General features: G+C 74.0%; 61 protein-coding genes and 2 pseudogenes (1 of these 63 only partly in view). 48 read left to right on the top strand and 15 right to left on the bottom strand.

The annotated features are described in order from the left end of the window. The 6 genes from VK501_RS25070 to VK501_RS25045 form a co-directional block, all read left to right on the top strand. Nucleotides 1–25, top strand: the end of a protein-coding gene (locus VK501_RS25070) for an ATP-dependent DNA helicase RecG (RefSeq protein ID WP_324342410.1). The gene continues 2114 nt to the left of window position 1, outside the view; 25 of the gene's 2139 nt are visible here — the last part of the coding sequence; its start codon lies off the left edge, out of view; the stop codon is at nt 23–25. After that, nucleotides 22–564: a 16S rRNA (guanine(966)-N(2))-methyltransferase RsmD gene (gene rsmD / locus VK501_RS25065; protein WP_324342409.1), complete on the top strand. Its 543-nt coding sequence runs from the start codon at nt 22–24 to the stop codon at nt 562–564. The genes VK501_RS25070 and rsmD overlap by 4 nt, the downstream gene beginning before the upstream one ends. Next, nucleotides 561–1058, top strand: a complete 498-nt coding sequence (coaD, locus tag VK501_RS25060; RefSeq protein ID WP_324342407.1) for a pantetheine-phosphate adenylyltransferase — start codon at nt 561–563, stop codon at nt 1056–1058. The genes rsmD and coaD overlap by 4 nt, the downstream gene beginning before the upstream one ends. A gap of 16 nt (nt 1059–1074) precedes the next feature. Continuing rightward, on the top strand, nt 1075–1545 hold the full coding sequence (locus VK501_RS25055) for a hypothetical protein (protein ID WP_027007135.1): 471 nt from the start codon (nt 1075–1077) through the stop codon (nt 1543–1545). Between the two features lie 78 nt (nt 1546–1623). After that, nucleotides 1624–2133 (top strand): macro domain-containing protein, encoded by a 510-nt coding sequence (locus tag VK501_RS25050; protein WP_324342402.1) that lies wholly within the window; start codon nt 1624–1626, stop codon nt 2131–2133. After that, on the top strand, nt 2130–2408 hold the full coding sequence (locus tag VK501_RS25045; RefSeq protein ID WP_324342400.1) for an acylphosphatase: 279 nt from the start codon (nt 2130–2132) through the stop codon (nt 2406–2408). Before VK501_RS25050 ends, VK501_RS25045 begins: the two co-directional genes overlap by 4 nt. Before the next feature lie 81 nt (nt 2409–2489). Here VK501_RS25045 and VK501_RS25040 read toward each other — a convergent pair whose 3' ends face one another. Together VK501_RS25040 and VK501_RS25035 are read right to left on the bottom strand one after the other, a co-directional pair. Further along, nucleotides 2490–3275: a hypothetical protein gene (locus VK501_RS25040; protein WP_324342399.1), complete on the bottom strand. Its 786-nt coding sequence runs from the start codon at nt 3273–3275 to the stop codon at nt 2490–2492. Beyond that, a complete protein-coding gene (locus VK501_RS25035) occupies nt 3272–4195 on the bottom strand; it encodes an ATP-binding cassette domain-containing protein (protein ID WP_324342397.1) in 924 nt (307 codons plus the stop codon). Before VK501_RS25035 ends, VK501_RS25040 begins: the two co-directional genes overlap by 4 nt. A 131-nt stretch (nt 4196–4326) precedes the next feature. Between VK501_RS25035 and VK501_RS25030 the strand changes: the two genes are divergently transcribed. Both VK501_RS25030 and VK501_RS25025 read left to right on the top strand, forming a co-directional pair. Then, on the top strand, nt 4327–5583 hold the full coding sequence (locus tag VK501_RS25030; RefSeq protein WP_324342395.1) for a sensor histidine kinase: 1257 nt from the start codon (nt 4327–4329) through the stop codon (nt 5581–5583). After that, the gene (locus VK501_RS25025) at nt 5580–6260 is read left to right on the top strand and encodes a response regulator transcription factor (protein WP_324342393.1); all 681 of its coding nucleotides are present in this window, start codon (nt 5580–5582) and stop codon (nt 6258–6260) included. Before VK501_RS25030 ends, VK501_RS25025 begins: the two co-directional genes overlap by 4 nt. 42 nt (nt 6261–6302) lie before the next feature. On the opposite strand, the gene VK501_RS25020 is transcribed toward VK501_RS25025, so the two are convergent. After that, nucleotides 6303–6761: a hypothetical protein gene (locus VK501_RS25020; RefSeq protein WP_324342390.1), complete on the bottom strand. Its 459-nt coding sequence runs from the start codon at nt 6759–6761 to the stop codon at nt 6303–6305. Between the two features lie 51 nt (nt 6762–6812). On the opposite strand from VK501_RS25020, the gene VK501_RS25015 reads away from it, so the two are divergent. The 4 genes from VK501_RS25015 to VK501_RS25000 are packed head-to-tail and all read left to right on the top strand — an operon-like array spanning nt 6813 to nt 9971. Beyond that, nucleotides 6813–7412 (top strand): ferritin-like domain-containing protein, encoded by a 600-nt coding sequence (locus VK501_RS25015; protein WP_324342388.1) that lies wholly within the window; start codon nt 6813–6815, stop codon nt 7410–7412. Continuing rightward, nucleotides 7412–8140 carry a molybdate ABC transporter substrate-binding protein gene (modA, locus tag VK501_RS25010; protein WP_324342386.1) on the top strand — a complete coding sequence of 243 codons (729 nt, stop codon included), beginning with the start codon at nt 7412–7414 and terminating at the stop codon, nt 8138–8140. Before VK501_RS25015 ends, modA begins: the two co-directional genes overlap by 1 nt. Beyond that, a complete protein-coding gene (locus VK501_RS25005; RefSeq protein WP_324342384.1) occupies nt 8137–8973 on the top strand; it encodes an ABC transporter permease in 837 nt (278 codons plus the stop codon). Before modA ends, VK501_RS25005 begins: the two co-directional genes overlap by 4 nt. Further along, nucleotides 8910–9971 carry an ABC transporter ATP-binding protein gene (locus tag VK501_RS25000; RefSeq protein ID WP_324342382.1) on the top strand — a complete coding sequence of 354 codons (1062 nt, stop codon included), beginning with the start codon at nt 8910–8912 and terminating at the stop codon, nt 9969–9971. The genes VK501_RS25005 and VK501_RS25000 overlap by 64 nt, the downstream gene beginning before the upstream one ends. Nucleotides 9972–9995: 24 nt before the next feature. On the opposite strand, the gene VK501_RS24995 is transcribed toward VK501_RS25000, so the two are convergent. Then, nucleotides 9996–10592: a TetR/AcrR family transcriptional regulator gene (locus tag VK501_RS24995; RefSeq protein WP_324342380.1), complete on the bottom strand. Its 597-nt coding sequence runs from the start codon at nt 10590–10592 to the stop codon at nt 9996–9998. Nucleotides 10593–10675: 83 nt separating this feature from the next. Between VK501_RS24995 and VK501_RS24990 the strand changes: the two genes are divergently transcribed. After that, nucleotides 10676–11578: an oxidoreductase gene (locus tag VK501_RS24990; RefSeq protein WP_324342378.1), complete on the top strand. Its 903-nt coding sequence runs from the start codon at nt 10676–10678 to the stop codon at nt 11576–11578. 133 nt (nt 11579–11711) lie between these two features. Here the strand turns inward: VK501_RS24990 and VK501_RS24985 are convergent, their stop codons facing one another. Beyond that, nucleotides 11712–13229, bottom strand: coding sequence for a DUF2130 domain-containing protein (locus tag VK501_RS24985; RefSeq protein ID WP_324342376.1), 1518 nt, complete (start codon nt 13227–13229; stop codon nt 11712–11714). 118 nt (nt 13230–13347) lie between these two features. Here VK501_RS24985 and VK501_RS24980 point away from each other — a divergent pair, with 118 nt between their 5' ends. Together VK501_RS24980 and VK501_RS24975 are read left to right on the top strand one after the other, a co-directional pair. Next, a complete protein-coding gene (locus VK501_RS24980) occupies nt 13348–14271 on the top strand; it encodes a hypothetical protein (RefSeq protein WP_324342375.1) in 924 nt (307 codons plus the stop codon). Nucleotides 14272–14506: 235 nt separating this feature from the next. Further along, nucleotides 14507–16159, top strand: coding sequence for an acyl-CoA synthetase (locus VK501_RS24975; RefSeq protein ID WP_324342373.1), 1653 nt, complete (start codon nt 14507–14509; stop codon nt 16157–16159). A gap of 1082 nt (nt 16160–17241) precedes the next feature. Here the strand turns inward: VK501_RS24975 and VK501_RS24970 are convergent. Then, complete coding sequence (locus VK501_RS24970; RefSeq protein ID WP_349261061.1) at nt 17242–18216, bottom strand: zinc-dependent alcohol dehydrogenase family protein; 975 nt, start codon at nt 18214–18216, stop codon at nt 17242–17244. 28 nt (nt 18217–18244) lie between these two features. On the opposite strand from VK501_RS24970, the gene VK501_RS24965 reads away from it, so the two are divergent. Next, entirely contained in the window at nt 18245–18766 is a 522-nt protein-coding gene (locus VK501_RS24965; protein WP_324342371.1) for a DUF177 domain-containing protein, read from the top strand. A gap of 36 nt (nt 18767–18802) precedes the next feature. Here the strand turns inward: VK501_RS24965 and VK501_RS24960 are convergent, their stop codons facing one another. Both VK501_RS24960 and VK501_RS24955 read right to left on the bottom strand, forming a co-directional pair. Then, nucleotides 18803–19306 carry a GNAT family N-acetyltransferase gene (locus VK501_RS24960; protein ID WP_324342369.1) on the bottom strand — a complete coding sequence of 168 codons (504 nt, stop codon included), beginning with the start codon at nt 19304–19306 and terminating at the stop codon, nt 18803–18805. Then, on the bottom strand, nt 19303–20181 hold the full coding sequence (locus VK501_RS24955; RefSeq protein WP_324342367.1) for a GNAT family N-acetyltransferase: 879 nt from the start codon (nt 20179–20181) through the stop codon (nt 19303–19305). Before VK501_RS24955 ends, VK501_RS24960 begins: the two co-directional genes overlap by 4 nt. 69 nt (nt 20182–20250) lie before the next feature. On the opposite strand from VK501_RS24955, the gene rpmF reads away from it, so the two are divergent. The 5 genes from rpmF (at nt 20251) to VK501_RS24930 (ending at nt 25925) form a co-directional block, all read left to right on the top strand. Continuing rightward, nucleotides 20251–20451, top strand: a complete 201-nt coding sequence (rpmF, locus tag VK501_RS24950) for a 50S ribosomal protein L32 (RefSeq protein ID WP_324342365.1) — start codon at nt 20251–20253, stop codon at nt 20449–20451. A gap of 81 nt (nt 20452–20532) precedes the next feature. Further along, nucleotides 20533–21615 carry a phosphate acyltransferase PlsX gene (gene plsX, locus VK501_RS24945; protein WP_324342474.1) on the top strand — a complete coding sequence of 361 codons (1083 nt, stop codon included), beginning with the start codon at nt 20533–20535 and terminating at the stop codon, nt 21613–21615. Further along, nucleotides 21612–21863, top strand: coding sequence for an acyl carrier protein (locus tag VK501_RS24940; RefSeq protein ID WP_324342363.1), 252 nt, complete (start codon nt 21612–21614; stop codon nt 21861–21863). The genes plsX and VK501_RS24940 overlap by 4 nt, the downstream gene beginning before the upstream one ends. Nucleotides 21864–21898: 35 nt before the next feature. Further along, nucleotides 21899–22549 carry a ribonuclease III family protein gene (locus tag VK501_RS24935; RefSeq protein ID WP_324342361.1) on the top strand — a complete coding sequence of 217 codons (651 nt, stop codon included), beginning with the start codon at nt 21899–21901 and terminating at the stop codon, nt 22547–22549. A 91-nt stretch (nt 22550–22640) separates the two neighbouring features. Beyond that, on the top strand, nt 22641–25925 hold the full coding sequence (locus VK501_RS24930; protein WP_324342359.1) for a chromosome segregation SMC family protein: 3285 nt from the start codon (nt 22641–22643) through the stop codon (nt 25923–25925). A gap of 107 nt (nt 25926–26032) precedes the next feature. Here the strand turns inward: VK501_RS24930 and VK501_RS24925 are convergent, their stop codons facing one another. Then, nucleotides 26033–26512 (bottom strand): GNAT family N-acetyltransferase, encoded by a 480-nt coding sequence (locus VK501_RS24925; protein WP_324342356.1) that lies wholly within the window; start codon nt 26510–26512, stop codon nt 26033–26035. A gap of 20 nt (nt 26513–26532) precedes the next feature. Here VK501_RS24925 and ftsY point away from each other — a divergent pair, with 20 nt between their 5' ends. After that, entirely contained in the window at nt 26533–27540 is a 1008-nt protein-coding gene (ftsY, locus tag VK501_RS24920; RefSeq protein ID WP_324342354.1) for a signal recognition particle-docking protein FtsY, read from the top strand. On the opposite strand, the gene VK501_RS24915 is transcribed toward ftsY, so the two are convergent. From VK501_RS24915 to VK501_RS24905, 3 genes are all read right to left on the bottom strand, one after another. Further along, nucleotides 27537–32252 carry an HAD-IC family P-type ATPase gene (locus VK501_RS24915; RefSeq protein ID WP_324342352.1) on the bottom strand — a complete coding sequence of 1572 codons (4716 nt, stop codon included), beginning with the start codon at nt 32250–32252 and terminating at the stop codon, nt 27537–27539. The genes ftsY and VK501_RS24915 overlap by 4 nt on opposite strands. Before the next feature lie 93 nt (nt 32253–32345). Then, nucleotides 32346–32546, bottom strand: coding sequence for a hypothetical protein (locus VK501_RS24910; protein WP_324342351.1), 201 nt, complete (start codon nt 32544–32546; stop codon nt 32346–32348). After that, nucleotides 32543–32908: a hypothetical protein gene (locus VK501_RS24905; RefSeq protein WP_324342349.1), complete on the bottom strand. Its 366-nt coding sequence runs from the start codon at nt 32906–32908 to the stop codon at nt 32543–32545. The genes VK501_RS24910 and VK501_RS24905 overlap by 4 nt, the downstream gene beginning before the upstream one ends. A 332-nt stretch (nt 32909–33240) precedes the next feature. Between VK501_RS24905 and VK501_RS24900 the strand changes: the two genes are divergently transcribed. The 15 genes from VK501_RS24900 (at nt 33241) to VK501_RS24830 (ending at nt 44394) form a co-directional block, all read left to right on the top strand. Continuing rightward, nucleotides 33241–33522 carry a hypothetical protein gene (locus VK501_RS24900; protein WP_324342347.1) on the top strand — a complete coding sequence of 94 codons (282 nt, stop codon included), beginning with the start codon at nt 33241–33243 and terminating at the stop codon, nt 33520–33522. A 145-nt stretch (nt 33523–33667) separates the two neighbouring features. Then, entirely contained in the window at nt 33668–34099 is a 432-nt protein-coding gene (locus tag VK501_RS24895; RefSeq protein ID WP_324342345.1) for an NfeD family protein, read from the top strand. A gap of 43 nt (nt 34100–34142) precedes the next feature. Then, on the top strand, nt 34143–35057 hold the full coding sequence (locus VK501_RS24890) for an SPFH domain-containing protein (protein WP_414641204.1): 915 nt from the start codon (nt 34143–34145) through the stop codon (nt 35055–35057). Further along, a complete protein-coding gene (locus VK501_RS24885; RefSeq protein ID WP_324342340.1) occupies nt 35038–35673 on the top strand; it encodes an O-methyltransferase in 636 nt (211 codons plus the stop codon). Before VK501_RS24890 ends, VK501_RS24885 begins: the two co-directional genes overlap by 20 nt. A 90-nt stretch (nt 35674–35763) precedes the next feature. Continuing rightward, nucleotides 35764–37098: a hypothetical protein gene (locus VK501_RS24880; protein WP_324342338.1), complete on the top strand. Its 1335-nt coding sequence runs from the start codon at nt 35764–35766 to the stop codon at nt 37096–37098. Between the two features lie 133 nt (nt 37099–37231). Beyond that, nucleotides 37232–38590, top strand: coding sequence for a hypothetical protein (locus VK501_RS24875; protein WP_324342336.1), 1359 nt, complete (start codon nt 37232–37234; stop codon nt 38588–38590). Nucleotides 38591–38624: 34 nt separating this feature from the next. After that, on the top strand, nt 38625–39959 hold the full coding sequence (gene ffh / locus VK501_RS24870) for a signal recognition particle protein (protein WP_324342334.1): 1335 nt from the start codon (nt 38625–38627) through the stop codon (nt 39957–39959). A gap of 49 nt (nt 39960–40008) precedes the next feature. After that, the gene (rpsP, locus tag VK501_RS24865; RefSeq protein ID WP_324342333.1) at nt 40009–40266 is read left to right on the top strand and encodes a 30S ribosomal protein S16; all 258 of its coding nucleotides are present in this window, start codon (nt 40009–40011) and stop codon (nt 40264–40266) included. A 15-nt stretch (nt 40267–40281) separates the two neighbouring features. Beyond that, the gene (locus VK501_RS24860; RefSeq protein ID WP_324342331.1) at nt 40282–40515 is read left to right on the top strand and encodes a KH domain-containing protein; all 234 of its coding nucleotides are present in this window, start codon (nt 40282–40284) and stop codon (nt 40513–40515) included. 1 nt (nt 40516) lies between these two features. Continuing rightward, nucleotides 40517–41041 (top strand): ribosome maturation factor RimM, encoded by a 525-nt coding sequence (rimM, locus tag VK501_RS24855; protein WP_324342329.1) that lies wholly within the window; start codon nt 40517–40519, stop codon nt 41039–41041. Nucleotides 41042–41044: 3 nt separating this feature from the next. Beyond that, nucleotides 41045–41851: a tRNA (guanosine(37)-N1)-methyltransferase TrmD gene (trmD, locus tag VK501_RS24850; RefSeq protein WP_324342327.1), complete on the top strand. Its 807-nt coding sequence runs from the start codon at nt 41045–41047 to the stop codon at nt 41849–41851. Nucleotides 41852–41925: 74 nt separating this feature from the next. Further along, nucleotides 41926–42498 (top strand): 50S ribosomal protein L19, encoded by a 573-nt coding sequence (rplS, locus tag VK501_RS28845; RefSeq protein ID WP_349261060.1) that lies wholly within the window; start codon nt 41926–41928, stop codon nt 42496–42498. Between the two features lies 1 nt (nt 42499). Beyond that, a complete protein-coding gene (lepB, locus tag VK501_RS24840; RefSeq protein WP_324342325.1) occupies nt 42500–43126 on the top strand; it encodes a signal peptidase I in 627 nt (208 codons plus the stop codon). Between the two features lie 16 nt (nt 43127–43142). Next, nucleotides 43143–43847: a ribonuclease HII gene (locus tag VK501_RS24835; protein ID WP_324342323.1), complete on the top strand. Its 705-nt coding sequence runs from the start codon at nt 43143–43145 to the stop codon at nt 43845–43847. A 115-nt stretch (nt 43848–43962) separates the two neighbouring features. Next, nucleotides 43963–44394, top strand: coding sequence for a DUF6941 family protein (locus VK501_RS24830; protein ID WP_324342321.1), 432 nt, complete (start codon nt 43963–43965; stop codon nt 44392–44394). 19 nt (nt 44395–44413) lie between these two features. Here the strand turns inward: VK501_RS24830 and VK501_RS24825 are convergent. Further along, a pseudogene (locus VK501_RS24825) lies at nt 44414–44614 on the bottom strand (YraN family protein); the annotation flags it as partial. Nucleotides 44615–45205: 591 nt separating this feature from the next. Beyond that, nucleotides 45206–45463 carry a hypothetical protein gene (locus tag VK501_RS24820; protein WP_324342319.1) on the bottom strand — a complete coding sequence of 86 codons (258 nt, stop codon included), beginning with the start codon at nt 45461–45463 and terminating at the stop codon, nt 45206–45208. On the opposite strand from VK501_RS24820, the gene VK501_RS24815 reads away from it, so the two are divergent. From VK501_RS24815 to VK501_RS24800, 4 genes are all read left to right on the top strand, one after another. Continuing rightward, nucleotides 45462–45788, top strand: a complete 327-nt coding sequence (locus VK501_RS24815) for a hypothetical protein (RefSeq protein WP_324342317.1) — start codon at nt 45462–45464, stop codon at nt 45786–45788. The two genes, VK501_RS24820 and VK501_RS24815, sit on opposite strands and share 2 nt — an antisense overlap. A gap of 142 nt (nt 45789–45930) precedes the next feature. Then, the gene (locus tag VK501_RS24810) at nt 45931–46263 is read left to right on the top strand and encodes a hypothetical protein (RefSeq protein ID WP_324342315.1); all 333 of its coding nucleotides are present in this window, start codon (nt 45931–45933) and stop codon (nt 46261–46263) included. Continuing rightward, complete coding sequence (locus tag VK501_RS24805) at nt 46264–46776, top strand: hypothetical protein (protein WP_324342313.1); 513 nt, start codon at nt 46264–46266, stop codon at nt 46774–46776. 52 nt (nt 46777–46828) lie between these two features. Next, nucleotides 46829–47053 (top strand): hypothetical protein, encoded by a 225-nt coding sequence (locus VK501_RS24800; RefSeq protein WP_324342312.1) that lies wholly within the window; start codon nt 46829–46831, stop codon nt 47051–47053. 72 nt (nt 47054–47125) lie between these two features. On the opposite strand, the gene VK501_RS24795 is transcribed toward VK501_RS24800, so the two are convergent. Further along, nucleotides 47126–48562, bottom strand: a complete 1437-nt coding sequence (locus VK501_RS24795; protein WP_324342311.1) for a hypothetical protein — start codon at nt 48560–48562, stop codon at nt 47126–47128. Between VK501_RS24795 and VK501_RS24790 the strand changes: the two genes are divergently transcribed. The 7 genes and pseudogenes from VK501_RS24790 to VK501_RS28840 form a co-directional block, all read left to right on the top strand. Beyond that, a complete protein-coding gene (locus VK501_RS24790) occupies nt 48540–49700 on the top strand; it encodes a phage portal protein (protein WP_324342309.1) in 1161 nt (386 codons plus the stop codon). The genes VK501_RS24795 and VK501_RS24790 overlap by 23 nt on opposite strands. Continuing rightward, on the top strand, nt 49697–51199 hold the full coding sequence (locus VK501_RS24785) for a phage major capsid protein (RefSeq protein WP_324342307.1): 1503 nt from the start codon (nt 49697–49699) through the stop codon (nt 51197–51199). The genes VK501_RS24790 and VK501_RS24785 overlap by 4 nt, the downstream gene beginning before the upstream one ends. A 430-nt stretch (nt 51200–51629) precedes the next feature. Continuing rightward, complete coding sequence (locus tag VK501_RS24780) at nt 51630–51941, top strand: hypothetical protein (RefSeq protein WP_324342305.1); 312 nt, start codon at nt 51630–51632, stop codon at nt 51939–51941. After that, on the top strand, nt 51938–52618 hold the full coding sequence (locus tag VK501_RS24775) for a hypothetical protein (RefSeq protein ID WP_324342303.1): 681 nt from the start codon (nt 51938–51940) through the stop codon (nt 52616–52618). The genes VK501_RS24780 and VK501_RS24775 overlap by 4 nt, the downstream gene beginning before the upstream one ends. Then, nucleotides 52615–52920 (top strand): hypothetical protein, encoded by a 306-nt coding sequence (locus VK501_RS24770; RefSeq protein WP_324342301.1) that lies wholly within the window; start codon nt 52615–52617, stop codon nt 52918–52920. Before VK501_RS24775 ends, VK501_RS24770 begins: the two co-directional genes overlap by 4 nt. A gap of 67 nt (nt 52921–52987) precedes the next feature. Beyond that, the gene (locus tag VK501_RS24765; RefSeq protein WP_324342299.1) at nt 52988–53338 is read left to right on the top strand and encodes a hypothetical protein; all 351 of its coding nucleotides are present in this window, start codon (nt 52988–52990) and stop codon (nt 53336–53338) included. A 68-nt stretch (nt 53339–53406) separates the two neighbouring features. Next, nucleotides 53407–54519, top strand: a pseudogene (locus VK501_RS28840) (recombinase family protein); the annotation flags it as partial. Nucleotides 54520–55193 lie beyond the last annotated feature (674 nt).

Here is a 55193-nt window from a genome sequence, read left to right as displayed (position 1 = left end):
GGAGCTGGCGCCCGTGTCGGCATGAGGATCGTCGCGGGGCGGCTGGGCGGACGCCGCTTCCAGGCGCCGCCGGGCATTGACACGCGTCCGACGTCGGACCGTGTGCGCGAGGCGCTGTTCTCCGCGCTCGGCCCACTGGACGGCGAGGCGGTGCTCGACCTCTTCGCCGGCTCGGGCGGGCTCTCGCTGGAGGCGCTGTCGCGGGGTGCCGCGCACGCGGTGCTCGTTGAGCGCGACGCCCGTGCCGTCGCGGTGATCCGGCGCAACCTGGAGGACCTCGGGCTCGACGCCGACGAGGCGCGCGTGCGGCGTCGCGACGCCCTCAAGGCCCTGCGCGACGCACGAGAAGCGGGCGAGACATACGATCTGGTCTTCCTAGATCCCCCGTACCGGCTCGCGGCCGGCCTGGGACCGGGGCTCGCCGAGGCGCTGCCTCCGGTCCTGGCGCCCGGCGCGCGCGTGGTCGGCGAGAGCGATCGGCGCACGCCGCTCGACCTCCCCGGCCTCAGCACGACGTTCGAACGCCGCTACGGCGACACCCTCCTCCGCATCCACTCCGCATGACCGACGAGAAGCGCATCGCTGTCTGTCCAGGCAGTTACGACCCGATCACCAACGGGCACCTCGACATCATCGGCCGCACCGCGGCGCAGTTCGACGAGGTCGTGGTGGCCGTCGTCAACGTCTCCGTGCGCAAGAACCAGCCCATCTTCGGGATCGAGGAGCGCCTCTCGTTCATCGAGGAGGCGACGGTCGACCTGCCCAACGTGCGCGCCGAGCCGTTCAGCGTCCTCGTGGTGGACTTCGCACGGCAGATCGGGGCGCGTACGATCGTCAAGGGTCTGCGCGCCATCTCCGACTTCGAATACGAGCTGGAGATGGGTCAGCTCAACCGGATGCAGGCCCCGGAGGTCGACACCCTCTACCTGATGGCCAGCCCGCAGTACAGTTTCCTCAGCTCCAGCGGCGTGAAGGAGCTCGCCACCTTCGGAGGCGATATCGACAGTCTCGTGCCCGAGCGCGTCGCCCGTCGCCTGAAGGAAGAGCTCACCCGATAACGAAAGACGCTTAGCCATGGACGTCCTGGTCCTCATTGACAAGCTCGACGACCTTGTCCACAACGCGAAGAAGGTCCCTCTCACCGACGAGGTGCGGGTGGATCGCGAGCAGATCTACGACATCTTGGATCAGATGCGCGCGACCATCCCTGAGGAGATCAAGCAGGCGCGGTGGATCGTCAAGGAGCGTCAGGAGATGCTCGCCGAGGCCAAGCGCGAGGCCGAGCGCATCGTGAAGGACGCCGTGCGCAAGCAGGAGGAGCTGGTCTCCGACCAGGAGGTCACCCGCGAGGCCGAGCGCGCGGCCGAGGAGATCGTCGAGGACGCACGCGCCCGCGAGCGGGAGATCCGCCTGGGCGCCGAGGACTACGCCGACGAGATCCTCAACACGCTCGAGGTCAACCTCTCGAAGTTCATCGCCGCCGTCCGCCGTGGACGCGAGCGCCTGCAGGGCAAGGAAGAAGAGGACTCGGTCGAGGCGGCATAGCTCGCCCAGGGGCTCGCATGCCGTGCGGGTGTCGGCCCCAGGGGGCCGAACCCGCGGCTTCGGGTAGGACTGGCGGCGATGGCTGCCACAGTCGAGGTTCTCGACACCGACATCACCACGCTGGCGGTCGACGCGATCGCCAACGCGGCCAACACGCAGCTGCTGCACGGCGGCGGCGTCGCGGGAGCGATCTCGCGCGCCGGTGGTCCGGCCGTGGACGCGGAGTCGCGCCGCAAGGCGCCGATCGAGCTCGGGGAGGCGGTCGAGACGACCGCCGGCGAGATGCCGTCGCGCTGGGTCATCCACGCGGCGACCATGGTCCTCGGCGGGACGACGTCGGCCGACATCGTCCGCCGCGCGACCGCCGCGACGCTGTGGAAGGCCGAGGAGCTCGACGCCCGGTCGCTGGCGCTCGTCGCGTTCGGGACGGGCGTCGGCGGCTTCCCCGTCGAGCAGGCCGCCGCCATCGAGGCCGACGAGGTGCGGCGGCATCTCGCCTCGGGCTCGCGGCTGGAGCGGATCGTCTTCGCCGTGCGCGGCGAGGCGGCGCGTGACGCGTTCGCCCGGGCGGTGGAGGGCGCGTCGTGAGCGAGCCGATCGGCCGCCGGCTGGTGGCCCACGGTCGCGTGCAGGGCGTGAACTTCCGCGCGTGGGTGCGGGAGCGGGCCGTCGCGCGCGGCGTGGCGGGCTGGGCCGGCAACCTCGACGACGGCACGGTCGAGGTCTGGCTGCAGGGCGACGCCGACGCGGTCGCGGCGGTCGAGCGCGCCGTGGGCGAGGGGCCTCCGTACGGCCACGTCGACCGCGTGGAGGCGGCCGACGTGGCGGTGCGCGACGACGTCGCCGGGTTCGGCCGTCGCTAGGAGCGTGGGTCCCTGACCCGCCGCGGGTTTCGCCCCCTGGGCGAAGACCCGCAAGGGTCTGGGCCAGTGTTCCCCAGTCTCCTACCGCACCTCGCCGCGCGTGAACCGCCACGCGCCGATCGCCAGCGGCACCGCGAGCCACACGACGAGCGTCACGCCGGCCTTGGCCCACTCGTCGGCGCTGTAGCTGTGGTCGAGGAGGTCCGGGAGGGTCCGGGCCTGGTCGATCCATTGCCCGACGCCGCGCAGCGCGTGGACGACGTGCGTCGCGGCCGACACCGCGATTGGGATCGCGAAGAAGCCGACGATCGCCGGGGCCGAGAGCAGCAGGGCCGCGCCGAAGCCGACGCCGACGAGCATCGAGATCGCCGTCGAGAACGCCATCTGCCCGAACAGGCCGGCGCCGAGCGTCCACTGGCCGTCGACCCCCGAGGCCGACGCCGCGGTGGCCACCGCGGCCATCGCGAGGGTGGCCACGAACGCGACGGTCGCGAGGACGACGCTGGCCAGGAGCTTGGCGGCCAGCACGCGCTCGCGGTGGGGGACCAGCGCGAACGTGATCATCGCGGTGCGCTGCGACCACTCGGAGGTGACCAGCAGGATGCCGATGATCGGCAGCAGGACGGTGCCCGGCTGCAGCGCGTTGTAGAGCATCGGCTGGAAGCGGTGGTCGAGCGCCGGGCCGGTGAGCGCGCTGATGACCACGACCAGCGCGGTGAGGCCGACCAGGCTGAGCAGCAGCCAGAACCCGGCGCGCGTGTCGGTCATCTTGCGCAGCTCGACCTTCGTGAGCCGCGCCAGGCTGGGGCGCGTGCCGGCGCCGCGGGCGTGGAAGCCGTGCGGCCGGGTGGCGGTGGCGGTGCTCATCGGACGGCCTCCTGGAGGTCGGCGGCGGCTGGCCCGGCGTCGGGCGCGCCGCTGGTGAGGTCGAAGAAGAGCTGCTCGAGGCCGGCGCTCTCGGACGGGCCGAGACGCGTGAGCGCGACGCCGCCGGCCAGCGCGATACGTCCGACCTCCTCGGGCTCGGCGTCGACGACGTAGCCGCCGTCGGCGTGCGGGCGGGCCGCCAGCCCGGCGGCCGACAGCGCCGTGCCGAGGGCTGCGGCGTCGGTGGCGCAGACGAGCGTCCCGGCGTCGGCCAGCAGCTCGGCGCGCGTGCCGGCGGCGACGATCCGGCCGCCGCCGATGATCACCATCTGGTCGGCGACCGCCTCCACCTCGTGCAGGAGGTGCGACGACAGCAGCACGGTGCCGCCGCGGTCGGCGAAGTCGCGCAGCAGCTCGCGCATCCAGCGCATCCCCTCCGGGTCGAGGCCGTTGGCGGGCTCGTCGAGGATCAGCACCTCGGGATCGCCGAGCAGCGCGTGGGCCAGGCCGAGGCGCTGGCGCATGCCGAGCGAGTACTGCCTGAGGCGCTGCCGGGCGGCGCGCCGGTCGAGCCCGACGAGCTCCAGCAGCTCGGGCACGCGGGCGGCGGCGACGCCCATCATCTGCGCCGAGACGCCGAGCGCCTCCTGGCCGCGCCGGCCGCCGTGCTGGGCGCCCGCGTCGAGGAGGATGCCGACGCGCCGGCCCGGGTTGGGCAGGTCGCGATAGGCGCCGTCGAGGACACTCGCGGTGCCGGCGTCGGGACGCGACAGCCCGCACAACATCCTCATGGTGGTGGTCTTGCCGGCGCCGTTGGGGCCGAGGAAGCCCGTGACGGTGCCTGGCTCGCACCGGAACGTGACGTCCTGGACGACGGCGCGGCCGCCGAGGCGCTTGGTGAGGCCGAGGGACTCGATCATGGCCATCAGCTTCGGCGTGGCGCCGGCGCGCCGCCAGCGCCGTGCGTCGATGGCGCCCCCGACGTCCGTCGATGCTCGGATCGACTTCGGTAGGGGGTCGGCAGCGGCCGGCGGTCGTACGCTGTGGCGCGATGACCGAGGCCGCCCAGCAGCGGGAGCACGGCGTGGCGCAGTGGCAGCGGCCGCTGCTGCCGGCCGGCCTGCTCGACGAGAGCAGCGGCGGGCGCTCGGCCCGCGACTGGGTCGTCGATGCGCTCATGTACCTGGCGGCCGGAAGCCTCGGCCTGCTCGCGCTCGGCTCGAGCTGGCGGCAGCACGGGACCTTGATGGCGGTGGTGGACATCGCCGCGGGCACCGTCGCCTTCGGGTCGCTGTGGTTCCGGCGCCGGCAGCCGCTGCGCGTCGCGCTGCTCACCATCGGCCTCTCGACGTTCTCCGGCCTGGCCGGCGGCGCCGCCGCCGCGGCCGCCTTCAACGCGGCGCTGCGCGTGGCGCCGCGGTCGTTGTGGTGGATCGCGGGGCTGTCGCTGGTGACCGCCGGCGCCTATCCGGCGCTCTACGCCACGGACGGCAGCTCGTACTGGACGGAGCTCGTCATCGGTGGGCTCTTCATCGTGGTCGTGTTCGGGTGGGGGCTGTTCGTGCGTGCCCAGCGCGACCTGGTGCACTCGCTGCACGAGCGTGCCGAGCGGCTCGAGGCGGAGCGGCGACAGCAGATCGAGCAGGCCCGCGAGGCCGAGCGGTTGCGCATCGCCCGCGAGATGCACGACGTGCTGGCGCACCGCGTCTCGCTGCTGAGCCTGCACGCGGGCGCGCTGGAGTTCCGGCCCGACGCCTCGCCGGCCGAGGTCGCCGAGGCGGCGGGCGTGATCCGCGCCGCGGCCCACGACGCGCTGCAGGAGCTGCGCGACGTCGTCGGCGTGCTCCGCGAGGGTGCCGACGACGACCCGACCGAGGACGGCGCGCCGCGCCGTCCCCAGCCGACGCTCGCGCAGATCCCGGCCCTGGTCGAGGAATCCCGCGCCGCCGGCATGCGCGTCGACTGCCGCCTCGACGCTCCGGGCGCCGATGCGATGCCCGTCGCCCTGGGCCGCACCGCGTACCGCATCGTCCAGGAGGGCCTGACCAACGCCCGCAAGCACGCGCCCGCCGCCGCCGTCGAGGTGGCCGTGACCGCCGAGGGCGAGCACCTCGTGGTCGCCGTGCTGAACCGCCGCCCGGTCGGGGTCGCCGCGCCCAGCCCGGAGCCCGAGGCGCTCCCCGGCGCGGGAACCGGGCTCGTCGGGCTCGGCGAGCGCGTCGCCCTCGCGGGTGGCGAGCTCGTCCACGGTCCCGACGCACGGGGCGACTTCGTCCTGCGCGCGACGCTGCCCTGGCGCGCGGCGTGAGCGCGGCAGGCGAGGCGCCGATCCGGGTGCTGCTGGTCGACGACGACGCGCTCGTCCGATCGGGGTTGCGGCTGATGCTCGCGGGCGCCGGCGGGCTCGCCGTCGTCGGCGAGGCCGACGACGGGCGCGGCGTCCTGGCCGCCGTCGACCTCCATCGGCCGGACGTCGTGCTGATGGATCTGCGGATGCCCGGCCTCGACGGGATCGCCGCGACGCGCCTGCTGCGCGAGCAGCCCGATCCGCCGGCGGTGGTCGTCCTCACGACCTTCCAGGCCGACGACCTCGTGATGCGCGCGCTGCAGGCGGGGGCCGCCGGCTTCCTGCTCAAGGACACGCCGCCGCCGGAGATCGTCCGCGCGATCGAGCTCGTGCACGCCGGTGACGCCATGCTCTCGCCCGCGGTCGCGCGCCGCCTGATCGCGCTGGTCGCGGGCGACAGCGACGCCGGCCACCGGCACGAGCAGGCCCGCACTCGCCTGGCGACCCTCAGCGCGCGCGAGCACGAGGTCGCCCTCGCGGTCGGTCGCGGCTGTGCGAACGCCGACATCGCGGCCGAGCTCCACATGAGCGTGGCGACCGTCAAGGCCCACGTCTCCCGGCTCCTCGCCAAGCTCGACGTCGACAACCGCGTCCAGATCGCTCTGCTCGTCCAGGAGGCGAGCCGGGACTTCACCTAGAGATGGGTTGTTCCACGAGGCGCAGCGAACCCGTGGAACAACTCATCTTGGTTGCCGCTGCCCTGTTGCGGGTGTCATGCGCAGGACGAAGGGGAAGTCGCCGAAGCTGACGTCGACGTAGTAGCGGCCGTCGACGTGAACGGTGCGCGCGCCGGTTGCGGCCGCCGTGCGAAACAGGCGCACGGCGGGGATGCCCGGTTGGCGTTCGAGGTCGGCGACGAAGCTGGTCTGCGTCGCGAAGTCCATCTGCGGGCTTTCCGGCGCGTATTGCTCGAAGCGCACGCGGTAGGTGCCGTGCAGCGTGAACGGGCCCGCGGTGCGCGGCGACGTCGTCGCTCGCACGATGATCTCGCCGTCGCCGCGCGGCGATCGCAGCAGCGGCGGCTTGGCCTTGGCGTCGAGCGCCGCAGCTCCTCGCGGCGCCTCGGACGTGGCTGATCCGCAGCTCGCGGTGAGGGCGGCGGCGGCCAGGAGGGGGACGAGGATCAGATGGCGGCGCATCTCAGAGGGTGATCTTGACAACCCTTGCATACCTAGGCAATGCTTAGGTAGATGATCGATCGCGCGGGGTTCCTCAGGCTCGGGGTGGCGACCGTGGTCGGGGGCGCGATCGTGCCTTCGGCGGCGAGCGCGGGCCTCCCGAACCCGGTGCCGGTCGGCGACGACGAGGGCTTCCTGCAGTTCGGGGCGCTGGCCGAGCGCGTATCGCTGGTCTACTACCGCCGCGCGGTCAAGCTCCGGGGCGTGTGGAGCGGCACGGAGCGCACCGCCCTGCAGGCGGCCGCCCGGCAGAAGGTGACCCATGTCCAGCAGCTCACGGCCGCGCTGGGCGCCGACGCGCCGTCCAGCGACGACTACTCGGTCGTGCTGCCCGACAGCGCGTTCCGGACGCGGGCCGGAACGCTGTCGCTCGGGGCGCGCCTGGAACGGCTGCTCGTCGGCGTCTACGTCTCCGGTGCCGGCTTCACGGCCGACTCCGCCAGCCGCCTGCTGCTCTCGCGCCTGCTGGCCAACGACGCCCAGCACCTCGCAGCGCTCTGCGCCCTTGACCGGCAGCCGATGGTCGGAGGGCTCCCCGAGCCCGTCGACCTCGCCGCGGCCGGCGACCTCCTCGACCAACTGCTCAAGGCCAACGGCTACCCCACCACCTGATGCGACGACTCGTCGTCCTGATCATCCTGATGGCCGCCGCGGCGGTCCCCGCCGGCGCGGACGCCGCGCTCAACGTCTACGCGGCCGCCTCGCTGCGCAACGTCTTCCCGGCCCTGGACGGCGCCCCGTCGTACAACTTCGCCGGCTCCAACACGCTGCAGCGTCAGATCGACAACGGGGCGCCGGCCGACGTCTTCGCCTCGGCCGAACCGGCCGAGGCCCAGGCGCTGTTCCGCGCGGGGCGCTGCACCCGCCCGGTGACGTTTGCCACCAACATCCTCGTCCTGCTGATCCCGAAGGACAACCCGGGATCGATTCGCTCGGCGTACACGCTGCGCGACGGCGGCAAGCGGCTGGCGATCGGCACCGCCGGTGTGCCGATCGGCAACTACACCCGGCTGCTGCTGCGCCGGATGCGCCTGTCGTCGATCCTGGACTCCAACATTGTCAGCCAGGAAACCGACGTCGCCAGCATCACCGCCAAGGTCGCCCTCGGCTCGGCCGACGCCGGGTTCGTCTACCACACCGACGCGCTGGCCAGCCGCGGGCGCACGAGCGAGCTGCGACTGCCCAAGTGGGCACAGCCCGCAGTGCGCTACAAGCTGTGCGCGGTCGTCCGTACGGGGGCTGACACCAGCGGAGCGCAGGCGTTCATCCGCAAGGTGTCGTCCAACGCCGGCCGCTCGGCGCTGCGCCACTACGGGTTCGGGTTGCCCCCGCGCGGGTGATCCGCCGCGCCGGCTTCGACGCGCTGCTGGCGCTCTGCGCCGGCGTCGCGCTGGCCTTCTTCGCCCTGCCGATCGTCGCGCTGTTCACCCAGGTGCCGCTGTCGCGGGTTCCCGACCTGCTCGGCGACCGCGCGGTGCGCGACGCGATCGTCGTCACGCTGCGCACCAACGCCATCGCCAACGTCCTGATCCTCGCGCTGGGGACCCCGACCGCCTACCTGCTGGCCACCCGCCGGTTCCGTGGCCGATCGGTGCTGATCACGCTCGTCGAGCTGCCGCTGGTGCTTCCGCCGGCGGTGGCGGGCATCGCGCTGCTGGCCGCGTTCGGCCGCGGCGGGCTTTTCGGCGGTGCGCTGGCCAGCGGCGGGATCGTGCTGCCGTTCACGCAATGGGCGGTCGTGCTGGCCGTGACGTTCGTCGCCGCCCCGTTCTACCTGCGCCAGGCGATCGCGGCCTTCAGCGCCGTCGATCCGCTGCTGCCCGACGCCGCACGCACCCTCGGGGCCTCGCCTGCGCGCACGTTCTGGCGCATCAGCCTGCCGCTCGCGGCCGGTGGCCTGGCGGCCGGGTGGGTGCTCGCCTTCGCCCGCGGCGTCGGCGAGTTCGGCGCCACCATCGTGTTCGCCGGCAGCGTGCGCGGCCAGACGCAGACCCTCACGCTGGCCATCTACGACCAGCTCGAAGCCAACTTCGACGTGGCGATCGCGCTGGGCATCCTGCTCGTGCTGCTCAGCGCCACCGTGCTGCTGTGCTTCAAGCTGCTGTCGACGTGGCGCTCCTCCAACTCGACATCTCCGTCGCCCTTCGCGCGTACGCCCTCCGCGTCGGCCTGAGCATCGACGACGAGACGGTCGCGCTCGTCGGGCCCTCCGGGGCCGGCAAGACGACCGTGCTGCGCTCCGTCGCCGGCCTGCTCCGCCCCGACGCCGGACGCATCGAGCTGGGCGGTGAGGTCTGGTTCGACGCCACCACCGGCGTCCACGAGCCGCCCGAGCGCCGGTCGGTCGGCGTGGTCTTCCAGGAGTACGCCCTGTTCCCGCACCTCACCGTCCGCCAGAACGTGGCGTTCGGCGGCAGCGCCCGGGTCGAGGAGCTGCTGCACCGCCTGCGCATCGCGCCGCTGGCCGATCAGCGCCCAGGAACACTCAGCGGCGGCGAGCGTCAGCGCGTGGCCCTCGCCCGCGCCCTGGCGCGCCAGCCCGCCGTCCTCCTCCTCGACGAGCCGCTCTCGGCCCTCGACGCCCACACCCGCGCGCACGTCCGCGACGAGCTCCAGGACCTGCTGGCCGAGCTGGGACTCCCGGTGCTGCTGGTCACCCACGACTTCCGCGACGCGATCGCGCTCGCCGACCGCATCGGCGTCATCGTCGACGGACAGCTGCGACAGCTCGGCAGCGCCGCCGAGCTCATCGACCGACCGGCCGACGCCTTCGTCGCCGCCTTCACCGGCTCCAACCTCCTTCACGGAACCGCGACGCCACTGGCCGGAGGGGGAACCGAGGTGCAGCTCGACGCCGGCGGCCTCGTGCGCTCCTCCCACCACGCCGACGGCCCCGTCGGCGTCGCCGTGCACCCGTGGGACATCTCGCTGCTGACCCAGCCGCCACCCAACGGCGCCAACGCCCTCGCCGGATCGGTCGCGGCCGTCACGCCGCAGGGCGAGCGCGTCCAGGTCCGCGTCGGCGCCCTCACCGCCGAGCTCACGACGCCGGATCTCGAGCGCCTCGGCCTTCAGCGAGGCGACCAGGCGTGGGCCACCTTCACCCGCCAGAGCGCCCGCCTGGTGCCGCTGGCCGCCCCGCCGACCAGCGCGAACGGGGACTCCGGCTAGGAGCGTGGGTCCTGACCTGCCGCGCTACCGCGGCCGCAGGCCCAGGACGAGCCGTGACGTCACGTCGTCGAGCAGCTCGTCGACCGGCGTCTCGCCAAGCATGCCGTTGTTGGCCATGACGACGATGCCCTGGAGCGCCGCGGAGGCCACGAGCGCGACGCGCTCGGGGTCGCCGGGAGCGACCTCGCCGGCGGTCTGGCCCTCCGCGACCGCCGTCAACGCGGGGGAGAAGGCCTGCTCGGCGGCGGCGCGCAGCGAGGGCGGCGCGCCGGCCTGGTGCTTGGCCGCGAACATCAGCCCGGTCAGGGCGGGGCGGGCGGTGGCGAAGGCGATGTAGGCGCGGGCCAGGCCGGCCAGGCGGGCGTCGAAGTGCGGCCCGGCAGCCGCGACGGCCTCCGACAGCGCCGCTCCCAGGCGGGCGAAGCCGGACTCGGCCAGCGCGTCGAGCAGCGCCTGGCGATCGGGGAAGTGGCGCCGCGGCGCCGCGTGGCTGACGCCCACCTCGCGGGCGAGCTCGCGCAGTGACAGGCCCTGGACGCCGCCGGTCTCCAGCGCGCCCTCGCCGGCGCACAGCAGCGCCTCGCGGAGGTTGCCGTGGTGATAGGGGCGCGCGACGGTCACGGCGCTCAGGGTACCGGGCGGAGTAGACGCCGACAGCATTGTTGTCGTTGACACCTTTGTCGGCGGCGACTACATTGATCCGCATGCCCTCCTCGAAGTGGACCGCCGCCGACCTGCCGGACCTCACCGGCCGCACCGCCGTCGTGACCGGGGCCTCCAGCGGCCTCGGGACCATCACCGCCCGCGAGCTGGCCCGCGCCGGCGCCCGCGTCGTCCTCGCCGTGCGCGACACCGCCAAGGGCGAGCGTGTCGCCGCCACGATCACCGGCGACCGCGAGGTCCGCCGCCTCGATCTCGCCGATCTCGCCTCGGTCCGCGCATTCGCCGCGGCCTGGGAGGGCGACCTCGACCTGCTGATCAACAACGCGGGGATCATGGCCGTCCCGCAGGGCAGGACCGCCGACGGCTTCGAGTCGCAGATCGGCACGAACCACCTCGGCCATTTCGCGCTGACCAACCTCCTGCTGCCGCACGTGACGGGCCGCGTGGTCACGGTCTCCTCGGGCGCGCACCGCATCGGCAAGATGCAGCTCGACGACCTCAACTGGGAGCGGCGCAAGTACGACCGCTGGCGGGTCTACGGCCAGTCCAAGCTCGCCAACCTGCTCTTCACGCTCGAGCTCCAGCGCCGCCTCGCCGCCGCCGGCAGCGCCGTGCTCGCCGTCGCCGCGCATCCGGGCTACGCGTCGACCGACCTGCAGAGCCACACGGGCAGCCGCCTCAACAACGCCGTGATGACGATCGGCAACCGCCTCCTGGCCCAGAGCGACGCGATGGGCGCGCTGCCGACGCTCTATGCCGCCACCCAGGACATCCCGGGCGGCGCGTTCGTCGGCCCCGACGGCCTCGCCGAGCAGCGCGGCCACCCGACGCTCGTCGGCCGCACGAAGGCCGCCCAGGACGCCGAGACGGCGCGGCGGCTGTGGGACGTGTCCGAGGACCTGACGGGTGTGCGGTGGCCGCTCGCGGCTCCCGCTTCCGCCTGAGCCGTGTCGTGGGCCGTTTGCGGCCCGCACGGTCGTGGCTCACGGTCGCCGGCGAGCGCAGGCGTACGGCCGTACGTCAAGCCGGTGGCGGCCCTCAGGCGCGAGCGGGCGGCCCGCAAACGGCCCACGACATCTACAACAACGTCGACTGGCCGCCGTAGCCCTCGTGGGGCGACGCCACGGCGGCCGCGAGCTCGTCGCGCAGGCGGGGGGCGGGGGCGGGGGCGGGGGGGACAGTCCCCGGTGCGGGCACCGCAGACGCCTCGTCGGGTACGGGGACAGTCCCCCCCGCCTCGTCGGGTACGGGGACAGTCGCCCCCGCCTCGTCGGGTACGGGGACAGTCCCCCCCGCCTCGTCGGGTGCGGGGACAGTCCCCGCCGCGGCCTCCGCGCGGTCGATCAACCCGCTGATCTCGGCGAGTTGCCCGCGGACGCCGTCGGCCATCGTCTGGACGATCTCGGCGGCCTTGTCGATGGACGTCTTGGATGCGGTGAGCTGCTGCTTGATGCGCCGCACCTCCTCCATCAGCCCGACCGCGCGCTCGACGGCGTCGCGCACCGCCGCGGTGTCCACGCCGTCGCCGCCGCCCTTGGCCATCAGGACGCGCGCCCGCGCCAGCGCGTAGGCCACCTGGAGGCCCAGCAGCGAGCCCTCCTCCGGGTCGAACGCGACGATCAGCTTGTCGCCGTTGTACTCCCGCAGCGCGAGCATCTTGGCGGGGACCTTCTCCTCGGACGGCACGACGAGCACGGCGAAGTCCGCGTTGCGCTCGGCCTTGCAGCCCTCCAGCTCCTCGAGCGCCTTGGGGCGCGAGAGCTTCGACGTCTTGACCTCGAAGACGATCCGGCCGCGCGCCGGGCCGTGGCAGGCGCCGATGCCGACGACCACGTCGCCCTTCTTGCCGGTGCCCTCCAGGAAGTCGCCGACGGCCTCGCAGTCGTCGCCCTGCGGCAGGGCGATCCGGTCCAGAGCCTCGTGGACGACCTCCTCGAAGCTGCGGCCCTTCGCCGTGCCCTTGTCGCGCTCGGCGTTGACCTCTTCGAGCTTCTCCTTCTCGGCGCGCAGCCCGGCCACCTCGACGCGCATCGCCTCCATCCGCGCCGACATCTCGCGCAGGTTGGTCGCCTGTTGGTCGGCGTTGTCGCGGATGACCTTCAGCGACGCGCGCTGGATCGCGACGATCGGGTTGTCGGCGGAGTCTGACGTCAGCGACTTGCGCACGTCCTCGCGCATCTGCGTCGCGACGGCGTCCAGGACCTGCTTGACCTTGTGCTGCACGGCCGAGGAGGACTCGTCGGCGAAGTGCTTGGCCAGGACCTTGGCGACCACGCCGTCCTCGGCCTTGAAGACCTCGTCGACCTTCTCGTCGAGCCGGTCGGCGACGCCCTTGGCGCGGTCGGTGAACTCGGACTTCAGCTCGCGCGCGGCCTTCTCGAACTCCGCCTTGACGAAGTCGGCGTTGGCGCCGACCTGCTCGCGGTCCAGGATGCGGGCACCGACCTCGACGGCGTCGAGCAGGAACCGCGCGGCGTCGGGCGCCTCCTCGGCGAGGCGGACGGCGGTGTTGTCCTCGACGACGAGGCCGTCGACGACGAGCCGGTCGCCGAGACGGCGGACCGAGGTCTGGTGCAGGGGAGTGGCAGCTTCCATGGAGATGCACGTGAAGGTACGTGCGACTCCCGACGGAACGCACGATCGCGTGCAGCCCGGGTCGCATCCTGCGCGGACATCGGCACGGCGCCCGCACCATCTACGCTCGACCACGACGATGCGACCGACGCTCAGCGGCATCGACGAGGCCCTGGCCGATGCGGGCGGCGTGGACGCGCCGCGCGAGCGCGCCGCCCGGCTGCGCACGCTCCTGGCGCGCGAGCTGGAGCACGGGGCCACCGAGCTCGGGCACCCGCGGTCGGGCTACGAGCATCCCGTGGTGGTCGCGGTCGCCGCGCGGGCCGACGGGCTGGTGGCGGTCGCGCCCGTGCAGCCCGGGCTCCGGGCCGATCCCGACGCCGTCGAGGAGCGCGCCTGGCTGCTGGCCGCCGCCCTGCTCGGCGCGCTCGTCGAGTCGTCGACGGCGGGCGAGCTGACCGCCGGCGCCTTCGACGGCCACCTCGCGCTGCACGTCGCCGGCGCCGACGCAGACGCCGAGCTGGTCCCGCTGGCCTTCGAGGAGCAGGTCGCGCCCATCGACCGCCTTCGCGCTCGCGCGCTGGCGTTCCCGGCGGCCGTGCTCGAGGACGTCACCGATCTGCGCGCCCCGATCGGCGCCGGGCACCCGCTGCGCGTCGCCCTGGAGGTCGCCCGTCTCGGCGGCCGCCCGGCCGATCCGGCCTCGCTCGCCGAGCACGAGGACGCCGTCCTGGCCGTGCTCGAGGCGTCGCAGCCGGCGATCTCGCGTCCGCACGACGACCCCGACCCCTCGCGCCGCGTGGCCCGCCGGATCCTCCAGCGGCTGGACGGCATGGGCAAGTGGGGCGGCTACCACACCGACTTCAGCCACCTGGCCCGTGGCTTCGCCGGCAACGACCGCGCGCTGGCCGACGAGGTGGGCGAAGCCCTGCTGCTCTCAGGTCTTCTGGCCGAGAAGCCGAGCGTGGGACAGCGCCACGTGTTCCTCAACCCGCGGCGCGCCGCCGACATCCGCGGGCTGATCGAGCGCGGCGACCTGCCGGCCGACCTGACCCTGCCGTGAGCCGTTCCTGGAAGCCCGGGTCCCTAGATGACCGCGGGTACGAGCGCCTGGGCGAGTACCCGCAAGGGAACCTGGCCCTCTGGGCCAGCGTTCCCCTAGGAGACTGTGTCGCTATCGCGACTGGGGACCCACCTCCGGCGGCGACGGCTGGCCGTTGTGGGCCTCGGCCTCGCTGGCCGCCTACGGCACCCCTAGCGCGCCCTCGAAGGACCCTCAAGTGCGATATTCCCCGGCAATGCCCCCGCTGCAGCACGTCCTCGACCTGATCGCCGGCCGCGCGCAGGCCGTCAAGGTCCTCGCCGAAGCCGGCGTGATCCGGCCGATGCGGCCCGAGAAGGCCATCCAGATGGCGGCGACGATGCTGCGCTGGGGGCCGACGCCCGCGGCCGGCTACACGATCTCCGCGGTGAGGCGCCCCGACAAGGTCGGGATCGTCGACGAGCTGGGGACGCTCACCTTCCAGGAGATCCACGAGCGCACCAACGCGCTGGCCAACGCGTGGAGCGATCTGGGCATCGGCGAGGGCGACGGCGTCGCGATCCTCTGCCGCAACCACCGCGGCTTCGTCGACGCGACGGTCGCCTGCTCCAAGCTCGGCGCCAACGCGTTGTACCTCAACACGATGTTCGCGGGTCCGCAGATCACCGACGTCTGCAAGCGCGAGAAGCCCAAGGCCATCGTCTACGACCAGGAGTTCGAGGACCTGGTCCAGGAGGCCGGCAAGCGGCGCAAGCGCTTCGTCGCCTGGTTCGACGGGGACGACGGCCCACCCGCCGGGGACCCGCTCCTGGAGGACCTCATCGCCCAGGGCGACGTCGCCGACCTCGCCCCGCCGGCCGAGAAGGGACGCGTGGTCATCCTCACGTCGGGGACGACGGGCACGCCCAAGGGGGCGAATCGCAGCCAGCCCAAGTCGCTGCTGCCGGCCGCCGGCTTGCTGTCGAAGATCCCGCTGCGCGCCGAGGACCCGTGGATGGTCGCGGCCCCGATGTTCCACTCGTGGGGCTTCGCGCACTTCACCCTCGGCATGGCGCTCGGCGCCCAGCTCGTGCTGCGCCGGAAGTTCGATCCCGAGGGCACGCTCAGCGCCATGGCCCAGCACGAGTGCACGACGCTCGTCGTCGTCCCGGTCATGTTGTCGCGGATCCTCGAGCTGCCGCCGGAGACCATCGAGCGCTACGACCTGCGCGCGCTGAAGATCATCGGTGCGAGCGGCTCCGCGCTGCCCGGCCCGCTGGCCACCGAGGTCATGGACCGCTTCGGCGAGGTGCTCTACAACCTGTACGGGTCGACCGAGGTCGCCTGGGCGACGATCGCCCAGCCGCGTGACCTGCGCGCCGCGCCGGGCACCGCCGGCAAGCCGCCGTTCGGCACGATCGTGAAGCTCTACGACGAGGACGGCCGCGAGGTCGGCGCCGGCGAGACGGGCCGCATCTTCGTCGGCAACGAGCTGGTCTTCGACGGCTACACCGGCGGCGGGAACAAGGCCATGATCAACGGCCTGATGTCGACCGGGGACGTCGGGCACTTCGGCGAGGGCGGGCGCCTGTTCGTCGACGGGCGCGACGACGAGATGATCGTCTCGGGCGGCGAGAACGTCTTCCCGCGGGAGGTCGAGGACCTGCTCAGCCACCACGAGGCGGTCGACGAGGCCGCGGTGGTCGGCGTCGCCGACGACAAGTTCGGCCAGCGCCTGCGGGCGTTCGTCGTCTGCTCGGAGGGGGCGTCGGTGACCGAGGACGAGCTCAAGTCCTACATCAAGTCCAACCTGGCGTCCTACAAGGTGCCGCGCGAGGTCGTCTTCCTCGACGAGCTGCCCCGCAACGCGACGGGCAAGGTGCTCAAGCGCGAGCTGGCCGCCGACGACGAGGCGAAGACGGGGTCGTAGGGTTGGGGGCGGGCGCCGCGGGGGCGGCGTTCGGGAGGGGGCGGCGGCGCGCGCGTCGGTCCGCGGCGGGTGCTGGACTGGCGTCGTGAACGCTCGGGGGCCGCAAGCGGCTTTCGGCGTGGTGCGAGCCGCCGGCCCCGGGGCGTTCCGCTCGGCGCGCTGGTCGATGGGCGGGCGGGAGCCGGGATCACTGACGAGAACGTGCGCGGGGGCGGGCGCGGCCGGGTCGGTCTCCGTCGGCGCGGGGCGGGAGCCGGGCGCCGTCGGTCTTCGCGGGCGCCTGGGGGTGGGGGGTGGGCCTGTTGGGCGCGGTGCGGCCGCGGTGCTCGGGCCCACCGGGTTTCCGGGGGCGCCTGGGGTGGGGGTGGGCCTGTTGGGCGCGGTGGGACCGCGGCGTTCGGGCCCACCCGCCCGGCAGTTCGCCATCGATCGGCCGAGTGGGAGGTGAGTGACACCTGGCCGTTGCAGCTCAACGTCCAGGTGCCTTTCGCCGGTGGCGACTCGAGACGGATGGCGGGTTGGGGTCGTGTGCCGACCCCTATCCGCCACCGGTCGCGCGCGGTGCGTCATTCACGCCCGAACGACCCCGACCCCAGCGCCCGCGGAAGACACCAGGCGCCCGCACTCCCGTTCACGCACTCGTCATCGCCGCCGGACCACGCCCCGCACCCCGACCAGCGCACGAACGGAGCGCAACAACGCCGGACCACGACTCCCACGCCGGCGCCCGCGGAGAACGTGCGCGGGGGGCGGGGCGCCGGCCGGGTCGGTCTCCGTCGGCGCCGGCGAGCCGGGCGCCGTCGGTCCTCGCGGGGGCCTGGGGTGGGGGTGGGCCTGTTGGGCGCGGTGGGGTCGCGGCGTTCGGGCCCACCGGGTTTCATGCGGCGACTGGGGGACGGGGTGGGCCTGTTCGGCGCGGTGGGACCGCGGCGTTCGGGCCCACCCGCGCTTCGGGCCGACGCGGACGACCCCGCCCGCCGGCGGTGCCCGGTACGCCTCGTCGTCATCGCCCTCCTCAGCAGGACGCGCCACGCCGACGCCCGCGCTGCACGCCAAGGACGATCGCGCCACCTCCGCAGCCCCTACGGCACCACCACCGCCGCGCCCTTCAGCGCGCCCGACCGCAGGTCGTCGAGCGCGTCCTGGGCGCGCTCCAGCGGGTAGGGCGTGACCTGCGGATGCAGCGGGACGCGCGGCGCGAGGGCGAGCAGCTCGTGGCCGTCGGCGCGCGTGAGGTTGGCGACGGAGCGCAGGACGCGCTCCTCCCACAGGTCGGAGTACGGGAACGACGGGATGTCGCTCATGTGGATCCCGCCGCAGACGACCGTCCCGCCCCGGCGCACGGCGCGCAGCGCGTGCGGCACGAGCTCGCCGGCCGGCGCGAAGATCAGCGCGGCGTCGAGCTGGACGTCCGGGCGCGTGTCGCTCCCGCCCGCCCACACCGCGCCCTGCTCGCGTGCGAAGGCCTGGCCGCGCTCGTCGCCGGGACGCGTGAAGGCGTACACCTCGCGCCCCTCCCAGACGGCGATCTGCGAGACGAGGTGCGCCGCCGCGCCGAAGCCGTAGAGCCCCACCCGCGCCGGGTCGCCCGCGGCGCGCAGCGTGCGCAGGCCGATCAGGCCCGCGCAGAGCAGCGGCGCGACGTGGACGTCGTCGAGGACCCCGTCCCGCCCACCCAGCGGCAGGCAGAAGCGCTCGTCGGCGACCGCCCACTCCGCGAAGCCGCCGTCGATGTCCCTGCCGGTGAAGCGCGCGTGCTCGCACAGGTTCTCCTGCCCGGCCGCGCAGTACCGGCACGTGCCGTCGGTCCAGCCCAGCCAGGGCACGCCGACACGCCGGCCGGGCGCGTCCGCATCGGTGCGCTCGGCGACGATCTGGTGGCCCAGCACCAGCGGCGCGCGGGTCTGCGGCACCTCGCCGTCGCTGACGTGCAGGTCGGTCCGGCACACGCCGCAGGCGCGGACGCGCAGCAGCACCTGGCCGGGCCCGGGCACCGGCTCCGGGAGGTCGGTCAGCCGCAGCGGCGTTCCGGGACGATCGAGGACCATGGCGCGCACGTCTGCATGATCTACCCTCGACGGGGAGATGTCCGCGCGTACCGACACCTTCGATCTCGGCCCCCTGCACCTGCGTGCCGGCGAGGCCCGCCACCTCGAGCTGGAGGTGGCGCTCGACCCGTTCGAGCTGAGCAACGAGACCTACGAGGTCGGGCCGTCGCCGCTGCCCGTCCGCGTGGACGTCTCGCGCATGACCGGCGGCGGGGTCGCCCTGCGCCTCCAGCTCCGCGCGCGGCTGCACGGCCCGTGCATGCGCTGCCTGGAGCCGGCGCAGCCCGCCTACTCGGTCGACGTCCGCGAGATCGACCAGCCCGGCGAGGGCCCCGAGCTCGACTCGCCCTACCTCGACGGCGAAGTCCTCGACGTCAAGGGCTGGACACGCGACTCGCTGGCGCTGGCGCTCCCGGCGCAGATCCTCTGCCGCCACGACTGCCGCGGCCTGTGCCCCGAGTGCGGGATCGACCTCAACGGCGCCGAGCCCGACCACGCGCACGAGAAGCGACCCGACGCCCGCTGGGCGGCGCTGGCCGAGCTGAAGTTCGACGAGTAGCTCGTGGGCCACGCGCGAACGTCTCCGCGCGACCCGCTACAGCGTCTTGACGTACGCCACGATGTCGAGCCCCATCGGCGGGAACACGTCGCGGCGCCCGTCGCGCGCCCAGCCCAGCGCCGTATAGAGCCGCTCGGCCGGCGAGCCCTCGAGCGTCCACAGCTGCGCGCGTTCGTAGCCGGACACCCGCATCGCCTCCTCGGCGGCCACCAGCAGCATCCGCGCGATCCCGCGGCGCCAGTGGTCGGGGGAGACGAACACGGCGCTGACGTGCGCCAGCCCGGGGACCGGCGTGCGGTCGTCGCGGGAGATCTGGCCGCCGGCGAAGGCGACCACGCCGACGATCTGGCCGGCGTCCTCCTGGGCCACCCGGATCCAGGCGCCGGCGCGCGCGAAGCGCAGGTCCCACTCGAGCTCCTCGGCCTCGACCGCGGGCAGCGGGACGTCCGGCCCGGCCCAGCTGCGCTGTGACTCGTCGCACCGGCGCACCAGCTCCGCGAGCGCCGGGATGTCGGCGCGCTCGGCCGGCCGGATCCTCACAGGTACGCCCCGCTCGGCAGGTACGGGGCGAACGGGCCCGTCTCGCCCCGGACGAACACCGGACCGTCGGGCGACAGCGACAGCCCCGCCTCCAGCGCGACCGCCACGGCCCAGTCGTTGCCCTGCGTGACGTAGTCGAGGTGCACCGGCGCGCCCGGCGCTCCGTCGGCCAGGCACGACCACAGCAGGTCGGTCGCGGCCTCGTCGTCGAACGCGGCGAGCAGGATGGGGGAGCCGCGCCGCGATACGGCGAAGCCGCGCCCGTCGAGCACCAGCAGCCGGTCGCCCGCGGCGACGAACGCGCCCAGGTCGCGGCCGTGGGCGGCGGTGCGGACGTGGCGCGACACGGCGTCGAGCAGCTCGCGATCGGCCTCGACGTCGCCCGCCCGCGTGCGCAGCCCGGCCGGGAGCCGCGCGCGGTTGATCGCGCCGGCGGCGGCCAGCGCGGGCTTGACGGCGAAGCCGGCGCGGGCGTAGGAGCGCATCGCTCGCGGATCGGTCGAGCTGAGGATGAGCGCGCCGCGGCGCCCGGCGGCGTAGCCCAGCGCCGCGGCGAGCAGCAGGCGGCCGATGCCCTGGCCCTGCAGCCCCGGCCGGACGCCGAAGAGCGACAGCCCCCAGATGTCGTCGCGCACAAGTGCCAGCGCGACCCCCACGATCTCGCCGTCGACCTCCGCGACCCACGATCCCTCGGGGTCGGTGGCCAGCAGGTGGCTCACGCGCGCCTGCTGGCGGCGGACCAGATGGGCGCGCTCGGCCGGCGTCGTGGGCTGGAGCGCAACCGGGATCTGGTCACTCAGCGACGCGCCGCCGACGGCGGCCGCGGCGGGGACGTCTGCGGGCTGCAGGAGGCGGACGGCGGGGAGGGGGGACACGGCGCCGCAGTCAAGCACGCGTGGCGGAGGGCGCGCAGCGAGGCGGTCCGCTACCCTTCGGCGTCGCTCATGGCCGTCCCGAAGCAGAAGCAGTCTCACAGCCGCACGACGAAGCGCCGATCGCAGCACAAGATCAGCTCGCCGTCGATCAACGCGTGCCCGCAGTGCCACAGCCCCCGCCGTCCGCACCGGGTCTGCCCGGTCTGCGGCACGTACGCGGGCCGTTCGGTCTTCGAGCCGGACCCCGAGCACCACGGCCACGAGCACTAACTGATGGCTGCCCCGGGCTCCGGGGGAGCCGGGGCCGCGGGAGCGAGCCCCTGGGCGAGTTCCCGCAGCGAAACGAGCCCTCTGCGCGAGGCTTCGCCGGTCACCATCGCGGTCGACACGAACGGTGCCGACCTGGGCCCGGCCGAAGTCGCCGCCGGTGCCGCCATCGCCGCACGCCAGGGCGTGCGCACCCTCCTGTTCGGGCCCGCCGACGAGTTCGGCGACATCGACGCGCCCGACGGCCTCGTCGAGATCGTCGACGCCCCCGTCTCGATCGCCAAGGTCGCCGACCCCGTCGCGGCCGCCCGCTCGACGAAGGACGCCTCGATCGTCCTGGCGGCCGCCGCCGTCGCCGAGGGACGCGCCGACGCATTGGTCAGCGGCGGCTCCACCGGTGCCGCGCTCGCCGCGGGCCTGCTGAACATCCGCCGCGCCCACGGCATCTACCGCCCGGCGCTGGCCATCCCGATCCCCGTTCCCGGCGGACGCCGGCCGGTCACGCTGCTCGACGTCGGCGCCAACGCCGAGGTCCGGCCCGAGCACCTCGTGCAGTTCGCGTTCATGGGCGCCGCACTGGCCTCGACGGTGCTGGGCATCCAGCGGCCGCGCGTCGCGCTGCTCAGCAACGGCGAGGAGTCGATCAAGGGCACGCCGCTGGTGCGCGAGGCCCACGAGCTGCTGCGCGAGCGCGCCGCGACCTCGCCGCTGGTCGACTTCATCGGCAACACCGAGGGCAACGTCGTCCTTGACGGCGTCGCCGACGTCGTCGTCGCCGACGGCTTCACCGGCAACGTCGCGCTGAAGCTGATCGAGGGCGTGTCGTCGGCGACCCTGCGCTCGATCCGCGAGGCGGCGATGTCGTCCTCGCGCGGGAAGCTCGGCGGCCTGCTGCTGCGCAGCGACCTGGCCGACCTGCGCGCCGAGATCGATCCCGAGGGCCAGGGCGGCGCCTACCTGCTCGGCCTACGCAAGCTCGGCGTCGTGCCGCACGGGCGCTTCACGCGCACCGGGTTCTCCCAGGCGATCCTCCTCGCGGCGCGCGGCGTCACCAACGACGTCGTCGGGCGCACGCACGCCGCGCTGGAGGAGGCCGGCGCGCTCAAGGGGGCGGGTGGTCCGGGGCCCGCGTCCGATTCGGCGGCTACCGTCTCTCCTACGCCATGACCCGCGAAGAAGTCTTCCTCCTCATCCAGAACCACCTCGCCGACGAGCTCGAGCTCGATGCCGGGCGGATCGAGGAGGACAAGCGCTTCAGGGAGGACCTCGAAGCCGACTCGCTGGACCTGTTCACGCTGGTGCAGGAGCTCGAAGACTCCTACGGCGTGAAGATGTCCGACGAGCAGGCCGCGCAGATCCTCACGGTGGGCCAAGCGGTCGACTTCGTCCTCGCCCACGCGCCGAGCGCGCACTGACCACCCTGCAGCAGCTTCGTGATCTCCTCGACGAGGTGCCCGAGGACCTGGCGCGCCAGGTCTTCACCCACGCCTCGTGGACCGCGCGCCGGTCGGACTCCTACGCGCGCCTGGCGTTCCTGGGCGACAGCGTGCTCGGGCTCGCGATCACCGCGCACCTGTACCCGCGCCTGGAGGCCGAGCGCTACGGCGCCGGCCGGCTGACGAAGATCCGCGCGCAGACCGTGTCGGGCCCGTCGTGCCGCGACGTCGCCGAGCGGCTCGGGGTGCCGGAGCGCCTGCGCGCCGCGGCGCCCGAGGGCGCCGAGCAGACGACGGCGCTCATGGAGACCGAGCGGGTGCTCGCCTCGATCATCGAGGCCGTCATCGGCGCCTGCTTCCTGCACGCGGGCTATGACCGCACCGCCGCGGCGGTCGTCGAGGCCTTCGAGCCCGAGCTCAACCACGCGCTGGAGCATCCCGTCGATTACAAGTCGACGCTGCAGGAGCGCCTCGCCCAGCGCGGCGAGGTGGTCGTCTACGAGGTCACCGCCGAGCAGGGGCCGCCGCACGACCGCACGTTCGCGGTCGCCGCGATGGTCACCGACCGCATCCTCGGAACCGGCTCGGGGCGTTCCAAGAAGCACGCCGAGCAGGAGGCCGCCCGCGTGGCCCTCGAGTCGCTCGACCACGACGACACGGCCTAGGCGCCGCGCCGCGCGTGTCCCCCCGCGCGTAAGAATCCCTGCACGGGACGCTTCGGGACCGAACGTCCGGGGCACCCGGCACGATGTGGGGGTGCACCTGAAGTCGATCACCCTGAAGGGCTTCAAGTCCTTCCCCGACCGCACCCGCCTGGAGTTCGGGGAGGGCGTGTCGGTCATCGTCGGCCCGAACGGGTCCGGCAAGTCCAACATCACCGACGCCGTGCTCTGGGCGATGGGCGAGCAGTCGCCGCTCGCCGTCCGCGGCCAGTCGATGCAGGACGTCATCTTCGGCGGCGGCCGCGGCGTGCAGGCGCGCTCCTCGGCCGAGGTCGAGCTGGTGCTCGACAACTCCGACGGCACGGTCGACCTGCCCGTCGGCGAGATCTCGATCCTGCGCCGCCTGGACCGCGCCGGCGAGGGCGAGTACCGCCTCAACGGCGCGCGGTGCCGCATGGTCGACGTGCTCGAGGTCCTCTCCGACACGGGCCTGGGCAAGGAGATGCACTCCGTCGTCTCACAGGGACGCGTGGAGGCGATCGTCACCTCCAAGCCCAAGGACCGGCGCCTGCTCATCGAGGAGGCCGCGGGGCTGGGCAAGCACCGCAAGCGGCGCCGCCGCGCGCAGCTCAAGCTCGAGCGCACGCAGGACAACCTCGATCGCGCGCTCGACGTCGAGCGCGAGGCCCGCTCGCGCCTGCGGCCGCTCAAGCGCCAGGCCGAGGCCGCGGAGCTGCACGAGCGCCTGGAGCGCCAGACGCTGGAGGCCCGGTGGGAGCTGGCGCGCGAGACCGTGCGCGCCCGGCGCACCGAGATGCAGGAGGCGCTGGCCACCGCGACCGCCGCCCGCGACGCCCGCAAGGAGGCCGAGGGCGAGTTGCGCGAGGTCGCCGCGCGCCGTCAGCTGGCCGAGGAGGCGCTGGCCCAGCGCTCCGAGCAGCGCGAGGCGCTCGCGCGGCGCGTGGAGCGCGCGCGGTCGGCCGCCGACCGCATCGAGCTGCGCCTGGAGCGCACGCGCGAGACGGCGGAGCAGGTCGCCGAGCGCGCGCAGAACCGCGAGCGCCAGCTCGAGGCCCTGCGCCTGCAGGCCCTCGAGGATCAGCCGGACGAGAACGGACTGGAGCGCATCGAGTCGCTCGAGGCGCAGCTGGTCGAGCTCGACGAGGATCGCGCCGCCGCGCTCGAGCGCGAGCTGGCGGCCCTGGGCGAGCAGCGCGCCGCCGCCGGCGCGCGCGTCGCCGAGCTGCGCGTGGTCGTCGACGCCAAGCGCGAAGCGCTCGAGGAGGCCGACAAGGCGTGCGAGGTCGCGCGGCAGGCCCGGCGGGCGGCCGAGGCCTCCGCGGAGTCCTCGCGGCGCGAGGCGGCCAAGATCGGCGCCGAGCTGGCGCGTGCCAACCAGTTCCTGCGCTCAGCGTCGGGGCCGGCCGGCGGCGCCCGCTCGCTGAGCGACGACCTGGAGGTGGAGGCCGGCTGCGAGCTGGCGCTGAGCGCCGCGCTGGGCGCGCGGCTGTCGGCGTCGGTCGTGGAGGATCGCGCCGCGGGCGGCGCGCTGCTGGATCGCGCCAAGCGCGACGGCGGCCGCGCGCTGATCCTCGGCGCATCCACCGAGGCGCCGGAGGCCGGCTCGCCGCCGACGGCGGGCGCGCGACCGTTCACCGAGCTGATCCGGGGCCCCGAGCCGGCGCTGTCGCTCGCGCGGCGCCTGCTGGCCGACGCGTGGCTGGTCGACGCGCTGGACGACGTCGGCGACGCGTTCGCCGGCGTGGCCGTGACGCGCGCGGGCCGGGCCTGGCTGGGGGCGTCGCGCGAGCTCCAGCAGGCCGCCGAGGGCGGCGCCGAGCGCGTGCTGGCGATGCGCAACCAGCGCGACGCGCTGATCGCCGAGAGCGAGAAGTTCGTCCAGGCCGAGCACGAGGCCGGCAAGGGCGTCGAGGGCGCGCGGCAGGCCGTCGGCGCGGCCGACGCGTCGCGCGACGAGGCCGAGCGCGAGCGTCGCGAGGCCGAGCGCTCCTACGCCGAGGCCAAGGAGTCAGAGCGCCAGGCGGCGTGGCTGATGGAGGAGCGCCGCAAGGCTCCCGAGCAGGGCGAGGGCGCCGTGCGCCGCGCCCAGCTCGAGGGCGAGCTGGCCGCCGAGCGGCGCGTCGCCGAGCAGGCGGCCAAGGCCCGCGAGGAGCGCACGCGGCGCATGGCCCACCTCGAGGCGCAGCTGGTGCGCGACCGCGCGCTCGGCCCGGCCGCCGGCCGCGTCGCCGACGTGCTGGCCGTCGTGCACGAGGCGGTCATGGAGCGCATGCGCGAGATGGACGGCGCGCTGGCGGCCGACCGCGCCGAGGGCGAGGGTGTCGCCCAGGAGCTGCGCGCCTGCGCCACGCAGGAGGCCGAGATCCAGCGGCGCCTGCACGACCGCAACGAGACCGTGACGCGCGCCGAGGTCCGTTCCCAGCAGCTGCGCGACCAGGAGTCCGAGGCCGCGCTGGAGCTCGGCGCGCTGGCCGAGAAGCTCGGCCTCGAGGCGCAGCCGCGCGAGGAGCCGCTACCGACCGATGAGGCCGTGCAGCTGCGCCAGCGCATCGAGCGCCTCGTCAAGCGCCGCGAGCAGCTGGGCCCCGTCAACCCCTTGGCCAAGCAGGAGTACGACGAGGCTGTTGCCCACGTCGACGAGATGGAGCGTCAGCGCTCCGACCTGGAGACCGCGCTGCGGGAGCTGCGCGCGTTCATCCGCGACACCGACCGCCAGATCCGCGTGACGTTCACCGAGACGTTCGAGGCCGCCGCCAAGAACTTCGAGGAGCTGTCGCGGACGCTGTTCCCGGGCGGCGGTGGGCGGCTCTCACTGGTGCGCGAGGAGCAGACGCCGCGGTCGGTGCTGGGCGGCCAGAAGGCAGATGACAGCGGCGACGGCGAGGCCGAGGTGCAGGCCGAGCAGGCCGCCGAGGCGGCGGCCGACGCCGAGGCCGAGGCGGCCGAGGGCGGCATCGATCCCGACGACGACCTCGGCGTCGAGATCGAGATCACGCCGGCCGGCAAGTCGATGAAGCGCCTGACGCTGCTCAGCGGCGGCGAGAAGACGATGACCGCGATCGCCTTCCTGTTCAGCGTCTTCCTGGCCAAGCCGTGCCCGTTCTACATCCTCGACGAGGTCGAGGCGGCGCTCGACGACCTCAACATCACGCGCTACCTCGACCTGCTCCAGACCCACGCCGACCGGGCGCAGTTCATCGTCGTGACCCACCAGAAGCGCACGATGGAGGCGGCCGACACGCTCTACGGCGTGTCGATGGGCAACGACGGCGTCTCGAAGATCGTCTCCCGCAAGATGCCCAAGGAGTACGTCGCCGACGCCGAGGCCGCGCATTCGCCGGTCCCCGCCGGGGCGTAGGAGACTATGTCGCTATCGCGACTGGGGACCCACCTACGGCGGCGACGGCTGGCCGTCGTGGGCCTCGGCCTCGCTTGCCGCCTACGGCACCCCTGGCCGCCACGGCCTCAGCCGGGCGAGAGGACCTTCTCGCCCCAGAAGCTCGCGAACGGGTTGGCGTTGAAGTTCTCGATCGCCGCATACCCCGCCCGCTCGTACATGCGCTGGGCGCCCGGCTGCTCGGGACCCGTGTCGAGCCGCGCGACGCGATAGCCCAGCCGGCGCGCCTCGTCCTCCAAGGCCTCCAACAACACCCGTCCCAGCCCGCGGCCGCGCGCCGCGGGCACCACGTACATGCGCTTGATCTCGCACGCCTGGTCGTCGAGGCGCTTGAGCCCGCCGCCGGCGACGGCGCGACCGCCGTCGCCGTCGTCGTCGTCGAACACCACGACGAACGCGCCGCCCGGCGGCCCCAGGTCGGCGGGCGTGGCGGTCGGCGCCCCGGGGACGTCGATGCGCCCGTAATGCCGCGAGACCTCCTGGACCATCGCCTCGACGAGGTCGGTGGCGGGCGGCTCGTGGGACCGGACGGATTCGATGCGCAGCACCCCGCTATCTTCGCGCGTCCATGGCCCGTGACTGGCGCGACCTCTTCCTGACCGGCGACGACGCCGGCCCCATTGCGACCGCGGAAGCCGGCGAGGGCGGCGAGGACGGCCCGCGCCGCGGCGGGTTCTTCCGCCGGCTGCGCGAGAACCTCTCCAAGACCCGCGAGGCGCTGACGTCCGAGATCCAGGCGACGCTCTTCGACACGCTCGACGAGGAGACGTGGGAGCGCCTGGAGGAGGCGCTGATCATGGCCGACGTCGGCGCGCGCACCACCGCGGGCGTCGTCGGCCAGCTCGAGCAGGAGGCCACGTCCGGCCAGGTCGAGGGCGGCCCGGCGCTGCAGGAGCGCCTCGTCGAGCTGCTGGCCGATATCGCCAAGACCGGGACCGACACCATCGACCTGCGCCACGAGCCTACGGTGATCATGGCCGTCGGCGTCAACGGCACCGGCAAGACCACGACGATCGGCAAGCTCGCCTGGCACCTCCGCCAGGAGCTCGGCAAGACCGTCCTGCTCGGCGCGGCCGACACCTTCCGCGCCGCCGCCGTCGAGCAGCTCACCGAGTGGGCGCGGCGTGCCGACGTCGACATCGTCACCGGCCCCGAGGGCTCCGACCCGGGCGCCGTCGCGTTCGACGCCGTCAAGCAGGGCCGCGAGCGCGGGATCGACGTCGTGATCATCGACACCGCCGGGCGCCTCCACAACCAGGACGAGCTGATGGCCGAGCTCACGAAGATCCGCCGCGTCATCGGCAAGCAGATGCCCGACGCCCCGCACGAGACGCTGCTGACGATCGACTCGACCACGGGCCAGAACGGCGTCCGCCAGGCCAAGCTGTTCTCCGAGGCGGTGCCGGTCGACGGCATCGTGCTCACCAAGCTCGACGGCACCGCCAAGGGCGGCATCGCCCTCGCCATCGCCGGCGAGCTCAACATCCCCGTCAAGCTCATCGGCATCGGCGAGGCGCTGGAGGACCTGCGCCCATTTGACGCCGACGATTTCGCCCGCGCGCTGATCGCCACCTAGCCGCTCGATCCCGGCACGGGCACGGCGCCGGCGACCGCGGGCGCGGCGACCGACGCGGCGAGCGCGAGGCCGATCCCGCCCGGCGTCAGGCCGCCGAGGCCGAGGAACGTCCGCGTCGCCGGCAGCGCCGCGCCGAGGGCGAGGGCGCTCACCGAGCCGGCGACGGCCCCCGCGATCGCGGGGTCCGGTCGACCGTTGGTCCACGCCATCTGAAGCGTCTGGGCCAGCTGCGTGCCCATCACGCTCAGGAAGGCGACCGGGCCGACGGCCGCTGCGCCGCCCAACCCCGCGGCGAGCGCGCACGCCGCGAGGCTCGGTACGGCCGTGCCGGCGGCGCGCCGCAGGATCTCGGCGCGCAGCGGCGCGTCCAGCGCCGTGCCGCCCTCGCGCGAGAGCGTCGCGAGGTCGCGATGCGGCGGCGGCCTCATCGCCACGGTCATGGCAGGGAGCGCGTCGCTGACGAGGTTGACGGTCAGCACCTGCCGCGTGGTCAGTCCGGAGGCGAGCCCGGTCGCGCCCACCGCCACGATCGTGACCACCTCTCCCGCGTTGCCGCCCAGCAGCAGCCCGAGCGCCCGTCGCATGTTGCCCCAGAACCCGCGCCCCTCGACGAGCGCTTCGGCCAGCGTCGCGAAGTCGTCGTCGGTGAGGATCAGGTCGGAGGCGTGGCGCGCGACCTCGGTGCCATGGCGGCCCATGGCCACGCCGACGTCGGCGAGGCGCAGCGCGGGGGCGTCGTTGACGCCGTCGCCGGTCATGGCGACCACGTGGCCGCGCAGGCGCAGCGCCTCGACGATGCGCAGCTTGTCCAGCGGCGTGCTGCGCGCGATGACCGTGGCGTGCTCCAGCCGCCGGGCCAGGGCATCGTCGTCGAGCGCGGCGAGCTCGGTCCCGGTGAGCAGGTGCTCGCCGTCGTAGGGCAGGCCGACCTCGCCCGCGACGGCGGCGGCGGTCGCGGGGTGGTCACCGGTGAGCATCACCACGCGCACGCCGGCTTCGCGGCAGCGCGCCACGGCGGCGCGTGAGGTGGGACGCAGCGGATCGCCGATGCCGACGAAGCCCGTGGCGACGAGGCCCTCGGGATCGTCGGCCGCGGTGCCGGGATCCCCCTCGGCGACCAGCAGGACGCGCAGGCCGTCGGCGGCCAGCGACGCCGTGTGCCGCAGCAGCGCCTCCCGCCCGACCACGTCCAGTGGGCGATCCCCCGCGGGCGTGCGGACCTGCGAGCAGCGCGGAGCGAGGATCTCGGCGGCGCCCTTGAGGCGGATGCGGCCGCCGGCGACCGTCGCGTGGAACCCGCGCACCGGGTCGAACGGCGTCTCGGCCCCGCGCCGGGCGCCGCCGTCGGCGACGCCGGCCGCGCGGGCGCCCTCGACGACCGCGACGTCGGTCGGGTGCGCGGTGGCGGCCGGACCGGCGGGCGACGGGCTGGCCAGCGCGGCGGTGCGCAGCACGTCGAGGAGGTCGGGCGGCAGGGCCTCGGGCGGCGCGGCGCGACCGTCGGTGTCGGCCACGCAGCGCAGCGCCAGCCGCCCGCTCGTCAGCGTGCCGGTCTTGTCGGCGCACGCGACGTCCACCCGGCCGAGCGCCTCGACCGCCGACAGTCGTGTCACCAGGGCGTGGCGGTGCGCGAGCCGCCGCGCGACGCCGGCCTCCGCGACGCCGGCCAGCACGGGCAGCCCCTCCGGCACCGCGGCGGTCGCGAGGCTCGCCCCGAGCGCGAGCTGCTGGACGACCGGGCGGCCGAAGGCGATGCCCGGCACCGTGACCAGCGCGCCGCCGAGCGCGATGAACGGCAGCGCGCGCCACATGATCTGCCCGAGCCGGTCGTCGAGGGCGCTGGGGCCGCGCGCGTCTTCGCCCAGCGCCGCCGCGATCGCGCCCATGCGCGTGCCGGCGCCGACGGCGACGACCACCGCGTGGCCGGTGCCGGCCGTGACGTCGGTGCCCTCGAGGACGACGTGCGAGGCGTCCGTGCCGTTGAGCGCGGACTTCGACACGGGGACCGACTCACCGGTGAGCGCCGCCTCGTCGACCTCCAAGGCCGTCGTCTCCAGCAGGCGGGCGTCCGCCGGGACGCGGTCGCCGGGGGCCAGGACCAGGACGTCGCCGGGGACCAGTCGCCGGGCGGGGATCTCCTCCTCGCGGCCTGCGCGCAGGACGCGCGCGAGCGGCGGGCCGAGCTGCCGCAGGGCGCGCGTGGCCTCCCCGGCCTGATGCTCCTGCCAGGCCCCGATGAGCGCGTTGGCCACGACCACCGCGCCGATCATCGCCGCGTCGCCCGGGGCGCCGATGCCGAGCGACAGCGCCGCGCCGCCGGCCAGGAAGGCCACGAGCGGCGAGGCCAGCTGCCGGGCGACGGCGTCGACGAACACGCGGCGATCGGCGGGCTCCGCGGGCGGCGTCCAGCGGCCGTCGGCCTGCTCCCAGGTCAGCCCCTGCGGGCTGCTGCGCAGGCGCTGGAGCACGGCCTCGGCGTCCACGCGCCCCCAGCGCTCGGGCAGCGGATCGGTCAGGCGCTCGACGACGGTCCGCTCCCGGCGCCCGCCGCCGAGGCGCACGGCGGCGTCGAGCATCGCCGCCAGCCCGCCGAGCAGCACCGGCTTGCCGCCGGCCCGGAACGGCGGCGCGGCGCGCAGCGCCCAGGCGGCCCCGGCGAGGTTGGAGGCGATCGAGAGCGCGGTCGCGTCGCGCACGGCAAGATCGCGTCGCGCCCCGGCCTCGACGATGGCCGCGACGGCCTCCAGGCGCGGGGCGAGCACGTCGGCCCGCGCGGCGAAGGGCCCGCTGAGGCCCGAGCTGAGGCCGATCGCCAGGTCGGCGGCGTCGAACGCCGGGCCGGAGTCGGCGCCGTCGCCCACCACGGCCACGACGAGTCCCTCGGCGCGCATCGCCGACACGCGCTGGTCCGCCGCGCCGGCCACGACCGGCACGCCGGCGCGGGCGGCGACGGCCCGCACGGCTCCGGTGACGCGCGCGCTCACGAGCTCGGCACGCACCGCGCGGGCGCGGCAGGCCGCCACGAGCGCCGCGGCGCCGCCCGCCATGCGCGGGCGCAGCGCGAGCGCGCCGGCGACGTGGCCGTCGCGCTCGCGTCGTACGAGGAGCACCTGGTCGCCCGGCTCGGCCGGCAGCGCGCCGTCGCCCCGGCCGTCCTCCTCGGGCCCGACCGTCCAGCGCTCGCCGTCGACGCTCGCGCTCGCGACACGCCCGTCGAACGCGCCGTCGGCGGGCATCGCGCGGGCGTTGCCGGGGACAGCGGTGCCCCACGGCGAGCCGGCCGCGGCGGCCACGGCGCCCGCCAGCGCCAGGACGCCGGCCGTGTCGTGCCCCTCGCCGGTCGCGACGGCCTCGCGCAGCTCCCACCCGTCGCAGAGCGTGCGGGCGCCGTCCAGCACGAGCACGTCGGGGCGCCGCACCGGGCGCTCGGACCGCGAGCCGACGACGGTGACGCCCGCGCGCAGCACGCGCGCCGCGGCCGCGCGATCGGCGTGCTCGGCGCCGGCCAGGGCCGGCCGCGGGTTGAGGACCAGCAGCGTCGTGAGCGCCCGGCCCGGCGACCGCGTCACGACGGCGGTGCCCAGCGCGGCGAGAAGGGCGGCGAACGGCAGCACGCGCAGGTAGAGGCCGTCCGCCGTGCCGGTGTCGTGGTGCGCCCGCGGGTCGGGGCCCGCGCGCGGCACGGGTCCGGCGCCCGTGAGCCGCACCGTCACGGGCCCACCGTGGATCGTCACTCCGGCGTCCACGCCGGCGCCCGAGACGAGGAACTGCGGCGTGCCGTCGCGCGACTGGCCGATCGCGGTGCCGTCGACGACCCGTCCGCGCAGGGGCACGCGGCGGCCCGCCTCGAGCGCCAGCTCGGCGCCCGGATACACCGCCTGCGCGTCGCCGAGGCGGCGCTCGTACTCCCTCCAGGCCCGCCGGCGCGCAAGCGCCTCGGTGAGCACCCGCAGCCCGGCCACGCCGGCGAACAGCAGGCCGAGCGCCCCGCCCGAGGTGGTCATCGACACGATCCCGACGCCCGCGAACAGCAGCTCCTTGCGCTCGTGCCCGAGGAGATCCTCGAGCCCGTGGGCGACCCGCGGGACGCCTTCGAGGAGGACGACGCCGCCGGCGATCTCGCCCGGTCCGGGCGCCGTCACCGGCGCCGTGGTCGCTCCCGTCGCCCGCCGGCCGACGAGCAGGCTCAGGCCGAGCGTCGCGCCGACGACGCGCGCGGCGCCCTCGATGATCGGCGCCGGATCGAGCGGGTGCGCCGGAAGCTCGTGCTCGTCGCCGTCCGGTGGCGCGACGTCGGCGATGTCGTCGAGGATCGCCTGGAGCTGCTCCACGGCGTCGTCGAACTCGACGAGCACGCGGCCCGTCAGCGGACTGGGGACGACGCGCCGGACGCCCGGTCGCCGGCCGATCCGCTCGACGAGCTGCCGTCCGAGCTCGGTCTCGCGGTCGAGGCCGGGCACGGCGATGCGCGCCCGGCCCGCGCTGGCGTGCGTGACGAGCACGGGGCCGGGCGCCCGCCGCGGGGAGGGCCGCGCCGCGGGCTCCGGCGCCACCCGCACGTCGCGCACCGCGCGCGCCAGCCGCCGGACGACCGCCGCCTCGTTCAGGCGGTCGGGGTCGTACTCGACCAGGACGTTGCGCGTGCGGCTGCTGGCCCGTACGCGCCGGATGCCGCGGCCGCTGGCGACCCGCGCCTCGAGGGTCGCGGGCACCGCGCCCGACCACGCCGGCGCATGGATGCGCGCCCTACCCGGCAGGGCGTGGACGACGCGGGGTGGGGCGGTCGCGCCCATCGCCGCGCGGGGTCACCAGCGGCGCCGCAGCTCCTGGGCCTCCGCCCACACGTCCTCGCCCTCCTCGCGGGCCCGCGACACCGCGCGCGCGACCCAGACCGCGACGCGACCCGCCAGCTCCTCCGCGGCTCGCTCGGTGTCGTCGCGGGCAGCGCCCGGCTCTTCGGCCCGCGGCTCCGAAGCGCCGCGGTCGTCGACCTTCACGCGGCTCATGTCGTCTCTCCTCCGCGCATCGCGGGCTCGCCGGCCAGGCCGGCCTGGGCGCCCTGCGCCGCGCCGCGCGCGGCCGAGACGACGACGTCCGTCGCCTTGAGCGTGCCCGCCACGCCGTAGACCAGCCCCCGGTGCGCCACCCGTCGTGCGTCCGGGGACAGCGCCAGCGCGGCGGCCGCCATGGTGAGGCCCTTCTGCGGGTCGATCAACCCCATGTCCTCTCCTTCGTCGAGGCCTTCGTGGTCGTCGACGGCGGCGGAGGAGGACCGCGGACCGGGACCGCGCTCGAAGAGGACGCGCGGGGCGCGGTGAGCGGCAGGGGGGATGCCCCACACGAGCATGAGGAGAGGTCTGAGCGACATGGCGTCGAGGGCGGGCTCGCGGAGGGCGGAGCACCGTTCTCCTACATGTTCGCCGCACGGCGATCACCCCTGGTTACCGACGTGTTGCCAACCGGTGACCTCTCAGTTGTCGACGCGTTGCCGACCGCCGGCCGGCGGGAGAGCGCTCCGCCGGGCCGCGTGCTGGGAAGCTCGCTGCCGACGGCGAGCGCGATCATGCGCGTAGTCATACCGGGTCGGGCGCTGTCCGATGCGAAACCTCGCGGCGGACGTCTGCAAATCGACGTGTGGACGCGAGGCGGCCACCGCCCTACGGTGGTGCTGTTCGGCGCAAACGAGCGAAGGGAAGCGCGATGGACGTCCTCGATCTCGATCCCGGCACCCTGCTGGTGGCCGGCGTGGGTGCGGCCGTGATCGGATCCCCGGAGGTGCGCCGGGCGGTCGGCCGTGGCGTCGGGTGGGCCGCCGCGACCGTGTGGCGCGTCACCGGACCCGTGGTCACGCCGTTGGTGGACGCCGGCCGGGACGTGGCCGGCGGGGTCCGCGATTCGGCGCAGCACAACGGCGGCCGCAGCTCCAGCCAACGCTCCGCTTCGTCGAGGCCGCGTCGCCCGACCGGCGCCTCATCCACCTGAGCGGGCCCTGGTCGCCACGTAGGAGACTGTGTCGCTGTCGCGACTGGGGACCCACCTCCGGCGGCGACGGCTGGCCGTCGTGGGCCTCGGCCTCGCTGGCCGCCTGCGGCACCCCTAGGCGCGCGGTCAGTACAGTCGCGTCCGAATGGACGCCTGGTTGGTGTGGCTGATCGCGGGAGTCTTCGCCGCCGTGGGGGAGATCCTCACCGCCGGCTTCTTCCTCGCGCCCTTCGCCGTGGGCGCCTTCGCCGCGCTGCTGGCGGCGCTGGTCGGCGCCGGCGACCTCGTCCAGCTGCTGACGTTCGCGGCCGTGACCATCGCGTGCTTCGGCCTCGTCCGGCCGATCGCCAAGCGCCATATGTACCAACCGCCGCAGATCAGGACCGGCACGGCGGCGCTCGTCGGCCGTCCCGCGATGGTGCTCGAGCGCATCTCCAACGACGACAACGTCGGCTCGGTGCGCATCGACGGCGAGGTCTGGACCGCGCGCGCCTACGACGAGGACCGCGTCATCGATGTCGGCACCAAGGTGCAGGTCGTCGAGATCCGCGGCGCCACCGCGCTCGTCGAGCCATGAACCCCGATCCCCATCCATCTCCGGAGGTGAACACGTGGTCGCACTGATCGCTCTCGTGATCGTCCTGCTCTTCGCGCTCTTCGTGGCGTCGCAGACCATCCGCATCATCCCGCAGGCCCGCGCCGGCGTCGTCGAGCGGCTCGGCCGCTACAGCCGCACGCTGCAGCCCGGCCTGACGATCGTCCTGCCGTTCATCGATCGCGTGAAGCCGCTGATCGATCTCCGCGAGCAGGTCATCAGCTTCCCGCCCAACGGCGTGATCACCGAGGACAACGTGACGGTGAACATCGACACCGTCCTCTACTTCACGATCACCGATCCCAAGAGCGCGTCCTACGAGGTCGCCAACCCGCTGCAGGCGATCGAGCAGCTGACCGTCACGACGCTGCGCAACGTCATCGGCGGCCTGACGCTGGAGCAGTCGCTGACCAGCCGCGACCAGATCAACACGCAGCTGCGGATCGTCCTCGACGAGGCGACGGGCAAGTGGGGGATCCGGATCAACCGCGTGGAGCTGAAGGCCGTCGACCCGCCGGCCGGCATCCAGGAGGCGATGGAGAAGCAGATGCGCGCCGAGCGCGATCGTCGCGCAGCGATCCTCACCGCCGAGGGCTCCAAGCAGTCGCAGATCCTCGACGCCGAGGGCGAGAAGCAGTCCGCCGTGCTGCGCGCCGAGGGCGCCAAGACGTCCGCGATCCTGCGCGCCGAGGGCGAGGCGCAGGCGATCGGCACGGTCTTCGAGGCCATTCACAAGGGCGATCCCGACCCGAAGCTCCTGAGCTACCAGTACCTGCAGATGCTCCCGAAGATCGCCCAGGGCGACGCCAACAAGGTGTGGGTGATCCCGTCCGAGTTCACGCGGGCGCTCAACAACATCTCCGGGGCCTTCGGCGCTCCGGGCGACGACGACGCGGCGCGCGAGCGGCGCCAGGTCGACGATGGACCTCGTCCCGTCTGACGTCGAGGCCTACGCGGCGGCCCACACCACGCCCTTCGAGGCGTGGATGGATGAGCTGCACGCCCGCGCGGCCGCCGAGCTGCCCTACGCGGAGATGCTCAGCGGGCCGGTCGTCGGCCGGCTGCTGCAGACGCTCGTCGCGGCGGTGCAGGCGCGGCTCGTCGTCGAGGTCGGCACCTACGCCGGGTACGCCGCGCTCGCGATGGCGGCCGCCCTGCCGCCGGGCGGCCGCGTCGTGACGTTGGAGCTCGACGAGCGCCACGCCGACTTCGCCCAGCGCGCGTTCGACGCCTCGCCGTACGCGGACCGCATCGAGCTGCGCCGCGGCCCGGCGCTGGCGTCGCTGCAGCAGCTCGCCGGCCCGTACGACCTCGTGTTCGTCGACGCCGACAAGACCGGCTACCCCGACTACTACGAGGCGGCGCTGGCCAGGCTCTCGCCGCACGGCCTCATCGTCGCCGACAACACGCTGCACGACGGCGGCGTGCTCGATCCGGCCAGCGACGCCGACCGCGTCATCGACGAGCTCAACACGCGCTGGGCCACTGACGACCGCGTGATCGCCACGCAGCTGACGGTCCGCGACGGCGTGACGCTGATCCGCCGCGCGCCCTGAGCGGGCGCGCACGGACGGCGAACGGTCACCGTCGTTGAGGGTCCGTAACCTTCGTGCAGGAGGCTCGTTGACGACTGCATGAACCGACTCGTGCCCCCGGTCGCCGCCGCGCTGGCGACGCTCGCCGCGCTCCCCGCCCTCGCCTACGCCGACGCCCCGTGGTCGCCGCCCGCCGCCCTGCCGGGCGCGGGCGACATCAGCGTCAGCGTCGCCATGACCGCCTCCGGCGCCAGTGCCGTGCTGACCTGGGCCGACCGCTCCCACGGCACGCCGGCCACGCCGTCGCTGCTGACGCCGGTCGGCTCGGACGGGTCGCTGGGCACGCCCGTCGGCGTCGACCTGTTCGACGGTCGCGCGGTCGGCTTCGGCGGCACGGGGTACGCCCTCGCCGGCGGCTCGACGGTCGACCACCGGGCGATCGCCGGCGACCAGGCTTCGGTGGTGGTGGGGCTGGGCAGCGTCGACCGCGGCCTCGGCCCGATCGGCAAGCTGCCCGGCACCAAGGGGCAGGTCGTGCTGGACCTCGCGGCCGACGCGCGCGGCGACGTGGCGCTGGTGACCGGCAAGGCGACCGGCTCCCGCTCGGTGTGGCGCCTGCTCGCCGGCGGGCACGGGTTCCGGCGCGTCCTCGACATCCCGGCGGGCGCGACGTCGGGCCACGCCGCCGTCGCGGTCGGCACGCACGGCGAGACGCTGGTGGCGTGGTCGGACGACGGGGAGCTGTTCGCCCGTGACGTGAGCCGCAAGGGCGCGGTCGGCATGACCGCGCGGCTCGGCCCCGGTCGCGGCGCGAGCATCGACGCGGCGGTGGACGGCACGGGCCGCCGCCTCGTCGCCTGGGACTCCCAGACGGTCGACGAGGGCGAGCCGACGAGTCCCGCGGTGACGCGCTTCGCGACGGCCAAGGCCGGCCGCCCGTTCGGCACGACGCGCACGCTGGAGACCATCGCCGCCCTCGGCACGGGGCACTACGTCCACGCTCCCGGCGTGCGACTGGTCCTCGACGGCGGCTCCCGCGCGCTGCTGGCGTGGACCGGGCACGACGCGACCACGTTCGTGGTCAAGGCCGCAGAGGTCGTCGGCGGCCGGGTCGGCGCCTCGGCCGTCCTCTCGCCCGCGGGGACCGACGCCGTGCTCGGCGACGCGGCCACCGACCCGGCCGGCGCGGCGACGGTGCTCTGGCGCGCCGGGGTCGCCGGCAGCGACTCCAGCGGCCCGCTCGGCGGGCCCCGTGCCGTGTCGCGCGTCTTCGCCAGCGTGCGGGCCGCCGGCGCCACGACGTTCGGGAGGCGGGAGGCGATCAGCGATCCCGCGGTGTACATCTCGGAGTCGCCCGCGGCGGCGATCGATCCGACCAACGGCCGCTCGCTGGCCGTGTTCCCGAGCGGCACCGCGATCGTCGTCGCCACGCGCCCGGCGGGCTGAGCGCCCGGGCCGGAACCGCGGCCGGGGGCGGGCGCCGGCCCCCGGCCGCGGTGCACCACAACGCGGATCGCCTGGTCGGCGACGCCGATCAGTCCGCAACCTCTGCGGCCCCAACGTCGTTCAGAGACCAAGCATGTCCAAGCTCACGCGTCTCCTCAGCACTGCTGGCGCCGTGGCGCTGCTCGCCCCGGCCGCCGCGTCCGCCGACGCTCCGTGGTCCGCGCCCGTCGCGATCCCCGGCACCGCCAGCGGCCCGGGCGCCGTCACGCCGGCCGGCCGCGCCGTCGCGCTCGACCCGTCGAGCTCCGTGCAGGCGCCGGGCACGCCATCGGAGCTCGTGCGCCTCGATCCCGGGACCGGCGCCGCCCTGTCGGCGACCGGCGTCGGCCTCGCCGCGGCCTTCGTCACCGACTACGCGCAGGACGCCGTCGCCGTCGCCGGCACGTCCCTCGGCCCGTCGGGCACGATCGACGAGCAGAGCCGCGTGCGCGCCGGGACGACGTCGGCGGCCGCGGGGACCCCGACCCTGCGCACGCTCTCCGGCACCCAGAACCAGAACGTCTCGGCGCTCGACGGCAACGCCCGCGGCGACGTGGCGTTCGTCACGCGCGGAGGCAGCTCGCGAATGGTGTTCCTGCGCCGCCACGGAGCCACCACGTTCAGCCGGATCCTGACGATCGGCGTCACCAGCCAGGCGCGCGACATCACCGTCGCCGTCGGCCCCGACGGCGACCTCCTCGTCGCCTGGGAGGACCGCCACGAGGTCATGGCGCGCCACCGTGGCGTGCACGGAACCTGGGGCGCGGCGCATCGCCTCGGCCCCGGCGTGCAGTCCCACCTGCAGGCGGCGGTCGACCCGACGGGCCGGCTGCTCGTCGCCTGGGCGTCGCAGCGCGTCGGCGAGGGCGATGCCGCGACCTCGCCCGACGTCCGCTTCGTCACCGCGGCGCCCGGGCACGGCTTCGGCGGCCTGCGCACGCCGGAGAGCGCGCGCTCGGGCTCGGGCAGCAACGTCGCCGTCGCCGCGCCCGCCGTGCGGCTCGTGGTGACGGCGCGCTCGCGCGCGCTGCTGGCCTGGACGAGCTTCGACGGCACGCGGTTCTCGGTGCGGGTCAGCGCCCTGAGCGCGGGCCACATCGGCGCGGCCCAGGTGCTGAGCCCGGCCGGCCAGGACGCCGTCCTGGGCGACGTCGCCACGACGCCCGGCACCGGCTCCTCCGACGGCCCGACCGTCGTGCTGTGGCGCTCGGGCCCGCATGGGTCAGACGTCCCCGCCGGGACGACGTCGCGCGTGTTCGCCTCCGCGCGGGCGGCCGGCACCGCGAGCTTCGGCGCGCCGGAGGCCGTCAGCGAGGCCGGCAGCGACGTGCCCTTCGCGCCGACCGCGCTCGTGGTCCCGGGCACCGCCCGCCCGCTCGCGCTCCTCAGCCACCTGCAGGCCAGCGGGCCCGGCATCTCGGAGAGCTCGGTCCGGGCGCCGATCACGCCCTGATCGCCCGGCGCCGGGCCGTACACTGGACCGCCACGTGTTCGACGCACTCGCCGAGAAGCTCCAGGAGACCCTGTCGGACGTCCGCGGCCGCGGCACGCTGACCGAGGACGACGTCAACAAGGCCATGCGCGAGATCCGTCTCGCGCTGCTGGAGGCCGACGTCAACTTCAAGGTCGTCAAGCAGTTCACGCAGACGGTCAAGGAGCGCTGCCTCGGCGCCGACGTCCTGGGCCAGCTCAACCCCGGCCAGCAGGTCGTCAAGATCGTCAACGAGGAGCTCACCGCCCTCATGGGCGGCTCCTCGGCCGGCATCACCTTCTCTCCGCGCCCGCCCACGGTCGTCCTCATGGCCGGCCTGCAGGGCTCGGGCAAGACCACCGCGACGGCCAAGCTCGCCCGCCACCTCAAGGAGCAGCACGGCTCCTCGGTCGCCGTCGCGGCCTGCGACGTCTACCGTCCCGCCGCCGTGCAGCAGCTGATCAAGGTCGGCGGCCAGGCCGGCGCCGCGGTCTACGAGCAGGGGACCGACAAGGACCCCGTCGACATCGCCCGCTGGGCGCTGGAGCGCGCGAAGGCCGAGGGCAAGGACGTCCTCATCGTCGACACCTCCGGCCGCCTGCACATCGACGAGCGCCTCATGCAGGAGCTCAAGGACATCCGCAAGGTCGTCAAGCCGCACGCGATCCTGCTCGTCGTCGACGCGATGACCGGCCAGGACGCGGTCAACGTCAGCGAGCAGTTCGCCGAGGCGGTCGACTTCGACGGCGTCGTGATGTCCAAGCTCGACGGCGACGCCCGCGGCGGCGCCGCGCTCTCGGTCAAGGCCGTCACCGGCAAGCCGATCCTCTTCGCGTCGGTCGGCGAGAAGCTCGACCAGTTCGAGGCGTTCCATCCCGACCGGATGGCGCAGCGCATCCTCGGCATGGGCGACGTCCTGTCGCTCATCGAGAAGGCCGAGCAGCAGTTCGACGAGGACGAGGCCAAGGAGCTCGAGCGCAAGCTGCGCAAGGACGAGTTCACCCTCGAGGACTTCCTCAAGCAGCTGCGCCAGCTGCGCAAGATGGGCCCGCTGACGTCGCTGCTGGGCATGATGCCGGGCTTCGCGGGCGCGCAGCTCAAGGGGCTGAAGGTCGACGAGAAGGAGCTCGACCGCGTCCAGGCGATCATCCTCTCGATGACCGCCGAGGAGCGCCGGCGCCCCGAGCTGATCAAGGGCTCGCGGCGCCTGCGGATCGCCAAGGGATCGGGCACCAACGTGCAGGCCGTCAACCAGCTGGTCAAGCAGTTCAGCCAGATGCGCAAGGTCATGAAGCAGATCGGCAAGGGCAAGATGCCGGACCTGCAGGCCATGATGCGCCAAGCCCGCTAACCTCCCACGTCGCTTTCGCAACGACTTTCAAGGAACTTCGAGAACTCAAGTGTCAGTTCGACTCCGCCTCACCCGTGTGGGCGCCAAGAAGAACCCGATCTGGCGCATCGTCGCCGCGGATCAGCGTTCGCCGCGTGACGGTCGCAACATCGAGATCCTGGGGCAGTACAACCCCCAGACCCAGCCGTCGACGATCACCGTCGACGAGGAGCGCGTGCGCGACTGGCTCGCCAAGGGCGCGACCCCCAGCGACCAGGTCCGCAAGCTCCTGCGCACGCAGGGCATCGACGTCGCCGGCTCCCGCTAGGGGCCCACGCACCGGATGAAGGAGCTGCTCGACTACCTGGCGCGCCAGCTCGTCGACGATCCCGACGCGGTGGCCGTCGAGCAGTTCGACGAGGACGACGGCACCGTCGTCCTCGAGCTGTCGGTGGGCGACGAGGACTACGGTCGCGTCATCGGCAAGGGCGGCCGGACGGCCAACGCCCTCCGCACGGTCGTCAAGGCCGCGGCCGTCAAGGAGCAGCGCCGCGTCCTCGTCGACATCGTCGACTGAGATGCCGGCCGCAGATCCGGCCGGCCGCGCGCTGCTGAGCGTGGGCCGCGTCGGCCGGGCCCACGGGCTCGACGGCTCGTTCCACCTCACCCAGCCGCGCACCCGCCTCCTCGAGGGACGCACGACGCTGCTGCTGCACGGCGAGGACGTCGCCATCGTCCGCCGCGCGGGCACCGACGCGCGCCCGATCTTCCGGCTGGCCGGCGTCGACACGCGGGAGGCGGTCGACGCCCTGCGCGGCACCGACCTGTGGGTGCGCCGCGCCGACGCGCCGCCGCTGGAGGAGGACGAGTGGTACGCCGAGGACCTCGTGGGCTGCCACGTGGTCGACGGCGACCGGGACGTGGGCGTCGTGGCCCAGCTGCTGGCGTACCCGTCGTGCGAGCTGCTGGAGGTCTCGCGCCAGGCCGACCCGTCGCGCCCGGCGCTGCTGGTCCCGCTCATCTCCGACGCCGTGCGCACCGTCGACCTCGACGCGCGCCGGATCGACGTCGACCTCGCGTTCCTCGGAGAGGCCGAGGGCTAGCCGATGCAGCTCGACGTCCTCACGCTCTTCCCCGAGTGGTTCGAGTGGTTCCAGACCCAGCGGCACGTGCGCAACGCGATCCAGCAGGGCCACGAGCTGCGGACCTTCAACCCGCGCGAGCACACGCCGCTCAGCGGCGGCCAGGTCGACGACACGCCCTTCGGCGGCGGCGCCGGGATGGTCCTGCGCGTCGACGTCATGGACCAGGCGCTGCGCGTCATCTACAACCAGGATCCGGTCGACCTGCGCCGCGAGCGCCGCGTGATCGCGCTGACGCCCGGCGGGCGGATGCTCGACGACGCGCTGGTCGACGAGCTGGCCGCCGAGCCCGCGATCACCCTGCTGTGCGGCCGCTACGAGGGCTTCGACGAGCGGATCGTCCAGCACTTCGCCTCCGACGCGATCTCGGTCGGCCGCTACGTCCTGTCGGGCGGCGAGCTGGCCGCGATGGTCGTGATGGACGCGGTGCTGCGCAAGCTGCCGGGCGCGCTGGGCCACGCCGAGTCCGCGCTGGAGGAGTCCTTCAGCCAGGCGCTGGGCGGCGATCCCGAGTACCCGCACTACACCCGGCCCGCGGAGTACCGCGGCTGGAAGGTCCCGCCGGTGCTGCTGTCGGGCCATCACGAGGAGATCGCGACCTGGCGGCGCGCCCGCAGCCAGGAGCGGGGCGTCGTCGGGCCGACGGCCCATCCGCTGGATCCGGAATCCGGCGACACGCGCCGCGGCGGCGGCCCGGATCCGTTCGGGTCGATGTCCGACCAGGCGCCGCGCGGCGCGGGGCCGGACCCGTTCGGCCCGATGTCGGGCTGACCGCTCCGGCGGCCTCCGTTCGCTACCATCACTCAGCCGACGCGCGGAGCCGATCTCCGCGCCTTCTCTTTGCCATGAGCACCGTCATCGACTCTCTCGAGCGCGCACAACTGCGCCGCGTCCCCCGCTTCCAGGCGGGCGATCGCGTCCGTGTCCACTTCCAGGTCATCGAGGGCACGCGTCGCCGTACGCAGGTCTTCGAGGGCGTGGTGATCAAGCGCCAGGGACACGGCTCTCGCGAGACCTTCACGGTCCGCAAGCAGTCCTTCGGCGTGGGCGTCGAGCGCACGTTCCCCGTGCATTCGCCCAAGATCGAGAAGATCGAGGTCGCGGCCCGCGGTGACGTGCGGCGCGCCAAGCTCTACTACCTCCGCGATCGCGTCGGCAAGGCCGCCCGCGTCCGCGAGCGCCGCTACATCGGGCCCGAGGAGACGGTCGAGCCCGGTCTGCTGCACGATCCGGCCGCGCAGCTCGAGGCGGAGGCCGCCGCGACCGACGGCGCCGTCGATGCCGAGGGCGCCACGCTCGACGAGGTCGTCGGCACCCCTGAGGGCGAGACGCCCGAGGCCGAGGCTCCCGCCGCGGCCGAGCCGGGCGACGCGCCCGCCGCCGAGGCTCCGGCCGGCGCCGACGACAAGCAGGCCTGAGGTGAGCCCCTCCGCGGGCGAAGCCAAGAAGGAGAGGTCGGCGGGGAGCTCGTTCGTCGAGCTCATCGTCATCGTCATCGTCGCCCTGGGCCTCGCGCTGGGCATCCAGGCGTTCCTCGTCAAGCCGTACCGGATCCCGAGCGAGTCGATGGTGCCGACGCTGCAGATCGGCCAGCGCGTGCTCGTCAACCGGTTGGGCAACCGCTTCAACAAGCCCGAGATCGGCGAGGTCGTGGTGTTCCACCCGCCGGCCGGCTCGGACACCAACACCTGCGGCGATCCGAACAAGAAGGCCGACCAGGCCTGCTCGCGTCCGACGGCGACCAAGGCGAGCGTCAACTTCATCAAGCGCGTGGTCGCCGGTCCGGGCGACACCCTGTACATCAAGGGCGGGCACGCGTTCGTCAACGGCAAGCGCCAGAAGGACGGCTTCACCCGTCCCTGCGAAGGCGGGACCGGCTGCGACTTCCCGCGCCCGATCACCATCCCCGCCGACCATTGGTTCATGATGGGCGACAACCGTGGCGAGTCCGACGACAGCCGGTTCTGGGGTCCTGTTCCCCGCAAGTGGATCATCGGCGGCGCCTTCGCCACCTACTGGCCGCCCAAGCGCATCGGGCTGCTCTAGCGCCCACGCCGTCCCGGTGCCTCCGGCCTCCCAGCCACCGGCCCCCAAGCCGCAGCAGCGCAAGAAGAGCAAGGCCCGCAGCGGCCGGCGCCTCTTCGCCCACGATCGCGCGCTCGGCGTGCGGTTCGTCGCCGGCGCCGACGAGGCCGGCCGCGGGTGCCTCGCCGGCCCGCTGGTGGCCGCCGCCGTGCTCTTCGACTTCGAGACGCTGGGCCCGCGCGACGTCCGCGCCCTCTCGGTCCTCAACGACTCCAAGCAGCACACGCCCGAAGGGCGCGCGGCGCTGTACCCGGTCGTCCTGCGCATCGCCACGCGCGTCGCGGTCGTCTCGCGCTGCGCCGGCGGCATCGACCGCCGCGGCCTGCATCGCACGAACCTCGCCGCGCTGCGCGAGTCGCTGCTGAAGGTCGCCCAGGGCGGCCGCGACGAGGTCATCTGCCTCAGCGACGGCTTCCCCGTCGGCGACCTGGACGGCTACGAGGGCCGAGCGATCATCGACGGCGACGCCAAGAGCGCCGCGATCGCCGCCGCGAGCATCATCGCCAAGGTCACGCGCGACCGCTTCATGCACCGCGCCGACGCACGCCACCCCGGCTGGGAGTTCGCGACGCACGTCGGGTACTCGACCCCCGAGCACCGCGAGGCGATCCAGCGCCACGGCGTCTCGCCGCTGCACCGCATGTCGTTCCAGTCGACCGCCTACCAGCAGCTCGCGCTGTAGCGCGACGGGCGGCCTGCCAGCCGGCTGGGGCCTCGTTTGCGCCGCCCGCGCCGGCGTGCTCAGATCAGCGGCCATGGTCATCAGCGCGAGCACGATCACCCGAGGCGGGGCGTAGATGGAGGCCACCGTCATCCTCTGCGACTTCGCGGAGGCCATCAACGGCAAGTTGTACGTCATGGGCGGCGGATGGAACACGCTCTTCGCCCCGGGCCAACCGGTGAACATCGCGCTGGGCAGCATCATCACGGTGCCCTGGGACCGGACCGAGCAGAACCACGAGATCCGGATCGAGCTCATCGACAGCTACGGCGAGGCGATGGTGATCGGCGACGACCCGGTCGTGATCCTGTCCCAGCTCGAGGTCGGCCGGCCGCCCGGCGTCAAGCCCGGCACGTCGCTCAGCGCGCCGGTGACCTCGGCGTTCAACGGGCTGACCCTCGACGCCGGCCTGTACGAGTTCAAGCTCAGCGTCAACGGCGACGTGCTGGCCAGCCGCCCCTTCACCGTCCAGGACCCACCCGACTGGATGCCCGACCCGCTCGACTGACGCGCGTGCACCCGCACCACTAGAACGCGTCCTCGAGGTGCTCCAGGCGCGTCAGGCGCCCGCGGGCGTCGATGGCGATCCCGATCGCGTCGAAGCGCAGCAGCGCCACGCGCGGTCGGTCGGCCGTGTCGTTGAGGTAGGCGCGGGCCATGCGCCGGACCTGCGCCTGCTTGGCCGGGTGCAGCGCGTCCCAGGGCTGGCCGCGGCCGCGGCGGGTCTTGACCTCACTGAACGGGGATTAGCTGTCGCTTGGCTGTCGCTGCCGCCCGTGACCGTTCCAAGAAGCGACGAGGGCCGCCTAGCGGGGCGGCCCTCGTTCAAGTCCTCTGCTGTGGGGCAGGAGGTGGCCGAAGCCTAGCGGCCGCAGCGGTCGGCGACCGACAGCCCGCTCCCGCCCGGGGCGTCAACGCATAGGCAGGCTGAATGCAGCCGTCAACTCCCGCCTGAGGCCAACCACCAGGGGGCGGGAGACGAGGCACACGCTGGGGCGACCGCCCCGAGGCAGAGCAGCACCAAGCCCGTAGTTGGACCCCTGGAGCCGATGAGGAAACGAGGGGGCACCGGACGGCCAGGGGAGCGTGGACGGAGCAGATACCCGCTGATGGAAAAGCGGGCCTTCCCGGGGCAGGGGGAGGCTGGAACGTGCCAACGTGCCGGTCTCCGACGGCGCCGCGGCACAGCGAACGCCCGGGGGCTCATAGCCGCCCCCGGACCCCCGCCTAGCACGATCCGTCGCTGACGCTCCTGATCGCGCTCTCTCACTGACAGCAGGACAGGAGGCGTCTAGCGGAGCCGGTCTCCGCCGACGCGATCAGCGGTGTTCGAGTTCGCCGCGGGTGATGAGCACGGCGCGAGGGGCGTCGATGACGAGCTTCACGCCGTCGAGGTGCTTGGCGGGGACGGGCTCGGCTTCGATGACGATGCGGTGCCCTTCGGGCGTGGTGAGGATGAGCTGTTCGCCGGGGCAGCGGGTGATGACGAGGGCCATGCCCGGGTGCTCGGCAGCGGCGGCGCAGCCTGGAGCGGGCGTGTCCAGGCGATAGCCGACGCGCGGGACGATGCTGGGCATGAGCGAGCACGAGGTGCTGGAGGGACTGGCGGTCCAGCTGGAGCCCGCGGACGCGTTCACCGGGTTGTTGGTGGACGTGCAGAGCTACGTGCTGGGGAAGCTGGTGCGCGTCGATGGGCTGTGGGGCGTGCCGACGCACGTGGCCACGGTCGACGGCGCCGACGGGCGGACGGCGGCGGTCGTGCTCGACGGTGACGTGGAGCGCTGCGTGATCATCCGCGAGGACGTGCTGGGCGTGGTTGACCTGGACTTGAGCGGCGAGGCCGTCGAGTTGTACGTGAACCAGCGGCAGCGCTCGATCGTGTTCGAGGTCGCGCCGCGGTGAGCGCGCGCGGCCTGCTGTCGAGCGCGAGCCACGGCGTCGCGGCTGGCCCGTCGGGCTGCTGGAAGTGCGGCCACGCGGTGGCGGTCCGTGGGGCGCTGTACTGCGCCCGGCATCAGCCGCGCCGCAGGCGCAGGCGGCCGCGGTGATCAGCTCGACCTGCCTGGTGTGCGGGGCGACGGTGCCGGTCGGCCAGTCGCGGTGCGGGCGCCATCGCACGGGGCGGGCGACGCGGCGGCGGCGCGGCGGCGGCGCCGGGATCGAGCGCTTCCGCGCGGCGGTGCTGGCCGCGGCGGGCTACCAGTGCGAGGCGATCGAGAACGGCGCCCGGTGCGAGGTCACGGGCGCGGCGAACCTGGAGGCGCACCACGAGGTTGGCGTGGCGGTGGGCGGCGCGAACGCTGCGGAGAACGGCCGGGCGCTGTGTCGCGCGCATCATCTGGCGATCGAGGGCAGACGAGCGAGGAGCGGGAGCTGAATGGCGTACGAGAGCGACGGCACACTGGGCGAGCTGTTCGACGTGGAGCACCTGGCGCACGAGCTGATGGCGGACATGGCCGACATGGCGGGCGCGGCGATGACGCACCGCGCGCGGTCGCTGGCGCCGGTCGGGAAGTCGGGGCTCCCGGGCCGGGCGCCCGGCACGCTGCGCGACAGCTACCGCCAGACGCCGGTGCGCCGCGAGCAGAACGTGCGGCCTGGCGTGGACGGCTACGTGTCGGGCGTCGTCAGCCACGACATCGTGGCGCAGTGGATGGAGTCGGGCATCCGGGCGCACGTGATCCGGGGACCGGTCAGGTTCCGCACGGTCGGCGGCCGGTGGGTCACGGTCCGCAACGTGCAGCACCCCGGCGTCGCACCGCGGTGGATCGTGCTCCGTGCGGCGGGCGAGACCGAGGCGGCGTTCGAGGAGCTGACGCAGCCCGCGGTGGCGCGCTTCAAGGCGGGGTTCGAGGCGAACGCTGAGCGGATGCGCCGACGCCGCTGGTAGGTGTCTGCGCGTACAGACGGTGATGGCCGGAACCGTCTGTACGGTCGGGCCGATGGAGAACTGGGAGCAGATGGAGCGCGTCGCGAGCGAGGAGCTGGCCAAGCTGGTCGACGCTCAGCCGTTCGACCGCGCGGAGGCGGAGCGGATGCTGCACGTGTTCGCGATGGGCAAGAACCGCAGGATGGACGTGCAGCCGCTGGACCACAGCATCCTCAGCGACGGCGAGGTCCGCGGGATGGTCCGAGCGCTGCTCGCGGGCAACCGCGTCGGTTTCTGACCAGCGCCAGCAGGAACGCGCAGCCCATGCGCTTTTCGTGCGCGCCGAGCGGCGTTGTTGGTGTGCTTGCGCTCAGGTGGCGGGCGTGAACACCCGGAACCGCTTGCGGGGCTGCTGAGCACGCACCGCGCAGAGGCTCAGGCAGGTGATGAGGTCGATCGGGTCGCGGTGGGCGCGGACGATGCGCGCGCCGAGCGGTGTGGTCTCGGTCGTCGCGTGGGCGCTGTGGGCGTTCAGGGTTGGGTCGTCGGGGCAGCGGAGCCGTCCTGCGATGGCGAGCTGGATGAGGGCCTCTGACGCCTGGACCTGGCGGCCCCCGTTCATCTGAAATTGCGTGATGCGGTAGCGGTCCTGGTTGCGCAGGGCCTCTGTCGCCATGCCCCAGCGGTCCAGCACGCATTCGTAGACGTTGTACTTCTCGGCCAGCTTGTCGATGGCCGGGAACACGTGCAGGGCGCCGTCGGGGCCATCCCACGTCTGGACGTGCGCGACGCGACCGTCCAGTGTCATCGCCGCAAGCGCGGTGACCGAGCGCTTCTCGGCGTCGCCGCCACCTGCGTCGGCGGCGACGATCAGCGTTTCGCCGGGCGCCACCGTGTAGGGCTGCGCGCAGCACGCCTGCCACACGCCGATGGGGAGCCACGTGGCGCTCGACGCGTGCGACACGTTGCCGTGAAAGGTGAGCCACGAACGCGGGTCCAGGCGCGCGTGCTGCTCGCGCAGCGCGGCCTCCGTGATCCAGCTCGCCGGGTTGACGCGCTTCGCGACGAACGCCACGTCGTCGGGGTCGTGCAGCTCAGGGTCCAGGCTCCACTCCAGCCACCGCAGGCCGTCGCCCGACGCCTCCACGATCGCGCCGTCGCGCTCGCGCCGCGCGTTGGGCAGCGCCAGTGCCCGCTCGCGCAGGCGGCCCAGCGGCGTGTCGGCCGACAGCGGCGCCGTGCTCAGGATCCACAGCCGCGCGTCGGGCCGCTTGACCAGGCCGGTCTCGGCGGCTTCGAGCACGGTGCCGTCCTGGGACCACAGCTCATCGAGCAAGAACACCGAGTCGGTGCGGCCGTGGACGCGGTGGCCGCGGCCGGAGACGACGCGCAGCTGCCCGCCGCGGCGGGCGCGCATCGCGTGCAGGCGGGCCTCCACCTCCCCGTCGAGCGCGGGGTGCTCGCTGTCGCGGGCCATGAAGTCGTAGGCGATCTGCGACTGCTCGCGCGAGCCGGAGCCGAGCGCGACGCTGGCGGTGGGCTCGGTGAGCAGATGCCCGAGCGCGGCGCGGGAGCCCAACGCGGTCTTGGCGTTGCCGCGGGGGAGCATCACCACCACCTCGCGTTCGGGGCCGTGCAGGGCGGCGACGATGCGGCGCTGGAACGCCTCCAACGGCTGGCCGAGAGCGCGCGCGAGCTGGTGCACGCCGCGGCTGCCGCGACGCAGCCGGAGGGGCCTGGAGGGCTTGTTCAGGTCAATAGAAATGACCGGCACGATCTTGCCGGTGGATTCGATCGACCTGAACAAGCGCCGCTGGCCGTTCGGCCGCCGCCAGGTCGAGGACCGTGCGTTGACGCGCGAGACCGTGCCCGGCGTCTTCTTCCCGGACACGGCGGCCGGGGTGCCGGTCACGGAGCGGTCGGCCATGAGCATCACGGACGTGTTCGGGTGCGTCGGGTGGCTGGCGCGTACGGCGAGCACGCTGCCGCTTCATGGGTACCGGCGGCTGGAGCCGACGGGCCGCGAGCGCGTGGACGCGCCGCTGCTGGAGACCCCGGCGCCCGGTCTGACGCAGAGCGCGTTCACGGCGCAGTGCGTGCAGAGCTTGGCGCTGTGGGGCGAGACCTTCGTCGGCCTGGTGCACAACGGCGACGAGGTGGCCTACCTGCGGACGCTGCGCCCCGACGCTGTGGAGGTCAAGATCGGGTCTGACGGCGAGCCGACCTACGTCTGGTCGATCGGCGACAAGCGCTACGAGCTGGGCCGCGAGGACGTGATCCACGCCCGGCTGCTGTCGTCGCTCGACGGCGTGCGTGGCATGTCGCCGATCGCTGCGTGCCGCGAGGAGCTGGGCCTGTCGCGGGCGCTGGCCGGCCACGCGAGCAACACGGCGTCGGCGGGCTACAACCCAGCGGGGATCGTGGGCCTGCCCGAGACCATCGGCGATGCCGAGGGCGAGGAGCACGCCAAGGAAATGCAGAAGCGCTGGGACGGGCGCAGCGCGACCCCGAACCGCATCGAGTTCGTCACCGGCGAGGTGACCTACACCGCGGTCAGCACCCCTGCGCGCGATGCGGAGTTCGTCGCGCAGCGCCAGCTGAGCACCGTGGCGGTGTGCCGCATCTTCGGGCTGTTCCCGTGGATGATCGCCGCGCCGTCCGGTGACTCCAACACGTACGCCAACGTCGAGGGCCAGGCGCAGGCCGCGATCACGTTCTCGCTGTCGCCCTACCTGGTCGCGCTGGAGCAGGCGTTCACCGGCCACGGCACGCTGCTGCCGCCCGGCCGGACGTACGCGCAGTACGTGCGCGAGGCGCTGATGCAGCCCGACCACGCCGGGCGCGCGACGTTCTACACGGCGGCGCTGGATGAGAAGCACGGCTGGATGACCCGTGCAGAGGTGCGCGACCGAGAAGACCTACCGCCCGAGGGGGCAACATCATGAAGAAGCCCAAGCTGGGCGAGCTGGAGCAGCGCTCGGCGCCGACCGAGGCGGCCGAGCTGGTCGTGGACGGCAAGCGCCTGCGCGGCCTGATCCCGTACGGCGTTGAGTCGCGCGACTTCGGGGGCTGGCGCGAGGTGATGGCGCCGGGCTGCATGACCAAGGCCGACATGACGGACCTGGTGGCGACGCTCAACCACGACGTGTCGCGGCTGCTGGGCCGTCACCCGAACACGCTGGAGGTCGAGGAGCGCAGCGACGGCATGCACTGGAGCGTCGAGCTGCCCGACAGCCCGACGGGCAACGACGTGCGCGTGGCCGTCGAGCGCGGCGACCTGAACCAGGGCTCGTGGCGCATGGCGGTGGCGAAGGACCGCTGGGACGGCAACACCCGCCACGTCCTGGAGGTGCGCGAGCTGCGCGACGTGGCGGTGGTCACGACGGGCGGGTACGGAGCCGCGGCGGCGGCGGAGCTGCGCTCGCAGGAAGGCGCCGAGCAGGACGTGCAGGACCCCAACAACGAGGAGGACGCCGTGAGGCGACAGAAGCAGGGCGGCGGGCTCCAGGTGGAGGACCGCACGCACGAGCAGGCGGAGGGCACCGTGGAGTCGCGGATCTTGGACGCGATGCGGGGCATCGCACCGGGCGAGTGCCGCGACCTGACGCACGCGACCGCGGCGCCGGTCGAGCCCGACGACGTGCGCACGGCGCTGATCGACAAGCTGCGCGAGCAGAGCGTGGTGCTGGCGTCGGGCGTGCCGCTGATCACGACCGACAAGAAGGCCGTCAAGTGGCCCGTGCTGACCGGCGACGTGGAAGTGGCGTTCTACGACGAGCTGGAGGAGATCACCCCCAGTGACGTGGACCTGGACGAGTTCGAGATCCCGACCAAGGCGCTCAAGGCGCTGGTGCGCGGATCCTCGGAGGCGTTCGAGGACTCCGACCCCGACCTGCTCCAGCTCGCGGCCGACAACATCAACATCGCGATGAGCCTGAAGGGCGATCGCGAGATGGTGATCGGCAACGACCCCAAGGGGTTCCGGGGGTTGTTGAACATCGCGGGCACGCAGGCGATCGCGGTCGGCGGCGCGCTGTCGTGGGATCACGTACTCAAGGCCGTCGGCATGCTCCAGGAGGCGCTGATCCCGGGGCCGTACGCGGTTCTGATGGGGCCGCGCCCGGCCACGGCGCTGTCGCTGACCAAGGAGGCGGCGGGCAGCAACGCCTACCTGAACCGGCCCGACGGGATCCCGCCCGTCTTCGGCACGGCGTGGCTGCCGGTGTCGGCCGGTGCGGGCCCCGCGACGACGGTCATCGTCTACGCGCCCAACCAGGCGCAGGCCGTGCTGCGCAAGCAGGTGACCGTCGAGGTCGACCGCTCGCAGCAGTTCTCCGCCGACGCCGTGCTCGTGCGCGGCCGCTACCGGCTGGGCTTCGATGTCCACGTGCCGCAGTCGATCGTCAAGCTGACGGGCGTGGCGGCTCCGGCGATCAACGCCTAGGGACATGGCGCGAGCCCGCCGCACCACCGGCCCCACGCGGGTCCGCAGCACCGCGCAGCCCACCGCGGCGCGCCCGGCGCAGCCCTCCTCCTCCGGGGCTGGCCGGGCGGCCGCGGGCGCGGCTGTGCTGGCCGCTGCGGGCTCGTCGGCTGGTGTGGGCGGGGTGCCGTCGGTCGGGGTGCCCGGGCTGCCCGGCGGCGGCCGCAGGCGCGGCGCGTCGTCGGCGGTCAAGGTCACGACGACCGGGCCGCGCACGGTCCGCACCGCATCGGCGACGGTGCGTGTGCCTACAACTTCGGCGGGTCCGGTCCACTCAACCGGCCCGCGGGGAGGTGGGGCGCGAGTGGTCTCGTCGCCCTCCCCCGTGGTGGCGAAGCCGTCCCGTGCCCCCGCGCTGGAGTCCCCTGACGGTCAGGCTCTGGCGCGGGGGGTGCGGGGCACAAGCCGGCCGCGGCGGCTGACGATCGGCCAGGCGGCCGCGCACGTCGAGCGCCTGGCGCTCCAGCACCGCGACACGGCGCCCCGGGGCAAGGGGTCCAAGGCGCGTAAGCGCGCGGCGGCGCTCCAGCAGCGCCAGCGCGGTCTGAGCCGGACGGGCAAGGTTGTGAGCAAGAGTCAGCAGCGCAAGTTCTTCGCGGACCCGGCGCTGCGCCAGTACGCGCACCAGGTCGCCAAGCGCGGCGCGGCGTTCAAGGCGCTGCCCGAGCGCAAGCGGCCGCCGAGCGTCGGGAGCGCACGGTGATCGAGGCGTTGGCCGGGGACGCGGCGCACGAGGAGCTGATGCAGGGCTGGGGCACGGGCGACGCGGGCCGGTTCGGCTACGCGTTCCTGGAGCTGGCGACCGGCGCGGTCGTGCAGGCGCGGCGCTCCAACGCGCAGCAGCCGGGTGCGTTCCGTGAGCAGCCCGCGGGGTCGGGCGTGGTCGTGGCCACGCTGGCGATCCCCGCCACCGGCGTCTACGAGCTGGTCGTGGACGACGGCGTGAACGTGCGCGCCGCCGAGCTGCGCTCCAGCTCGGCGCCGCCTGGACCGGCGCCCGGCGTTGGCGGGCTGTGGACGACGGTCGAGGGTCTGCGCAGCGTGGCGTACAACTACGGCCTGGCGGTGCCCGACGACGACGACCGCTGCCTGCGGCTGTTGGCGCACGCGCAGCGCGACCTTCAGGTGCACGTCCTGGGCTGGCGCGTCGCCCCGATGGTGCTGTCGGCGGCCCAGCAGGCGGCGCTGGCGCAGGCGACCGCCACGCAGGCGCTGTGGCGCCTCCAGATGGACCGTGACGACCTGCTGGCCGTGGACGCGCCGATCGGGTCCATCGACGGCGTGGGGCTGATCGACCGGCCGACGGCGCGCATCAGCCGCGCCGCCGTCGAGGAGCTGGTGGGCTGGGACCTGATCCGGCGAGCGCCGACCGCACCATGACGCCCGACGAGCAGTTGGTGGCGCTGATGGCGGCGGCGCGCCGTCGCGGCGAGAACTTCTACCTGGCGTGGTTCGGCGCGCTGGACCGCATCGACTTGTCCCGGGTGAGCAAGGGCGTGAGCCTGGACTGGCGCACAGCGGTGAGCGACCTTTCGGTCAGGGAGGGCTGGCGGGCCGCCTACGAGGGCTTCCCCGATCCGCGCAGCGAGGCGCTCGCCGTGCTGGGGCTGGAGTGGGTCGATGACTCCCGGACGGGGACTGCCGGTCGTGGGCCGATGTCGGGCTCCGTGCTGTGGGCCTGAGCTGCCCGGCCGCCTGACCATCCGAGGGCGCTCCCGGATATGACAATCGTGGTGTAATGTCATACCCATGCCTAACACCGAGTTGACCCTGAGTTCGCCGCCCGGCGCGCGCATCGTGATCCGCGCGCCGCAGCAGCTCGTGGACGAGCTGAAGGACACCTCCGCCGACCACGGCCGCACGTTCAGCGAGGAGGTGCGGATGGCGATGCACGCGCACTACCTGCTCGGCTGCATCTCGCTGCTCAGCGATCCCAAGAACGTCAAGCAGCTGGGCGGCAAGAAGGAAGCCGACCGCTGGCGCAAGCGGTGGCGCACCGAGCTGGCGGAGCTGTGGGCCAACGCGTTCCCCGACGCGGCCAAACGGCACCGCGAGTCGTTCCCGGACTACCTGTGGACCGCGGAGTCGTCCGGCGCCTAGACCATCCTGAAGCGCGAACGCCGCCCGTCTTTGGAGGATGGGGCGGCGCTCGAAAGGAACAACAGACGATGCAGAACGTACAGACACTCCCGGACGGACCCGCCTTCGCGGTCCTCTACGCGGCCAAGTCGACCGACGACGTGCGTGGATCGCTGCCGCGGCAGCTCGCTGACGGCAAGGAGCTGGCGCTGCGCCGCGGCTGGACCGTGGTGGACGAGTACAGCGACAACGCCAAGAGCGCCTACCGGGGCAACCGCGGCGAGGGACTGGCTGACGCGAAGGCTCACGCTGAGCGCCTTGCGCGTCAGCACGGCACGTGCCACCTCGTGGTCCAGCACACCGACCGCCTTGCCCGTGGCGACGGCGTTCAGGCCGACCACCTCGTTGAGCTGGCCCTGTGGGCGCGGCGGTCGGGCGTGCAGATCCAGTCCGTCCAGGACCCCGCGACGTGCGAGGGCGGACTGGCCTTCGCCGCGATGATGGGCGACCGCAACAACGCCGACTCCGAGCGCAAGGGGTTCGCCGTCGCGGGCGGCATCCACGGTGCCGCGCTGCGAGGCGACTGGGTGGGCGGCCACTGCGCCGACGGCTACATCGTGCGCCGCGAGCCCAAGCTGGACGAGCCCGGCCGGACGCTTGCGACGGTCGAGAAGGACCCGGAGCGCATGGAGCTGTGGCGCACGATCTTCGAGCTGGCGCTGGAGGGCTGGAGCACCGAGGCGATCACGACCGAGGTTGACCGGCGCGGCTGGATCACGAGGCCGCGGCGCAAGGACCACAAGCCGCGGCCGTTCGACGCCTACCGCATCAACCAGTCGATGGGCACGCCCATGTACGCCGGGCTGACGGTGTACCGCGGCGAGGTCGTCGGGACCGGCCACTGGGAGCCGTACGTCAGCCCGGAGGACTTCTACCGGCTCGCCGCAGAGCGCCGCGCGCGCGGGAACGTCGACAAGCGGAAGGCCGGTCGTCCGGCCGAGCTGTTCCTGTTGACGGGCTTGGTGAGGTGCGGCGTCTGTGGCGGGACGATGCGCAACGACCGCGGGCGCACGCCCCGCACGACGAAGGGCGGCACCCGCGCCCGGACCTACGTGTGCGAGGCGAGGAAGATCTACCGGCCCGGTCACCAGTCGCGGTGTGAGGGACCGATCTTCGATGCCGACGTGGTGGACCCGCTGGTGCTGGAGCACCTGCCCGCGCTGCTCGGCGACAGCGACGGCGTGATGGGCGAGCTGCTGGCCGGGCGTGCCGCCGAGCGCGAGCGCCTGGTGCAGGAGGCCACGCGCGCGCAGGCCGACATCGCGGAGTGCGAGCGGGTCCTGGTCAAGATGGCGAAGCGCTTGGACGCGGCCGTCGCCGACGACGACGAGGACGCGCAGGAGCTGCTGCTGCGGACCGTCAAGGCGCGCCGTCAGGAGGCCAAGGCGGCGGAGCAGCGCCTGGCCGCCGCGCTGGATGCGCTGAGCGTCGCGACCGAGGAGACCCCGGAGGCGCAGCGGGCGGCGTTCTACGAGCGGCTGCACGGCCAGCTCACCGGACGGCTCGACGGCGCGCGCGACGACGTGAAGGCCACCAACCTGGTGCTGCGCGAGTTCTTCTCGCACATGGTGCTGAGCGAGACCGCGGCGGGGCTGCGGATCGCGCCGCAGCTGAGCGACGCTGCGGCCGCGCGCATCCTGCGCGACGTGCAGCGCTGGCCGCACGGCGCCGAGGTGCAGGTGGGCGGCTACGCGGCCGAGGTCGTCGGGCAGCCCGGCGTGACCGAGGGCGCCGAGATGGAGCTGATCGTGCGCGTTCCGCGCGGCGAGGTCCATGGCGCGCTGGAGGCGATGCAGCGCGACGGCGGGACCGTCGA

It is taken from the genome of Baekduia sp. (assembly GCF_035318805.1).
Taxonomy (GTDB): Bacteria; Actinomycetota; Thermoleophilia; order Solirubrobacterales; family Solirubrobacteraceae; genus Baekduia.
Note: the sequence above shows the minus strand (reverse complement) of the source record. Positions and strands in the feature narration are given on the sequence as shown.

Excerpts from the sequence above, each read along its gene's own strand:
- VK501_RS24765 (WP_324342299.1), top strand. The coding sequence starts at position 52,988 with ATGCCTAACACCGAGTTGACCCTGAGTTCGCCGCCCGGCGCGCGCATC.
- VK501_RS24940 (WP_324342363.1), top strand. The coding sequence starts at position 21,612 with ATGACCCGCGAAGAAGTCTTCCTCCTCATCCAGAACCACCTCGCCGAC.
- VK501_RS24885 (WP_324342340.1), top strand. The coding sequence starts at position 35,038 with ATGGACCTCGTCCCGTCTGACGTCGAGGCCTACGCGGCGGCCCACACC.
- VK501_RS24800 (WP_324342312.1), top strand. The coding sequence starts at position 46,829 with ATGGAGAACTGGGAGCAGATGGAGCGCGTCGCGAGCGAGGAGCTGGCC.
- coaD (WP_324342407.1), top strand. The coding sequence starts at position 561 with ATGACCGACGAGAAGCGCATCGCTGTCTGTCCAGGCAGTTACGACCCG.
- VK501_RS25055 (WP_027007135.1), top strand. The coding sequence starts at position 1,075 with ATGGACGTCCTGGTCCTCATTGACAAGCTCGACGACCTTGTCCACAAC.
- VK501_RS25015 (WP_324342388.1), top strand. The coding sequence starts at position 6,813 with ATGATCGATCGCGCGGGGTTCCTCAGGCTCGGGGTGGCGACCGTGGTC.
- VK501_RS24985 (WP_324342376.1), bottom strand. The coding sequence starts at position 13,229 with ATGGAAGCTGCCACTCCCCTGCACCAGACCTCGGTCCGCCGTCTCGGC.
- VK501_RS25040 (WP_324342399.1), bottom strand. The coding sequence starts at position 3,275 with ATGAGCACCGCCACCGCCACCCGGCCGCACGGCTTCCACGCCCGCGGC.
- VK501_RS24785 (WP_324342307.1), top strand. The coding sequence starts at position 49,697 with ATGAAGAAGCCCAAGCTGGGCGAGCTGGAGCAGCGCTCGGCGCCGACC.
- VK501_RS24990 (WP_324342378.1), top strand. The coding sequence starts at position 10,676 with ATGCCCTCCTCGAAGTGGACCGCCGCCGACCTGCCGGACCTCACCGGC.
- VK501_RS24910 (WP_324342351.1), bottom strand. The coding sequence starts at position 32,546 with ATGAGCCGCGTGAAGGTCGACGACCGCGGCGCTTCGGAGCCGCGGGCC.
- VK501_RS25030 (WP_324342395.1), top strand. The coding sequence starts at position 4,327 with ATGACCGAGGCCGCCCAGCAGCGGGAGCACGGCGTGGCGCAGTGGCAG.
- VK501_RS24860 (WP_324342331.1), top strand. The coding sequence starts at position 40,282 with ATGAAGGAGCTGCTCGACTACCTGGCGCGCCAGCTCGTCGACGATCCC.
- VK501_RS24900 (WP_324342347.1), top strand. The coding sequence starts at position 33,241 with ATGGACGTCCTCGATCTCGATCCCGGCACCCTGCTGGTGGCCGGCGTG.
- rimM (WP_324342329.1), top strand. The coding sequence starts at position 40,517 with ATGCCGGCCGCAGATCCGGCCGGCCGCGCGCTGCTGAGCGTGGGCCGC.
- VK501_RS25050 (WP_324342402.1), top strand. The coding sequence starts at position 1,624 with ATGGCTGCCACAGTCGAGGTTCTCGACACCGACATCACCACGCTGGCG.
- rplS (WP_349261060.1), top strand. The coding sequence starts at position 41,926 with ATGAGCACCGTCATCGACTCTCTCGAGCGCGCACAACTGCGCCGCGTC.
- rsmD (WP_324342409.1), top strand. The coding sequence starts at position 22 with ATGAGGATCGTCGCGGGGCGGCTGGGCGGACGCCGCTTCCAGGCGCCG.
- VK501_RS24980 (WP_324342375.1), top strand. The coding sequence starts at position 13,348 with ATGCGACCGACGCTCAGCGGCATCGACGAGGCCCTGGCCGATGCGGGC.
- rpmF (WP_324342365.1), top strand. The coding sequence starts at position 20,251 with ATGGCCGTCCCGAAGCAGAAGCAGTCTCACAGCCGCACGACGAAGCGC.
- VK501_RS24830 (WP_324342321.1), top strand. The coding sequence starts at position 43,963 with ATGGAGGCCACCGTCATCCTCTGCGACTTCGCGGAGGCCATCAACGGC.
- VK501_RS24895 (WP_324342345.1), top strand. The coding sequence starts at position 33,668 with ATGGACGCCTGGTTGGTGTGGCTGATCGCGGGAGTCTTCGCCGCCGTG.
- VK501_RS24905 (WP_324342349.1), bottom strand. The coding sequence starts at position 32,908 with ATGTCGCTCAGACCTCTCCTCATGCTCGTGTGGGGCATCCCCCCTGCC.
- ftsY (WP_324342354.1), top strand. The coding sequence starts at position 26,533 with ATGGCCCGTGACTGGCGCGACCTCTTCCTGACCGGCGACGACGCCGGC.
- VK501_RS24975 (WP_324342373.1), top strand. The coding sequence starts at position 14,507 with ATGCCCCCGCTGCAGCACGTCCTCGACCTGATCGCCGGCCGCGCGCAG.
- VK501_RS25035 (WP_324342397.1), bottom strand. The coding sequence starts at position 4,195 with ATGATCGAGTCCCTCGGCCTCACCAAGCGCCTCGGCGGCCGCGCCGTC.
- VK501_RS24965 (WP_324342371.1), top strand. The coding sequence starts at position 18,245 with ATGTCCGCGCGTACCGACACCTTCGATCTCGGCCCCCTGCACCTGCGT.
- VK501_RS24805 (WP_324342313.1), top strand. The coding sequence starts at position 46,264 with ATGGCGTACGAGAGCGACGGCACACTGGGCGAGCTGTTCGACGTGGAG.
- VK501_RS24875 (WP_324342336.1), top strand. The coding sequence starts at position 37,232 with ATGTCCAAGCTCACGCGTCTCCTCAGCACTGCTGGCGCCGTGGCGCTG.
- VK501_RS24815 (WP_324342317.1), top strand. The coding sequence starts at position 45,462 with ATGAGCGAGCACGAGGTGCTGGAGGGACTGGCGGTCCAGCTGGAGCCC.
- trmD (WP_324342327.1), top strand. The coding sequence starts at position 41,045 with ATGCAGCTCGACGTCCTCACGCTCTTCCCCGAGTGGTTCGAGTGGTTC.
- VK501_RS25020 (WP_324342390.1), bottom strand. The coding sequence starts at position 6,761 with ATGCGCCGCCATCTGATCCTCGTCCCCCTCCTGGCCGCCGCCGCCCTC.
- modA (WP_324342386.1), top strand. The coding sequence starts at position 7,412 with ATGCGACGACTCGTCGTCCTGATCATCCTGATGGCCGCCGCGGCGGTC.
- VK501_RS24820 (WP_324342319.1), bottom strand. The coding sequence starts at position 45,463 with ATGCCCAGCATCGTCCCGCGCGTCGGCTATCGCCTGGACACGCCCGCT.
- VK501_RS24770 (WP_324342301.1), top strand. The coding sequence starts at position 52,615 with ATGACGCCCGACGAGCAGTTGGTGGCGCTGATGGCGGCGGCGCGCCGT.